This is a genomic window from Spirabiliibacterium mucosae, from assembly GCF_014884965.1.
GTDB classification, from domain to species: domain Bacteria; phylum Pseudomonadota; class Gammaproteobacteria; order Enterobacterales; family Pasteurellaceae; genus Spirabiliibacterium; species Spirabiliibacterium mucosae.
This window is the reverse complement of the sequence record NZ_JABTBO010000012.1, coordinates 1-56627: the sequence shown is the minus strand read 5'-3', so window position 1 is coordinate 56627 and position 56627 is coordinate 1. Positions and strand designations below refer to the sequence as shown.

Here is a 56627-nt window from a genome sequence, read left to right as displayed (position 1 = left end):
GTAAAAATAAAGCCCCGTCACCGCCCAGTTGGATTTTGGCTTTTCGGGTTTTTCTTCAATTGACCGCACTTTATAGTTTTCATCAAAATCCACCACGCCAAAGCGCTCGGGGTCTTTCACTTGATAGGCAAACACGGTAGCACCCGCTTTGCGGTTGACGGCTTTGTGCAGCAATGGCGTGAATGATTGACCGAAAAAGATGTTGTCGCCCAGCACCAAGCAGCAGCTGTCGCCTGCGAGGAATTGCTCACCGATGATAAACGCCTGCGCCAGCCCCTCTGGCTTTGGCTGCACGGCATAACTGAGCTGAATGCCAAAATCGCTGCCATCGCCGAGCAGGCGCTTGAAGCTGTCGTTGTCTTCAGGGGTGGTGATGATCAAAATCTCGCGGATGCCGGAGAGCATCAGCACCGAGAGGGGGTAATAAATCATCGGTTTGTCGTAAACTGGCAGCAGCTGCTTCGACACACCGCGGGTGATGGGGTAAAGGCGAGTGCCAGAGCCGCCTGCGAGAATAATGCCTTTCATACGCGCTCCTTGTTATTGCCCTGTGCCAAGGCGCTCGCGGCTATAAGAGCCGTCTTGCACGCGTTGCCACCATGTCGGGTTGTCGAGATACCACTGCACTGTTTTGCGAATGCCGCTTTCAAAGGTTTCTTGCGGCTGCCAGCCGAGCTCGCGCGCGATTTTGCTGGCATCAATGGCATAGCGCAAATCATGCCCAGGGCGGTCTTTCACAAAGGTGATCAAATCACGGTATTGCGCCACGCCTTTCGGCTTGTTTGGCGCGAGCTCTTCGAGCAGTTGGCAGATGGTTTGCACCACCGTGAGGTTAGTTTTTTCGTTATGCCCGCCGATGTTGTAGGTTTCCCCCACTTTGCCCTGTGTGACCACGGTGTAAAGCGCGCGGGCGTGATCTTCAACAAACAGCCAATCACGAATTTGCGCGCCATCGCCATAAACCGGCAGTGGCTTGCCCTCAAGGGCATTTAAAATCATCAGCGGGATCAATTTTTCAGGGAAGTGGAAAGGCCCGTAATTGTTTGAGCAGTTAGTCACCAGCGTTGGCAGGCCAAACGTGCGGTGCCACGCGCGCACGAGGTGATCACTCGAGGCCTTGGAGGCAGAATACGGGCTGCTTGGCGCATAAGGCGTGGTTTCAGTGAAAAGTGCGGTTGTGCCTTCTAAATCACCATAGACCTCATCGGTGGAGATGTGGTGAAACCGAAACCGCACTTTGCGATCCTGCTCCAAATTTTGCCAATAGGCACGGCTGGCCTCGAGCAGCGTGTAGGTGCCGACAATATTAGTTTCAATAAATGCCGCTGGCCCATCAATCGAGCGGTCAACATGGCTTTCCGCCGCCAGGTGCATCACACAATCGGGCTGATGCTCGGCAAACACACGATCAAGCGCGTGGCGATCGCAAATGTCAACCTGCTCAAAGGCATAGCGCGCATTGCCCGCGACCGCTGCCAACGATTCAAGGTTGCCCGCGTAGGTCAGCTTGTCGACATTCACCACCGCATCTTGAGTGTGTTCAATCACATGCCGCACCACCGCCGAGCCAATAAACCCCGCACCACCTGTTATGAGAATTTTTTTCATATACAACCTGCTTCGCACTTAAATGTTAACTTGGCGATTATAGACGCAAATACTCAAGCAAGCAAGCAAGCAAGCAAGCAAGCAAGCAAGCAAGCAAAGTATGTGATATTCTTCAAAATTATACAAAAAACTTTTAGAACATCATTCTTCTCGCTATAATAGAGCGTTTTTAAATCTTTGGGTTGATAAATATCAATCCATGAGCAAAGTTGTGTAAAATTAGAGGAACTATGGCAAAAGAAGACAGTATTGAAATGCAAGGCACCATTTTGGAGACCTTGCCAAACACGATGTTTCGCGTGGAGTTGGAAAACGGCCACGTGGTCACGGCGCACATTTCAGGCAAAATGCGCAAAAACTACATCCGCATTTTAACCGGCGATAAGGTCACCGTTGAGCTGACCCCGTATGACTTAAGCAAAGGGCGGATTGTATTCCGCAGCCGTTAAGCAAAAGCTAGCCTTGCGCTAGCTTTTTTGTTGGTGCGCCATTTGGCGGATTTTCCGCTGCAAGGCGCGCCCTGCGAGGTTAAACAGCCCCAACACGAGCGCTAAGCCATAAAGCAACTTGTCGCCAAACACGCTGTAAGGCGTGATCACGCTCTCGGGCGTGAGTGTGGCGGTGAGTGTAGTGGCGTGAAATTGCGGCGCTTGCGCGGTGATTTGCCCGCGTGGGTTGATGAACGCGGTGATACCATTATTGGTGGCGCGGATCACGGCTTTGCCGTTTTCAAGCGCGCGCATGCGCGCCATTTGCAAGTGCTGCCACGGGCCGATGGTGTCGCCAAACCAAGCGTCGTTTGAGAGCGTTAAAATATAATCGCTCGGGCTGTGGGCGAGGTTTTGTTGCAGCTGATGGCCGAGCACAATTTCATAACAAATGGCCGCGCTCATGCGGCTTTTTTGCGTTTGCAGCGCGGGTTGTAAAAACTCGCCTTGGGTGAAGTTCGACATCGGCAAATCAAACATCGTGCCCAGCGGGCGCAAAATGGCCTCAAGCGGCACATATTCCCCAAAAGGCACGAGGTGGTGCTTGTTGTAGCGCACCGCACTTTCCGCATTTTGATAAAGTGCGGTCGGGTTGCCAAGGGTGATAATCGAGTTGTAAAAACGCTGCTTGTCGCTATCGGCATACACGGTGCCAACAATCAGCTCGCTGCCGTGGGTGCGCGCAGCTTGTTGCCAGTTGCGCAAGAGCCCCTGCACGCGGTTTTCCACCACGGGGATGGCTGCTTCAGGCAAAATAATCACATCACTTTTGCCCAAGTGCGGTTGGATCAAATCTTGGTAGATGGCCAGCGTTTTTTGCGCGTAGTCTGGGTCCCACTTCAGGCTTTGGGCGATGTTGCCCTGCACCAAGGTGATGGTTTGCGCTGCGCTTTGCGTTTTCGCCTGTTTAAACTGCGCAGAATTCAACAGCCCCGCGCCCGTTGCCACCACGATAAGGGTGAAAAGTGCGGTCAGGCGCACGCCGAGCGGCTGTGCTTCGCGCGGCTGGCAGCATGTGAGCACTTGCCCACATGCCCATAGCATGAAAAAGGTGACGCCCTGCACGCCCAACAGTGGCGCAATGGCGCCAAAAGGGCTATCGATTTGGGAATACCCCAGCTGCAACCACGGGAAGCCTGTCATCACCCAGCCGCGTAAAAATTCAGTGATTGTCCAAACAATGGCGATGGCGACCGCACTTTTAATTTTAAAACGTTGAATAATGTAGCTAAACAGCAGCGGATAAAGGGCGAGGTAGGCTGTCAGCAGCGCCACCGCGAGGTAGCTCAAGGCCAGCGGCACGCCGCCGAAGAGGTGAATGCTGACGTGAATCCAGCTCACACCAAAGGCGAAAAAGCCAAAGCCCCAACAAAAGCTGCCCCAAAGTGCGGTTTTGCGCGTGTGGTGGGTGGCAAAATAGAGCAAACCCACGGTGCTGACAAACGCCAGCGGCCAATAATCAAACGGAGAAAACGCCAGCACGCCCACGCCGCCGAGGGCAAGCGCGGCCAGATTGTTGAACAGTGTGCCCATTAGTCTTGTGCCTGCTCGCCTTCGTTTTCGATCAGTTCATCAGGCACGCGCACCCGCAGTTGGATAATTTTGCGGCTGTCGGCGGCGGAGACTTTAAACAGCAAGCCTTCAAGCTCAATTTCTTCATCGCGGTGCGGCAGGTAGCCAAAGGCTTGCATAATCACCCCGCCGATGGTGTCGACGTCTTCGGCTTCAAAATGGGTGTTAAAGCGCGCGTTGAAATCTTCAATGTCGGTCAGCGCCCGCACGGAGAAGGTGTGGCGCGAGAGCTGGCGGATGTCTTCCGCGCCTTGCTCGTCAAATTCGTCTTCAATGTCGCCCACAATTTGCTCGAGAATATCTTCGATGGTCACCAGCCCTGAAATAGCACCAAATTCGTCCACCACAATCGCCATGTGAAAGCGCTCGGCGCGGAACTCTTTAAGCATGCGATCTACCCGCTTGCTCTCAGGCACAATCACCGCTGGGCGGAGGATCGATTGCATGTCAAACTCCGCCGCCGTGGAGCGAGAAAACGGCAGCAAATCTTTCGCCAGCAGCAGGCCCTCAACGTTGTCGCGCTCATCACTCACCACCGGAAAGCGTGAGTGGGCGGATTCAATAATGATGTCTAAACATTCATCAAGGCTTTGCTCTTTGTTGATAAACACAATTTGCGCGCGCGGGATCATAATGTCGCGCACGCGCAGCTCGGCAATCTCCATCACCCCTTCAATCATCTCGCGGGTGTCTTGGTCGATCAGCTCATTTTGCTCCGAGTCGCGGATCACCTCCACCAGCTCGTTGCGGTTTTTCACTTCCCCTTGGAAAATTCGGCTAAACAGCGCACCAAAAAAGCCCTTTTTACTCGGCTCTTGGGCATCTTGGGTTTGATCGTCACTCATGATGTGTTCTCGTTGGCATTTTTGTCAAAAGTAGCACATTTTCGCGCCTTGTGCTAGCACTGCAATGGATTGTGAGCACGCTCGCAAAAGCCAAAGTGCGGTTCGCGATTTTCCGCCATTCGTTATATAATCTCTCCCATAACGTTTAAATAAGGAGAAAATATGAAGTTATCACGTTTCGTTATGCTATCAACCGCACTTTTTGCCACCTCCACCATGGCCGCCGAGCTGCACCTCTATTCTGGCGCAGGCTTGAAAGATGCGGTCGAGCCGATTGTGAAAAAATTTGAGCAAGATACCGGCAACACCGTGAATGTGGAATACGGCGGCTCGGGCCAAATTTTGGCACGCTTTAAAGCCACCAACCAAGGGGATTTGTTCCTCTCAGGCGCAGGCAGCTATGTTGACAACCTGCCAAAAGGCGCGGTGGCACAGCGGGAAGCGCTGGTGTTGCACATCCCGGTGATGGCAGTGCGCAAAGACAAAGCCGAGGGCATTCACTCCCTTGAAGATTTAGCCAACAGCAATTTGCGCATCGGCATTGGTGACCCAAAAGCGATGGCGCTCGGCAAAGGGGCTGAAGCGATGTTTGCCGCCTCAGGCGTGGGTGACAAACTTGAGCAAAAAGTAGTGGTGCGCGCCGGCACCGTGAAGCAATTGATGCTCTATTTACTCAACGGTGACGTAGACGCCGCCGTGGTTGGCCGCGCAGGTGCGTTCAAAGCCAAGCAAAAACTCGACATCATCCCAACGCCAAAAGGCATTGGTGAAGAGCAAGTCACCCTTGCCGAACTGGCCACCAGCAAGCACCCGAAAGAAGCCAAAGCGCTGTTTGAGGCCTTCACCTCCAAAGCTGGCCGTGGTGAGTTTGAAGCGAAAGGATTTTTGCCACTTGAGGGCAAATGAGCTGGTCGTTAAGGCTCGCACTGCTGCCACTGCTCACGCTGCTGGTGGTGGTGCTCGGCTCGATTGCCGCACTGTTGGCGCAGCTTAATGGCGAGTTTCTCTGGCAGAGTTTGACTGATAAAGAGATGCACTTTGCCCTTTGCATGTCGCTGGGCACCTCGTTGCTCTCGTTGTGCTTGGCGGTGGTGATTGCCGTGCCGTCGGCCTGGCTGATGAGCCAAGTGCGGTTGCCCTTTGCCCGCGTGCTCGACACTCTGCTCGATTTGCCGATGGTGCTGCCGCCACTGGTGACGGGCTTGGGGCTGTTGTTGCTGTTCAACTCGCAAGGGATTTTAGGCCACTGGGTGCCGCTGCTCAGTGAGGTGATCTTCTCCCCGCTGGGGATTGTGGTGGCGCAAACCTATGTGGCCAGCGCGATTATGCTGCGCAATGCGCGCGGCGCCTTTGCCACGCTCGACCACGGCTTTCGCCAAACGGCCTTCAACCTTGGGTTAACGCCGTGGCAAACGCTGTTGAAAATTGAGCTGCCAATGTGCTGGAAGCCGCTGCTGTGCGGCGCGATTTTGGCGTGGTCGCGCGCCATTGGCGAATTTGGTGCCACGTTGATGCTCGCTGGCGCCACACGCTTTAAAACCGAAACCCTGCCGATGGCGGTGTATCTCAACATTTCCAGCGGCGATTTTGAGCTGGCCATTGGCGCCGCGCTGTGGCTGCTGCTGATTGGGTTGGTGCTGCTGTTTGCCGTGCGTTTGATTGGAGGGCGACAATGACACTGCGCATCCAACACCTGCATTGCGGCATTTTGCGCGATGTCAACTTTGAGGTGGCACCCAACACCAATGTGGCGGTGGTCGGGCCCTCAGGCTCGGGCAAAAGCACGCTGCTCAACGCTATCGCCGGCCTCATGCCCTATTCCGGCACCATCACCCTCAACGGGCAAGACCAAGCGCCATTGCCTGTGTGGGCGCGCCAGTGCCGTTATCTCAACCAGCATCTTTACCTCTTCCCGCATTTGACGGTGACGCAGAATTTGCTGCTGGCGCTGCATAATGTCAAGCAAAGTGCGGTTGACAAACGCGCGAGCGCGATGGCGCTGCTCGACGAGATGGCGATCACCCACCTCAAAGACCGCCTGCCGAAAATGCTCTCAGGCGGTGAGCAGCAGCGGGTGGCGCTGGCGCGGGCGCTGATTGGCAAGCCGCAGCTGTTGCTGCTCGACGAGCCCTTCTCTGCCCTGGATTGGGCCACGCGGGAGCACATTTGGCAGCTGTTTGTGCGCTACCAACGCGCGCATCGCATCACCACCTTGCTGGTCACCCACGAGCTGCGCGAGGCGGAGATTCTCTGCACGCTGCGGCTTGAAATTAACAACGGACACCTTGTGGAGCACGCTTTATGATCTATTTTTCCGCCCAAGAACTTGACGCTTTACTCCTTGAAGACGCCTACCGCGGGGATTTAACCACCCGCGCACTGGGCTTGAGCACACAACCCGCGCGGATGCAATTTCAACGCAAAAAGTGCGGTCGCGTGGCTGGTGTCGCGGTGGCCTGCGCTTTGCTTAAGCGCTTGGGGCTTAAGCCCATTTGCTTGGCCAACGACGGTGAAGACGTGGATGCCGGTGCCGTGTTGATTGAAGTCTACGGCGAGGCGGACAAGCTCCACCACGGCTGGAAGGTGGCGCAATTGGTGCTGGAGTGGAGCTGCGGCGTGGCGCAATACACCGCCGAGATGCTCGCCCAAGCCCGCGCCGTCAGCCCAGATTGCGTGCTCGCCTGCACGCGCAAATCGATCCCTTACACCCGCAAGCTCGCCACCGCCGCGGTGCTCGCCGGCGGCGGGCACATTCACCGCCAAGGCGTGAGTGAAACTATTTTGGTGTTCAAAAATCACCGCGCCCTGTGCCCTGCCCCTGAGGATTACACCGCGATGGTGCAGCACCTGCGCGCGCACAACCCTGAGCACAAAATCACCCTTGAAGCCGACGATTTGCCGCAGCTTGAGGCGATGCTCAAGGCCGCGCCTGATATCATCCAAATGGATAAATTCTCCCTAACAGAGGTGGAAACCGCACTTTCACTGTGCGCCAAGAGCCAAAGTGCGGTGCAACTCTCGCTCGCCGGCGGCGTGAAGCGCGACAACATCGCCGAATTTGCCCGCGCGGGCGTGCGGCTTTTTATCAGCTCCGCGCCCTATTACGCCGCACCTGAAGATATTAAAGTCACCATTGAAAAGGCCTAAAAAAACCGCACTTTGAGTAAAGTGCGGTCAATCAAGGTGCGGTGGGTTAGTCGGTTAGCACCACCACGGTGACCAAAATCAAGCTAAAGGCAATCAAGCCAATGCTGATTTTGCGCCCCTTGTGGCCGGTTGGGATCATCCAAATCGAACTGATGACAAAAAAGATCAACGCAATCGCGAAAAAGATATTCAGTGGCGAGTAGGCGTATTTTGAGTTGGCTTTGTGCAGGTTAATCAGCTCATCTAAAATGCGTGGGTAGCGCATATCTTTGTAATCCGCCTCGCCTGTGGCCACGTTGTAGCTGCCTTGTTTGAAATAGGCCACATCACCTTGCTGGCGCTCAATTTTGAGGTTTTTGATTTTCACCGCTTTGCCCAGCGCTTCGGCATCTAAGTGCGGTTCAAGGGTTTGCACAAAGTGCACCTCGTGGCGGAAAATGTCGGTGTCGCGGTAGCCTAAAATGATGCCCGTGACGCCATAAAGCAGCATAACAAACAGCATAGAAAAGCCAGCGTAGCGATGCAGCGTGCGCATCCACTGGCGAGTGTTTTTACTCATGGAAATTACCTTTTGTGATTATAACGAAATGAAAGGATCGCTATTCTAGAAAAAACCCACACAAAAGTAAATGAGAATTGTTGTAATTATTAGTTCAGGGTAAAAAAAGGCGGCCTGACGACCGCACTTTTCTCTGGACATTTCGCTTAAATAATAGCGTAAGCGATGGTATAACCCACCAAGCACGCCACAACCACGCCGACCAAACCTGGCGCCATAAAGCTGTGGTTGAAGTAGAATTTGCCGATTTTGGTGGTGCCGGTGACATCAAAGTTGATGGTGGCGATGTCTGACGGATAGTTCGGGATAAAGAAGTATCCGTAGGTTGCTGGCATCAAGCCGATCAACAGCGGCACAGGCAAGCCGATGGCTAGGCCCACTGGCAGCATCATCCGCGCGGTGGCCGCTTGGCTGTTGATCACAACAGACACAGCAAACAGCGCGAAGGCGAATGTCCATGGGTAGGATTCTACCATTTCGGTCACACCGGCTTTGAACGATGGCATCGCGTAGCTAAAGTAAGTATCACTCATCCACGCAATCCCGAAAATCGCAATTGCGGCCACCATGCCCGATTTAAACACCACGCCGTTAGGCACATTTTGTGGGTGAGTTTTGGTGGCGATCATGATAATACCCCCAAAAGCGAGCATCATCATTTGGATGATAAGGGTCATGGAAACCGGTTTTTCAGCATCGCCCAAGGTGCGGATTTCAGGCATCACCGCCACAATCACGATGGAGACCAACGCGAGGATAAACAGCAACACGGCGTTGCGGGCAGAGTCTGGCAGCTGCTCGTTAAGCGTGGTGCTGGTGGTGTTGGCAATGCGCTCACGCCACACTGGATCTTGCAAGCGACGTTGATATTCTGGGTCGTCTTGCAGCTCTTTGCCGCGGCGCAGGCTGTAGAGCGACAGCGCGATGGTGCCGAGCAAGGTGGCAGGAATGGTCACGGCCACAATCGTCACCAAGGTGATGTGCTCAAAGCCTGGCACTTTCACCACTTGGCCGAGGTAATACACCACCGCGGCCGAAATTGGGCTGCCAGTGATCCCCAATTGTGAGGAAACAGACGCCGCCGCCATTGGGCGCTCTGGGCGGATGTTGTTTTTCAACGCCACATCACCAATGATTGGCATGATGGTGTAAACCGCATGGCCTGTGCCGAGCATCAATGTCATGGTGTAGGTCACCAATGGGCCGAGAATGGTCACGCGTTTTGGGTTGCTGCGCAAAATGCGCTCTGCAATTTGCAGCATGTATTTCAAGCCGCCTGCCGCTTCAAGAATCGAGGCGCAGGTGACCACCGCAATGATAATTAACATCACGTTGATCGGCGGTGAAGTTGGCGGCATGCGCAAGATGAACACTTCGATCACCAAGCCAATGCCTGACACCACGCCAAGCCCAATGCCGCCAAAGCGGCTGCCAGTGTAGAGCATCACCAGCAAGAATAAAAACTCAAGATATAACATAGTGGTCCCTTAATGATTTGAAAAAATGGTCAGATGGAATAATCTTGAGGCGATCGTACTCAATTTAAGGTAGCTGGCAAGTGGTAATTCACGAAAATTTGATTTAACGCATATTTTCTTTTTCGCATAAAAAAAGCAAAATGATCCAACTCATTTTGCTTTTTGAACATCAAAGTGCGGTTAGAGCACGTCAAGCAGCTCCACTTCAAATACCAAGGTGCTAAATGGCGGGATGGCATTGCCCGCGCCGCGCTCGCCGTAGGCCAGCTCGTGTGGGATCACCAAGCGCCATTTTGAGCCCACTGGCATCATGGTCAACGCTTCTGTCCAGCCTTTGATCACGCCATTGACCGGGAATTCAGCCGGCTGGCCGCGTTGCACGGAGCTGTCAAACACGGTCCCATCTGGCAGGCTGCCGGTGTAGTGCACGCGCACAGTGTCACTCGCGCTTGGCACTTTGCCGTTGTCTTCAGTTAACACTTGGTATTGCAAGCCGCTGTCGGTCACTTTCACGCCGTCGGCTTGTTTGTTTTCCTCTAAAAAGGCTTTGCCCGCGGCTTCAATTTCTTTAAATTGCGCTTGTTGGCGTTCACGCGCCACTTGCTCCATTTGGTGCAGCGCTTGGCCCACGGCGTTGAGGTCGGCCGCTGGCGGGTTTTGGTTAAGTACGTCAAAAATGCCTTTTGCCACGGCTTCAACATTCACGCTCAGTTGGCTTTGCAACAGCTGTTGGCCAATTTGCAGCCCAATGCCGTAGCTGCCTTGTTGTTCTGTTGTGTCGAGTTTCACGTTGTTGAAAAAATCGGTCATAGTGTGTCCTTTTGGTTGTCGTTAGTTGAATCGGTTGTTTTCGGCGCACTCATCGCTTGCCCCATTTGCACTGCGCTGCCCGCGGCAAAGTGCGGTAATAAATCCACGGCGTCTTTAGCAAATAGCGTGATCACCGTTGAGCCTAAGCGAAATGCGCCCATTTCTTCACCTTTTTCAAGGCGGATTGCGCCTTCGCCCTCGCTTGGGTAATCCCAACTTTGCACCTGAGCTGTGCGCGGTGGGTTGATCACCCCCGCCCAAGTGGTGCTCATGCTGGCGGTGATGGTCGCGCCCACCAAAATTTGCACCATCGGGCCAAATTTGGTGTCAAACTGGCAAATCACCCGCTCATTGCGCGCAAACAAATTCGGGATGTGCTCGCCTAAAAATGGGTTGACGGAAAACAGCATGCCCGGCACATAGGTCATTTTGCGCAAGGTGCCAGCCACAGGCATGTGTACACGGTGGTAATCCCGCGGTGAGAGATAAACGGTGGCAAACTGCCCTTGTTCAAAATCTGCAACCGCACTTTCATCGCCGGCCAGCAAGTCAGCAAGGGAAAAATAGTGCCCTTTGGCTTGCAGCAGCTGCCCGCGCTCAATTGCGCCAAGCTCACTGATATGCCCATCGGCGGGGAACACCGCCACATCGCGCTGGTCGATTGGGCGCGCGTCGGCGTTGAGCTTGCGGATAAAAAAGTCATTAAAGCTGGCGTAATCTGTCGGGTTTGGCTTTTCCGCCTCGTGCCAGTTGATGTTATACTTCCAGCTAAAGAGCTTGATCACCCCATGGGTGAGCGCGCCCCACTCTTTTTGCGCAAACCAGCCCGCTAAGCGGGTGAGCGGCAATTGCGGGAGCAGGTAATGAAAAGCAATTTTCACACGGTCAAAATAAGTCATCGGCATCTCCGTTAATCAAGCAGATAGGGAGAATATGGGGGTGAATTTTGCCATTTCAAGCCCAAGGCGTGGCAAACCGCACTTTGCCTTTTTTATTCCCTGTGTGTGAATTTTGACAAAAAATCTTTGACTATTTTGCGCTGTGCGGTTAATATGCGCTCCCTATGCAAAAGGTTAAACTTCCCCTGACTGTCGATCCAATCAAAGCTGCACAACGGCGATTGGACTACACTGGCTACTATGCGCCAACTCAACTTGCGCGCTTGGCAAGCAGTGTTCATCGCGTGTTAAGTGATGCACAAGCGACAATCACGTTTGACATTGACCCGCAGCGCTTGGTTGTGATTAAAGGTGCGGCAAAGGTTGAGGTTGAGCTGATTTGTCAACGTTGTGGAAAACCTTTTCAAGTGGCGCTGGAGAGTGAATTTCAATACTCGCCGGTGTCAAATCAGGATCAGGCAGATAAACTACCTGAGTACTACGAACCCCTTGAGATCAACGAATTTGGGGAAGTAGATTTGCTCGACGTGGTGGAAGATGAGTTAATCCTTGCACTACCACTTGTTCCAAAGCATAACCTAGAACACTGTGAAGTGTCCGTGGCTGAACAGGTTTTTGGCGAATTGCCCGCCGATGCGGAAAAACCAAACCCGTTCGCTGTATTAGCTAATTTAAAAAAGCATAAGTAATTTAGGAGTATAGCCAATGGCTGTTCAACAAAACAAAAAATCTCGCGCACGTCGTGACATGCGTCGTTCACATGATGCCTTAACCACTGCAGCTGTTTCAATTGATAAAGAAACAGGTGAAACCCATTTGCGTCATCACGTCACTGCTGACGGTTACTACCGTGGTCGTAAAGTGATCAATAAATAATTATTGATTCTTTAAGGCACGCAATTGACTCGTCTAACCCTCGCGTTAGATATGATGGGCGGGGACTTTGGTCCCCGTGTTACCTGCCCTGCAGCCCTGCAAGCATTGGAAAGTGATCCAACGCTTAGCCTTCTTTTATTCGGCGACAGCCAACAAATCACCCCTTTTTTTGACCACTGCTCAGCTGAGCTCAAGCAGCGTATCACCCTTTATCATTGCGATCGCGTGGTGAAAAACGATCAAGGCCTTTCAATGGCACTGCGCCGTTCCAAAGGCAGCTCCATGCGCTTGGCGATTGAAGCGGTGCGTGATGGCAAAGCCATGGCGTGTGTTAGCGCTGGCGACACCGCGGTGCTGATGGGGCTGGCAAAGGTGATTTTGCAGCCGCTGCCTGGGATCATTCGCCCGGCGTTGATTTCGGTTATCCCGACCATTGAGGGCAAACAAAGCGTGATGCTTGACCTTGGTGCCAACATTGATTGCTCGGCGCAGGTGCTAACGCAATTTGCGCAAATGGGTGCGATTTATGCCGAAAACCAGCTCCAGCTGGTCTACCCACGCGTGGCGCTGCTCAACATCGGGATTGAAGAGCTCAAAGGCTTGAAAAATATTCGCGAGGCGGCCGCGCTCATTCACCAAACCACGCAGCTCAATTATGTCGGCTACATTGAGGGCAATTTGCTGCTCAATGGCGTGGCCGATGTGATTGTCGCCGACGGCTTTGCCGGCAACATCGCGCTGAAAACCCTTGAAGGCAGCGCAAAAAATATTCTTTCCTTATTCAAAAGTGGCAATCACTCCCCATCTGTGATAAAAAAAGGATTAAAAAAACTCGGGAAGTGGGCGCTTTCTCGCTACTTGCCGCAATTTAAACAATTCAACCCTGATCTTTACAACGGCGCCTCGTTGCTCGGGCTCACCGCGGTGGTGGTGAAAAGCCACGGCAGCGCCAATCAACGGGCCTTTTTGCACGCCATCGAACAGGCAAAATGGCAAGTGCGGTCAAACATTGTGCAACAAATTCAGCAAGGCCTTGAGCTCAGCTGTGCCACACCCGCGCGTGAAGAGCAGGCATAACAACATCTTAGGATGCGTATGTTTAGTAAAATTTTAGCAACTGGCAGCTACTTGCCATCGCATAAACGAACCAATGCGGACTTAGAAAAGATGGTTGACACCTCCGATGAGTGGATTGTCACCCGCACTGGCATCCGTGAGCGCCGTATCGCGGCAGCCGACGAAACCGTGGTCACCATGGCAAGCCAGGCCGCGCGCAACTGCCTTGAGATGGCTCGGCTCAATGCACAAGATGTTGACCTGATTTTAGTTGCCACCACCAGCAATCAGCACGCCTTTCCAAGTGCGGCCTGCTCGGTGCAGCTGGAGCTTGGCATTAAAGATGCTATCGCCTTTGATTTAGCCGCCGCCTGCTCGGGCTTTGTTTATGCCTTAAGCGTGGCGGACCAATTTATCCGCACCGGCAAAGTGAAACACGCGCTGGTGATTGGCGCCGATCTTTTCTCTCGCGCGTTGGACGAGCAAGACCGCGGCACCGTGATTTTATTCGGTGATGGTGCCGGCGCCGTGCTGCTGAGCGCCAGCGAAGAGCCAGGCATTATCTCAACTCATTTGCACAGCGACCCAACCCAAAGCGAGATTTTGACTCTTAAGCAAGCCACCCGCAGCCGTGAGGAGCCATCGCCTGAATTTTTGCATATGCAAGGTAACGAAACCTTTAAAATCGCGGTGCGCCAGCTGGCCAACGTGGTGGAAGAAACCTTGCAACAAAACAACCTTGAAAAACACGACATTGATTGGCTGGTGCCTCATCAAGCCAATTTGCGCATCATCAGCGCCACGGCCAAAAAGCTCGACATGGACATGTCGCAGGTGGTTGTCACCCTTGACCGCCACGGCAATACCTCAGCCGGCAGCATTCCGAGTGCGCTCGACGAAGCGGTGCGCGACGGGCGCATTCAACGTGGCCAATTGGTGCTGATGGAGGCCTTTGGCGGCGGGTTGACATGGGGTTCAGTATTAGTGCGGTTTTAACCGCACTTTATGTTTTAAAGACAACGAGGAACAAAAATGAAAACATTTGCTATGGTTTTCCCAGGCCAAGGCTCACAAGCCATCGGCATGCTTGGCGAATTGGCCAGCCACTATAACGTGGTGGAAGACACCTTCAAACAAGCCAGCGACGTGCTGGGCTACGATTTGTGGGCACTGGTGCAAAGTGGCCAAGCGGAAGAATTAAACCAAACCTGGCGCACTCAGCCAGCGCTATTGGCCGCCAGCGTGGCGGTGTATCGCGTGTGGCAAGAAAAATACCCTGATCTCAAACCTGCCGTGATGGCCGGCCACAGCTTGGGCGAATTTTCCGCCCTGGTGTGCGCGGGCGTGATTGATTTTCAAGACGCGATCAAACTCGTTGAGCTGCGTGGGCGCCTGATGCAAAAAGCCGTGCCACAAGGCACTGGCGCGATGTATGCCATCATCGGCCTTGATGATCAAACCATTATTGACTGCTGTGAAAAAGCCGCCGAAGGTGAGGTGGTTTCCGCCGTCAACTTTAACTCACCAGGGCAAGTGGTGATTGCCGGCGCCAAAAGTGCGGTTGAGCGTGCTGCGCAGTTGTGCAAAGACGCTGGCGCCAAACGCGCACTGCCACTGGCGGTGAGCGTGCCATCCCACTGTGCTTTGATGAAACCAGCCGCCGACCAACTGGCCGTGGCGCTCGATTCCATCAGCTTCAAAGCCCCTCAAGTGCCTGTTATCAACAATGTGGATGTGAAACAACAAACCAGCGCGGACGATATCCGAAGCGCCCTTGTGCGCCAACTCTACAGCCCTGTGCGCTGGAGCGAAAGCGTGGAAAAAATGGCCTCACAAGGTGTGGCTGTGTTGGTTGAAATGGGCCCAGGCAAAGTGCTGACAGGCCTTGCCAAACGCATTAACAAATCATTAGACGCCTGCGCGGTCAACGACGTCAACTCCCTTGACGCAGCCGCCGGCGTGTTAGCGGAATAAGGAGCAATCATGCAAGGAAAAATCGCATTAGTCACCGGCGCCAGCCGTGGCATCGGCAAAGCCATCGCACAAGCGCTGGCCGCGCGCGGCTGCACAGTGGTGGGCACCGCCACCAGTGAAAAAGGCGCACAAGCCATTTCAGATTACTTGGGCGAACACGGCCGCGGCATGGTGGTGAACGTGGCCGACGTTGCCTCCATCGAGGCATTGCTGGCAGAAATTAAAAGTGCGCTCGGCGAGATTGATATTCTCGTTAACAACGCGGGCATCACACGCGACAACTTGATGATGCGCATGAAAGACGAAGAGTGGAACGATATCATCACCACCAACCTCAATTCCATTTTCCACTTGAGCAAAGCCGTATTGCGCCCAATGATGAAAAAACGCTTTGGCCGCATCATCAACATCGGCTCGGTGGTCGGCTCAATGGGCAACCCAGGCCAGGCGAATTATTGCGCCGCCAAAGCAGGCGTAATTGGCTTTTCGAAATCCCTCGCCCATGAAGTGGCCAGCCGTGGCATCACCGTGAATGTGGTCGCGCCAGGCTTTATCGCCACCGACATGACCGACGCCTTAACCGATGAGCAAAAACAAGGCATTTTAGCCAACGTGCCCGCGGGGCGCTTGGGTGAGGCGGCCGACATTGCCAATGCGGTGGCGTTTTTGGCCAGCGACGAGGCCGGCTACATCACGGGCACCACGTTGCACGTCAACGGTGGCTTATACATGAGCTAACCCAAAGTGCGGTGGCGCTTTAAGAAAAAGATGACAACCGCACTTTGATAATGGTAAAATTCAACACGGTATCGATTTTGGTTATAACGCGTTGAGCCGATAACCAAATTTGCATAGTATGTAGTGCACAATGGATGCCCTGCAAGTTTGACTTGTTACACACTATCATACGATTTTTATCTACTCGCTGATGGCGATTAAAATATAGGAAACTTAAAATGAGCATTGAAGAACGCGTAAAAAAAATCATTGTTGAGCAATTAGGCGTTAAAGAAGAAGAAGTGAAACCTGAAGCTTCATTCGTTGAAGATTTGGGCGCGGACTCTCTTGACACCGTTGAACTTGTAATGGCTTTAGAAGAAGAATTCGATATCGAAATTCCAGATGAAGAAGCAGAAAAAATTACAACAGTTCAATCTGCAATCGATTACGTTCAAAACAACCAATAATCTGTTGCACATGACAAGGGCGGTTTTTATACCGCCTAAATTTTATCCAACATTGCCAACGATTCATCAACTCCCCTCGGAGCCTACACTATGTCAAAACGTCGTGTCGTTGTTACTGGATTAGGGATGATCACCCCTTTGGGTAATGACGTAAATTCAACTTGGGACAACATTTTAGCCGGCAAAAGTGGCGTGAACACCCTCGAGAATTTTGATACCACCAATTACACCACCACCTTTGCAGCACAAGTCAAAGACTTCAACGCTGAGCAATACATCTCGCGCAAAGACGCGAAAAAAATGGACTTGTTTATCCAATACGGCATTGCCGCTGGCATGCAAGCGATGGAAGACGCGGGCCTTGAAGTCACTGAAGCTAACGCCAATCGCATTGGTGTGGCTATCGGCTCTGGCATTGGCGGCTTGGGGCTGATTGAAGAAAACCACAACGCCCTGCTCAAAGGTGGCGCGCGCAAAGTGAGCCCATTTTTTGTGCCATCAACCATCGTGAATATGGTGGCTGGCCACTTGTCTATCCACTACAAACTCCACGGCCCGAATATCACCATCGCCACCGCCTGCACCTCAGGCGTGCACAATATTGGCCATGCCGCGCGCATGATTGCCTATGGCGATGCGGATGCCATGCTCGCCGGCGGCGCTGAAAAAGCCAGCACAGCTCTGGGCATTGCCGGCTTCGGCGCGGCGCGGGCATTATCTACCCGCAACGACGCGCCGCAACAAGCCAGCCGCCCGTGGGATGTTGACCGCGATGGTTTTGTCCTCGGTGATGGCGCTGGCGTGGTGGTGTTGGAAGAATACGAACACGCCAAAGCCCGTGGCGCGAAAATCTACGCTGAACTGGTTGGCTTTGGCATGAGTGGTGACGGTTATCACATGACCTCCCCACCAGCCGATGGTGCAGGCGCAGCATTGGCGATGCAAAACGCGCTTAATGATGCGCAATTAAAACCTGAGCAAATTGGCTACATCAACGCCCACGGCACCTCAACGCCAGCTGGGGATGTGGCTGAAGCCACCGCCGTGGCCACTGTCTTCGCTGATAATCAAGAGGCGATTTTGGTCAGCTCCACCAAATCCATGACCGGCCACCTGTTAGGTGCCGCAGGCGCAGTGGAATCCATCTTCACCATTTTGGCACTGCGTGATCAAATCGCGCCACCGACCATCAATTTGCAAAATCAAGACCCAGCCGTCAAGCTTGACTTGGTAGCCAACAAAGCACGCAAAGTCACCTTGGAGTATGCGTTGAACAACTCCTTTGGCTTTGGTGGCACCAACGGCTCGTTGATTTTCAAAAAAATCTAATAAAAAACCGCACTTTAAAAGTGCGGTTTTCTTATCTCTAGGCTAGAGATCGTCGATGATCACATAGACGTTTTTCACCGGCCCATGCACCCCAACCACTTTCACCAGCTCAATGTCTGCCGTGGCACTCGGCCCTGAAATGATGTTGACGCACGATGGCATGCGCTCCCCTCGCGCGGCCTTTTCATCAAGGACTTTAGCCAGTTGCGCCACACGTGGCAAAATTTGGCTGCGTTTGAGCAACACAATCGACACCGGCGGCAACAAGCTGACCGAGCGGCCAAAGTGCGGGTCGGAGAAAAGCACAATCCCGCCTGACTCCGTCAAGCCATATTCGGCAAACACCACGCCAATGTTGGCATCCGCTGCAAAAGTGCGGTTTTCTACCGCCTCTTGCTCAGACCAAATGTGGGTGGTGTAATGCTGCTCAAGGCAGGTGATCACGCCAAGCTCACGCAGGCGCGCATCGTCGTTGATGATCACATCACCCGCGCCATATTTGTCGCACAACGCCTGCAAATGCGCGCACACATCGGCGGCGGTGGTGGCGGTGCAATCAATCTCCAGCGCTTGGGCGTTGAGGATAAAGGTGGCCAGCAGCTGCTCGGGGTCAAGCTCGGTTAAGCGCGTTTGTGGCGCGTCGGTGAGCTTGGCGTAGTGCCCTTGCACCTCACGGCGCACTGGCCGGCCGAGCTGCTCGGCCAGGTGGTTTAAAAAGTTGTCGCGATTGGCTGAATCTAACATAGCGTTATCCTTTTTTGTTTTGATGCTGTTTAAACCAGCTGCGGAAGCTCTCGCCGTCAGGCTGAGGTAGGTCGCGCGCTTTGGTCCACTCGCCAATGGCGCCGATGTCAAACGGCGCTTTGCCGTTTTTGATGGTTTTGCTCATCACCTGTGCGCCCACCTTCATGCCCACTTTCCACAACACTGGGTGGCTGTTGGCAAAGGTGAAGGCCTTGACGCTGAGTTTTTCCACCGTTGGCGCGATGCCTTCGTCCACCATGTTTTGGCGATGTTTTAATAACAAACTCGCCAGCGGGATTTTCACCGGGCACACTTGGTTGCAGGCGGTACACAGCGAGCAGGCGTATGGCAAATCTTTAAATTCTTGATAGCCGCCCAAAATAGGAGACAGCACCGAGCCGATAGGGCCTGGGTAAATCGAGCCGTAGCCATGGCCGCCAATTTGGCGGTACGCTGGGCAGGTATTAAGGCAAGCACCGCAGCGGATGCAGCGCAAAATGTCGTTAAACTCGCCGCCTAAGGCTTTGGAGCGGCCGTTATCCACAATCACGAGGTGGAAGTCCTCTGGCCCGTGGTTTCCCCCGCCAGCCGAGGGCCTGTCAGCCAGGTGTTGTAGGCGGTGAGCTTGGCGCCGACCGCACTTCGTGCCAGCAAGGTGATCAAAATATCCACTGCCTCAAAGCTTGGCGCGATGCGCTCCATGCCCATCACCGCGATGTGCGTTTTTGGCAAGGTGGTGGCTAGGCGCAGGTTGCCCTCGTTGGTGACCAAGCACACGCTGCCGGTTTGCGGCACGGCAAAGTTACAGCCGCTGATGCCAATATCCGCTTCAAGAAAATCTTTGCGGATGGTGTTGCGGATAAACAGCGTCATCTCCTCTGGCGTGGCCGCGCCGGTGTAGCCGAGCTTGTCGTGCAACACTTGGCGAATTTGCTCGCGGTCTTTGTGAATTGCGGGCACCACAATGTGAGAGGGTTTGTCGCCGGCGATTTGAAGGATGTATTCCCCCAAATCGCTTTCAATCACCTTGATGCCTTCTTGCTCAAGCACGTGATTAAGACCAATTTCTTCCGTCACCATGGATTTGGATTTGACGATTTTTTTGGCATTTTTCTCACGCGCGATTTTTTTGATGTAATCGGTGGCATCTTGCGCGGTGGCGGCAAAATAGACGTGCCCGCCGTTGGCGGTAACGCTTTCTGACAGCTGGTAAAGATAGGCATCTAAATTTTCCAACACATGGTTGCGAATGGCTTTGGCCTGCTCGCGCCAATCTTCCCAGTGGCCGAGCTCATCAACCATTTTTTGGCGGTTGGCGCCAATGCGCTCTTGCGCCATCACCAGCGCTTTGCGCACCACGTCGTTGTGAATTTCTTGGTCGATGCGCTGTTTAAAAGGGACTTGGCTTGTTTGAATCGACATATTTCCTCCTAACGGCTCATCAACACTTCAGCAATGTGCATCACTTTGATTGGGCTGCCCTCGCGGTGCAATCGCCCGCCGATGTTGATCAAACAGCTGACATCGGCACCAATCAAATAATCAGGCTGCACCGCTTCAATGTGAGCGGCTTTTTCTTTCACCATTTCGCCTGAAATTTCGGCCATTTTGACCGAGAACGTGCCACCAAAGCCGCAGCAGGTGGTTTGGTTGGCAATCGGCAGCAGCTCCAAGCCCTCGACCGCTTCAAGCAAAGCGATCGGCTCGTGTTGAATATTAAGCTTGCGAAACAAACTGCATGAGGGGTGATAAACCGCCTTGCCTGGCAATTTGGCGCCCACGTTGGTGACGTTGAGCTGATTGACGATGAAATCGGTCAAGTCATAAAAGCGGTCTGCCACGCGTTGTGCGCGTGCGGCCCAATCGCCATCGCCTTTGAGATAATCGCCATAGTTTTTAATGGCATAAACACACGAGCCCGCGGGTGCTACGATGGGGTAATCATTCACTTCAAACGTTTCGATTAAGTTTTTCATCGCAGGAAAAGCAGATTTGACATAGCCGCCGTTGATGGCAGGCTGGCCGCAGCAGGTTTGCCGCTCTAAAAAGGTGATGTCGCAGCCAAGTTGCTCAAGCAGCAGCACACTTTGCTTGGCCACATTGGCGCGCACGGCATCGCCTATGCAAGTTGCATAAAAATTAACGTTCATTTGTCCTCCAACACTCGCAAAAGCGCACAAAATGTGCGCTTTAAAACATTATTATCACCGCATTTTAACGTAATAGCAACACAGCAACCAATGCGGCAATCACACCGTAAATAAACATTGGGATCACGGTGCGTTTAATGATTGTGCCCTCTTGGTTTTTCATATTCAAAATCGAACACACGGCGATGATGTTATTTATGCACACCATGTTGCCCATGGCGCCACCCACCGATTGCAAGGCCAACACCAAGGTGGCAGAAAGCCCCGTGGTTTGGGCAATCGAGTACTGAATGCCGCCAAAGGTGAGGTTCGACACCGTGTTGGAGCCGGAGAAGAACGCCCCAATCGCACCAAGGTAGCTGGAGAAGAAGGTCCAGTTTTCACCCGTGGCTTGGGCAAAGCTGCGCCCAATGATTTGCACCATGGACTGCTCGCCGCCGACTAACATCAGCTTCACCATGATTAACGCACCGAGCAAAGCGAGGAACGGCTTTTGCACTTGGGCGAGGCTGGCGGTGAAAATAGTGCTTTTTTGCCCACGCTGGAGTTTGAAAATCATAAATGAAATCAACACCGTCACCACAAAGGGGATCAACGCCGGCACATACAGCGTGCGGTAGCTGCCGCTCACGCCTTGCTCAAAAATGTTCAACCAAGAGAAAATCAACGCGCGGCTGACTTCAAACTGCCCTAGCGCGCCCATTGGCAAGGTGAAAAGTGCGGTCGTGTCGTTGAGCCAGCCTTTGATGCCGAACTGGTGAATGCGGGTGATCACCAAAATGCCAATCAAGAGCATGGTGGGCAACATTGCTTTGAACACCACCCCAAAGGCCACGCGCTCTTGACTGTCGTCGTGGACTTTTTGAATGCCAATGCCTTGGTTGGCCAAAAAGATTGACAGCAACAAGCCAATCGCACCGCCGACAAGGGCTGGGAATTCATAGTTAATTTGCGCCAGCAAAAAGTACGGCACGGTGCACGAGAAGATGCTTAAGTAAATAAACACCAAATTGCGGCGAATCTCCGCCCAGCTGATGATAAAACGCAGCGCAATGATCGGGATCACCAGTGCCGCAAAAGCGTGGATGACCGCACTTTGCGCGCCAATTTCAAGCAAGGCTTGCTCGCCGAGGTTGAGTGGCGCAAAGCCAAACCAAGTTGGCGTGCCCACCGCACCGAATGACACAGGCACTGAGTTCATCACCAAGGTGAACACCGCCACGCGCAACGGCGCAAAGCCCAAGCCCACCAAAATCGGTGCGGCAATCGCCGCCGGTGTACCAAAGCCTGAGGCGCCTTCAATCATGAAAGCAAACGCCCAGCCGATGATCATCAACTGCGCCACCGGGTTTGGGTTGATGTTCGACAACCAATGGCGCAACACGTTAACAGAGCCGGTTTCTTCCATCATGCGGTTAAACAAAATCGCGCCGAAGATGATGGTGATCGGCGTTAAGGTCGCGATGACGCCAGAGACCATATTGGCGCCAAGTAAGGTGAAATCTTCTTGAAAATAAAAATTTGAATCGCCAACACAATCGCGGCGGTAATTGGCAGTGCGATATACGACGGCAAGCTGTTGCGCTTGACCATCATATAAATCAAAATCACAATTGGAATAATGCTTAAAAACAGCGCCATACTATCTCCCTCTGAGGTTGAACATGGTGAAAATTATTTTTTCTTGTTAATTATTTTACGTTTAGAAAACATACTTTTAACATTCGGTGGCTAACGATAAGCGAAGATGCGCACTTGTGCAATAGTACAAAATGTAACCCACGTCACAAAATGAAAAAAAGATGTCGTTATTTGATAACTTTTTCGCCACTTTTGCTTTTGAAATGTTGTTTTATGAACCTTAAAAGCCAAGTGCGGTTGGCATTGGTCACACAATGTGCAAAAAAGCTTGTCGAGTGCGGGCGCATCGGGTATAATTTGCGCCCTTAAGCCACATTCATTTTCGTTCCTTGCTTCCAAAGATTATGTGGCTGGTCTTACATGGAGGCTGATTAACCCGTAAGGAGCAGCAGTAATGCGTCACTACGAAATCGTTTTTATGGTCCACCCAGACCAAAGCGAACAAGTACCAGGCATGATTGAGCGTTACACTGGCGCTGTAAAAGAAGCTGGTGGGCAAATTCATCGCCTAGAAGATTGGGGCCGTCGCCAATTGGCATACCCAATCAACAAACTACACAAAGCACACTATGTGCTGATGAATGTAGAAGCACCGCAAGAAGTCATCGACGAGCTAGAAACCACATTCCGTTACAATGATGCAATTTTGCGTAACGTGATTATTCGTACTAAGCACGCCGTAACAGAAGCGTCCCCAATGGCTAAAGCGAAAGACGATCGTCGCGCTTCAGCTGAAGTTGCTAACAACGATTATGAGGATGCTGAAGAGTAATTTAACGATTGAAAATCGTCTTCAACTTGCAGGACATGTTTGCTCGCAACTGAAACGATCACAAAGCCCCAGCGGCATTGAACACTGCCAATTTTATCTTGAGCATCGTTCAAGCCAAGTGGAAGCCGAGATGCCCCGCCTTGCGTGGTGTCGGATAAAAGTTTCCTTAAGTGGGCCTCAATTAATTAAACAATCTCAAAGCATTACGGTCGGCAGTCACCTTTTTATCCGTGGTTTTTTAACCACCCATAAAAATGCAAACGGACTTAGTCAGTTGGTGTTACATGCCGAGCAAATCGAATTTATAGATTAGGAGACTAGCCCTATGGCACGTTATTTCCGTCGTCGTAAGTTCTGCCGTTTCACAGCGGAAAACGTACAAGAAATCGATTACAAAGATATCGCGACGTTAAAGAACTACATTACAGAGAGCGGCAAAATTGTTCCAAGCCGTATTACCGGTACTCGTGCGAAGTATCAACGTCAATTAGCCCGCGCTATCAAACGCGCTCGTTACCTTGCGTTGCTGCCGTACACTGACAATCATCAGTAATTAAAGAGAGGATACGGTAATGCAAATTATTCTTTTAGATAAAATTGTTCACCTTGGCAATGTCGGTGATCAAGTAAATGTAAAAGCCGGCTTCGCGCGTAACTTCCTTATCCCACAAGGGAAAGCAGTTATGGCTACGGCTGAAAATATTGCCCATTTTGAATCTCGCCGCGCTGAACTTGAAGCGAAAGTAGCTAAAGAATTAGCCCAAGCTCAAGAACGCGCTGAGAAAATCGCAGCACTCGGCTCTGTTACCATCGCCTCTAAAGCGGGTGACGAAGGCCGCCTGTTCGGTTCAATTGGTACTCGTGATATCTCCGACGCCATCAAAGCCGCAGGTGTTGAAGTGGAAAAAAGCGAAGTGCGTTTGTCTGAAGGTCCATTGCGTACCATCGGCGAGCACGAAGTGCGCTTCCAACTTCACGGTGAAGTGTTCACACAACTTATCGTTAACGTGGTTGCTGAATAAGCCCACGCCAACGCACAAAACCCGAGCTTGCCTCGGGTTTTTTATTGCATTTTTTTATCCCTAGTGGCGCGACTGGGTGTATACTGCGCAAAAACTTAAAGGAGTTGTTATGTCGCACACCATTGAACCTTTCGGCACGCTTTTGGGCTTTGCCCCCGGTGGCGTGGCTATTTATTCCAGCGACTACGACAGCGTCGACACCGCACTTTACCCTGACGACGCCGCCTTTCGCAGTTATCTCGGGCATGAATACATGGGCTACAAATGGCAATGTGTCGAATTTGCCCGGCGCTATTTATACATCAACTACGGCTATGTCTTCACCGATGTGGCGATGGCGTATGAAATCTTCTCCCTGCGTTTTGTACGCCAAGTAATCAATGACGCCCTATTGCCGCTGCAAGCCTTTGCTAACGGCTCACAACAGCCACCAGCAGCTGGCTGCTTGCTGATTTGGCAAGAAGGCGGCGAGTTCAAACACACCGGCCATGTGGCGATCATCACCGAGGTGCTTGAAGACAAAGTGCGGATCGCCGAGCAAAATGTGATTCACCACTGCCTGCCCTTTGGCCAGCAATGGACGCGCGAGCTGCCGTTAACGCGTGAAAACGGCGGCTACACACTGCACGACACCTTTGACGACACTGCCATTTTAGGCTGGATGATCCCAACGGGGGCGAACGCGCACAGCCTGCCGCGGCCACACATTGCACCGCACTTGCTGAATATTCACGCCCAGCAACTTGAAAACCGCGGCCAGTTTGACGGCGCGTGGCTGAATCAAAACGAGCCGCTGATTGACGCCTATGTGCAGGCGATGGACGGGCATAAAATCAACTCAGGCAGCCCGTATGACTACTTTACGATTTCGCAAAGTGCGGTTCACGAGCTGGTGCGCGCCACCAACGAGCTGCATTTGATGTATCTGCACGCCACCGACAAAGTGATGCAAAGCGATGAGCTGCTCTCCCATTTCAACATCCCGCGCATTTTATGGCCACGGGTGCGCCGCTCATGGCAAACACGGCGTTACCAAATGATCACCGGCCGGCTCGATTTTTGCATGGACGAACGTGGCTTGAAAGTCTATGAATACAACGCTGACTCCGCCTCTTGCCACACCGAAACAGGCCGCATCCTCAGCGATTGGGCCAAGCAGGCGGGCACTGTGAGCGGGCGCGACCCTGGCGATGATTTGTTAAATATGCTTGCTGATTGCTGGCAGCACAGTGACGCCAGCGGCTTTGTCCACATCATGCAAGACAACGACAGCGAAGAGAACTACCACGCGCTATTTATGCAAAAGGCGCTGAGCCAAGCGGGCTTTGAGAGCAAAATTTTGCACGGCCTTGACGACATTCACTGGGACAGTCGCGGGCGCTTGGTGGACAACGAGCAGCGGCTGATTCAATGCGTGTGGAAAACCTGGGCGTGGGAAACGGTGCTCGAGCAGCTGCGCGAGGAGTATGAAGCGCAACACGCCGCACCACCGATTCGCACCGGCCACCCAGAACACAAAGTGCGGTTGATTGACGTGCTACTGCGCCCTGAAATCAAAGTGTTTGAGCCACTGTGGACGGTGGTGACTAGCAACAAGGCGATTTTGCCTGTGTTGTGGTCGCTCTTCCCGCACCACCGCTATTTGCTTGATGCCGCCTTTGATCTCACCCCCGAGCTCATCGCTGAAGGCTACGCCTGCAAGCCCATTGCCGGGCGCTGTGGCAGCAATATTCAACTGGTGGGCAAAAACCAAAGCGTGCTGGGCCAAACCTGCGGGCGATTTGATCACCAAGAGCAAATCTACCAGCAACTGTGGTGCTTGCCGAACATTCAGGGGCTGCACTTGCAGCTGTGCACTTTCACCGTTGGCGGGCATTATGGCGGCACCTGCTTGCGTGGTGATGCCGATTTGGTCATCACCGGTGGCTCAGACATGCACCCGTTGCGCGTGGTGAAAGACCGCACTTTTGAGGGTTAATTTGCGCTTGCGTGTTTAAGACGAATTACGTATTCTATTAAGGAATATTTATTTTACATCTTAATGGAGTGATTATGTTAGACACGCAAACGCGCGAGATTATCAAAGCCACCGTGCCTGCACTGGAAGCACACGGCACCACCATCACCAAAACCTTTTATCACAATATGTTCAACGACCACCCTGAGTTGTTGAACATTTTCAACAAAACCAACCAAGCCCGCGGCCAGCAGCCAACGGCGCTGGCCACCACAGTGCTGGCGGCGGCCAAACACATTGACAATCTAGAAGCCATTTTAGACCACGTAATCCAAATCGGCCACAAGCACCGCGCGTTGGAAATTCACGCCGAGCACTACCCTATCGTGGGCAAGCACCTGCTTGGCGCCATCAAAGAAGTGCTGGGCGAGGCCGCCACGCCTGAGATTTTAGACGCGTGGGCCAAAGCCTACGGCGTGATTGCTGATGCCTTTATCGGCGTGGAGCAGCAAATGTATGACAACGCCGCATGGCAAGGCTTTCAGCCTTTCACCGTGGTTGACAAGCGTGAAGTGGGGCAAGATGTGGTGGAGTTCACCGTCAAAAACGATGCGCTGCTTGAAAACCTTGCCATCACCGCCGGGCAATACATCACTGTGCAAGTGCAGCCTGAAGGCGAGGCAAATCTTGCCCTGCGCCACTACTCTTTGTGCGCCATTGAGCCGCAGCAGGGGCTGAAATTTGCCGTCAAACGCGACAACCAAGGCGAGTTTAAAGGCTTGGTATCGAACTATTTGCATGATCACGTCAACATCGGCGATGAGCTGAAACTCTCCGCACCGGCGGGCGATTTTGTGCTGCGCCAAAGCGATGAGCCGGTGGTGTTCATCAGCGCAGGGGTGGGCATCACGCCGATTTTGGCGATGCTGGCCGAGCAAGTAAAACTCAACCCTGCTCGCCCTGTGGTGTGGCTGCACTCCACCCGCAATGAGACCAGCCACGCGTTCAAAGCTGAAACCGAGGCGCTGCTGGCCAACGCCAACGTGCAATTAAGTGACACGCGCTACACCCAAACCCACGGCCGCTTGGATGGTGACGCTTTACGCAAGGCGATTCCAGCCAACGCGCAAGTCTATTTGTGCGGCTCGATGGACTTTATGCACGCGATGCGTGATCACATCAAAGCCCTGGAGCAAGACAACATCCGCGTGTTCTTTGAGCCATTCGGCCCTAAAATGAGCTTGATTGAGGTCTAACGGCGCTTTGCACAACCGCACTTTGCCTAAAGTGCGGTTTGCGCTTGCATTTGTGCGGATTTGCTCTATTATTTGGCAAAATAGTCAGCAAAAGGATGCATTATGCTTTATCTCACGTTAGAAGACACACACACCATCGGCAGCCCTAAGCAAAATGGCACCCACTCCAACGTGCACGATCACTTTGCCGTGATGTTTGAAGACGACGGCGAAAGCGGTTATTTTTATGCCCTCGACACCCGCCAAGCGCAAAGCGTGGTGGACGCGCTGCATTTGTATAACGTCGAGAGCTTCAGCGACACTTTGCAAGCCGATAATCAGCTGCAAATCTGCTGGTCGCAAGACGGCAATCTCGCCGTGTTATTGCTCAATGGCCAAGTGCAAGCAGCGTTTGATTTTGCCAAACTGATTGGCTACAACCACTCCCACTTCCCAGAGCCTGAGCTGGGCTCCATGTGGTCGCGCGGCAAACTCGATGATGCCTTTGTTGAGGGCTTGAAAGCCTAATTTCACACAAAAAAGGTGGCTTTTGCCACCTTTTGTTTTGCTTATTCCACCGCACTTTTCCATTGGCCGTAGCCTTGGGCGTCCATCTCCTCAAGCGGGATAAATTTCAGCGCCGTGCCGTTGATGCAATAGCGCAGACCGCCTTTGTCTTGCGGGCCGTCGGGGAAGACGTGGCCGAGGTGGGAGTCGGCATCATGGCTGCGCACCTCGGTGCGGGTCATGTTGAAGCTTTTGTCGACCTTTTCCACCACCGCACTTTGCGCAATCGGGCGGGTGAAGCTCGGCCAGCCGCAACCGCTGTCGTATTTATCACGGCTTGAAAAAAGCGGCTCGCCACTGACGATATCGACATAAATGCCTGGCGCAAAGAGATGATCATACTCATGGCTGAAGGCGCGCTCGGTGCCGTTTTGTTGCGTGATGTAAAACTGGCGATCGGTTAGGCCCAATTTTTGCTCACGGTAGTCCTTTTTAACCGCACTTTGCCCTTTTTCCGCCTCCAGTGGCTTGTCGGCAAGGCTGATGTCAATGTGGCAATAGCCGTTAGGGTTTTTGCGCAAATAATCTTGGTGATACTCCTCGGCGGCAAAAAATTGGCGCAGAGGTTGCACTTCCACCACGATTTTTTGGCTGTGTTTTTGCTGCTCACCGGCGATGTCTTGCTCAATTTGTGCGCGATCTGCTTCATCGGTGTAATAAATGCCCGTGCGGTATTGCACGCCGCGGTCATTGCCTTGTTTGTTGACGCTGGTTGGGTCAATCACGCGGAAATAGCGGCGCAAAATATCATGCAGGCTGATTTTGCTCGGGTCGTAATCCACCTTCACGGTTTCCGCGTGGCCTGAGCCTGCGATCACGTCTTGATAGCTTGGGTTTTCGCTGTTGCCGTTGGCATAGCCTGATACGGCATCAAGCACGCCGTCAATGCGCTCAAAATAGGCCTCAAGCCCCCAAAAGCAGCCGCCGGCGAGATAAATGGTTTTCTTCTCCATTGCACTTTCTCCTTTTTTTGCCTGTTGCACCTGATGCACGTCTGCGTGCAAATCCGCTTGCAGTTGCGCCACTTGCGCCGCACCCAGGTGGCCTGTGATAACGCGCACCAGCTGCCCTTTGGCATCAAACACGCCCCAGCTTGGGTAGCCTTTCAGCCCAAGGGATTTCAGCCAGCTTTCCACCTGCGCGCCTTGAGCGAGCAGCACAGGCGGTGCGGCAAAATCCAAGCCTTTGTACCACGCCTCAAACTCGCCTTTGGGCTTTTCGCCCCATACGCCAGGGGTGGCCACCGTGGTGATGTGAACGCCGTTTAAAGTGTTATCATGACGCATTTGCTCGGTTTCTTCCAGCTCTGACAAGCACTGCGGGCACCAACTTGCCCAAAATTTCACCAGAGTTGGTTTGTCACTGGCGAGCAACGTGGCCGCTTGGCCGTGGATATCCGTGAACGTCACATCCGCTTGGCTGGCTTGCAACGGGGCGATTAACACGCTCCAGAAAAGAAAAAGCAGGCTCCATCGTTTCATCTCGCACCTCTATTGCGTGTGAAGTTGGGATAAATGCTCAGCAAAGGCCGCAGGCGGCATAAAGCCACTGACGCGTGCCTCGCTCAGCTCTTGCCCTTGTGGGCTGAAAAATAAAATGGTTGGCAGCCCCAGCACCTGGAATCTCTCCATCAGCGTGCGATTGGCCGCGCTGGAGGTGGTCAAATCGGCGCGCAGCAGCACCATATTGTCAAATTGCGCACGCACCGCGGCGTCAGGGAAGGTGTATTTATCAAACTCTTTGCACGCCACGCACCAATCAGCATACAAATCCAGCATCGCCACTTTGCCGGGGTTGGCCTTGAGCACGCGGGTAAGATCGTCTGCGCTTTCGATCATGGTAAAGTGCGGTTGTGCTTTAGTTTGCACCGCACTTTGCCCCTGCCAAGCCAACTGGGCCAGCGGGTAGCCTGCCATAATCATCAAGGCAAACAGCGGCAACTTCAACCACAACCACACGCGCCGTGTTGGCAGGGATAAAATCAACCACATCAAAAAACTCACCGCCAGCGCCGACCACAAGCACCACGCCCAGCGCTCATCCACCAGGCGAGAGAGCAAAAACACGGGCACGGCAAGCATCACAAAGCCGAAGGCGGTTTTCACCTTGGTTTGCCACGCGCCGCCTTTTGGCAAAATGGCGTTGCCGAACAGTGTCACCAGCACCAGCGGCACGCCCATGCCGAGCGCGAGCAGATAAAGCGCCAAACCGCCGAGGACAAAATCACCACTTTGCGCCACATACAGCAATGCGCCCGACAGCGGTGCGCTGATGCACGGCGAGGCGACAAGGCCTGCGATCATGCCCATCACAAACACGCTGCCATAGGCGCCACCTTGTTGTTTTTGGCTCAGTTGCATCAGTTTGTTTTGCCAGCTATTGGGCAGCTGCAGCTCAAACAGCCCAAACATGGCGAGCGCTAAAATCACAAACAGCACGGCAAAGCCAATTAGCACATAAGGGCTTTGCAGCGCTTGTTGAAACGGCAAACCGATCGACACCACCAGCAGCCCAAGTGCGGTGTAGGTCAGGGCCATGCCTTGCACATAGCTGATACTCAACAGCAAAGCGCGAGTGGTGTTGGGGCGCTGCTGCTGGCCAATCACAATGGAGGAAAGCAGTGGCAACATCGGCAGCACGCACGGGGTGAACGCCAAGCCAAGCCCAAGCACAAAAAACCACCATACGTTCAACTCACCGGCCGCGGGTGCGTCAACCGTACTTTGCATTTCCGTGCTAGCGTGCGCCGCATCACTGCCCTGCATTTGGTTTGGCGTGCTGGCAACCGCACTTTGCTCGCCACTGGCTTGCGTGAGCATCACCACTTGAGTTTGCGGCGGGTAGCAAAAATTGGCGGTGCAACCTTGGTATTCGACCGTCAGCTCACGTTGGCCGGCGGCTTGGCTCAGGGGCACATTAATGTTGAGCTCATCGCGATAAATCCCCACCTCACCAAAAAAGTCATCGTGATGGGGCTCACTTTTCGGCAGGGCAAGCTCGCCAATCGGCGCACCACCTGCCGTCACGCGGATGGATTTTTCGTATAAATAATACTCAGGCGCAATTTGCCAGTGCAGTTGCGCTTGCTGCGCGTTCACTTGCGCTGAAAAGGCAAAGGCCTGCTCGGCGGGCAAGAAGTCATTTTTGCGGTCAAAAAAGCCCGCCTGCGCGGTGAGGCTGGCCAGCAGCGTGAGCCAAAACGTGAAAAGTGCGGTCAGTCGAGAGAAGGTCATAATCCATCCAAATGTTATTGTTTTACGGCTATTTATACACAAATTGGGGTTGCGAGCTTGCGCGTGAGTCTTAAGTTTTCAGCGATTTAATCCAATGTGGATAATTTACCTCTTTATAGTTACAAACAGTGACTAACTGTCATCCTTGCGGGTTTTGATCCAAAAAAAGAAGAACCAATACTGCACAATCATCAGCAAAATCAAGGCGATGCGACCATAAATGGTGGGCATGAAACAAAAGCTCACCGCCATCATCGCGCCAGAGAGAGCAAGAATGCTGATTTTCCCGCGCAACGTCATCGAGCGCGTTTCGTTAAACTCGCGCAAGTATTTGTCATAAATCGCCGTTTGCAAAAACCAGCTGTGCAGCCGCTCAGAGCTTTTGGCGAAAAAAATAGAGCGCGAGCAGCAAAAACGGCGTGGTTGGCAGCACGGGCAGCACCGCGCCGAGCAGGCCTAGGCCGATAAACAAAAACCCGAGCAAAATATAGAGCCATTTAACTGCTTGCATAACCTTCTCGCCTGTTGATTGAGGGATTAATTATAATCATTTGGGGTGAAATGTAAAGTGCGGTTATTTGGCCAAAAGTGCGCTCAAGCGGGCAAATTGCTCCCACGGGGCAATCGCCAAGCCTTGTTTGAGGGCGCGTTCAAGCTCGGCGAGCAGTGCAATGGCCTGATACACGCGGCGATACGTTAAGCGCTGCATCGCTGCTTGGTACAGCCCACGCCGGCTTTGCCAAATGCGCAGTGCGTCAAACCGCACTTTTAAATTTTGGCTTGGCAGCAGTGCACGGCTGTCGGCCACCGCGGTGCCTTCAGCCAAGCTGAGCAAGGTGGTCAGCTCTTTTTGGGCGCTGCGCAGCAAAATCAGCGGCTCAGCTTCTTCATTTTCTAGGCTTTTTAAAATCCGCATGGCGCGCTTGGCTTTGCCTTCAAGCAGCGCGTCCAGCCATTGATAAGGCGTGAATTGGGAGGATTGCTCAATGCAGCTTTGCACTTTGTAGAAATTGAGTTTTTCGTCGCCAAAGCGCAGCGCCAACAGTTTCAAGGCTTGGGCAAGGGCGAGCAAATTATTTTCATAATTGTGGCATAGCAGCTGCTGCGCTTCGACATCGAGTTGCAAATTCATCTGCTTTAACCGCACTTTGAGCCACTGCGGCAGCTGCTCGGCATTCGGCGTTTGGCAATTGACCACCACCAGCTGGGCAAACTGCGCGCTGAGCGCTTTAAACCACGCCTGCTTTTCGGTTTGAAAAGTCAATTTTGGCGCGCAAAATACTGGCAAAATATCGCTGTGCAGTTGCGGCAAAATGGCTTGAAAGGCTTTGCTGATCGCCTGTGTCATGTTCTCTGGCAAATTGACTAGCCACAGCGAGCGGGCCGAAAAAAGCCCTTGGGATTGGGTGCTTTCCGAAAGTGCATCCCAGTTGGTGCTGCCGTTCACCTCCACGCGCAAAGTTTCATCAAAGCCCTGCTCGCGAGCGCGTGTGGTGATCAGCGCGCGCGATTCGTCAAGCAGCAGTGGGTCGCTGCCCGCCAGCAAATAGGCGGGCGCAAGGCCCTCGTTGGGGGCGTGGAGCTGGGCGGCGAAAATGCGTTTCACAACTTAGTTAAGCTGTTGTTGCAAAGTCATTAATTTAATCAGCAACTGCTTGGCCGCTTGGCGACGCATATCGTCGTAAATCACATCTTGCTCAACTGATTTGGCCAGCGCTGCGCGAGAGTCGTTAAAAAACGTGCGGCTGTTGCTAACATTAATCGGGAATTCGCCTTTGCCTGGCACGTTGACCGTGGCGCGCACGTTCAAGGTCAGCAAGTTTTCCGCCTCACGCCCTTGTTTGAAAACAGACACCACACTTGAGCTCACGCTTGAGCCTTTCAGCCGCAACTGTGGCACGTCGTCACGCTCAACCAGCGCCACTTGATGGAGCTTGAGCTGCTCGCGCACTTGGCGGCTTAAAAAGTCATAAGGCTCACTGCTGACCAATTTCATGGTGCTAAATTGCCCGCCGAGCGCACTTTGGTTGGCAAAGTGCAAACCGCAGCCTGCCAGCCCCGCAAGCACGATGACAGCACACAACGCTTTGAATTTATTCCACATAATTGCCCCTTATTTCGCCACAAAACTCAATAATTTGCCTGGCACATAAATCACTTTCACGATGCTCAGCCCATCGAGGTGGCGGCTGACGTTTTCATCCTCAAGCGCGATGGCTTTGATTTCCTCTTCGCTGGCTGAGGCGCTGACGGTAATTTTCGACCGCACTTTGCCATTGACTTGCACCACGATCAATTTTTCATCATCCACCATCGCTTTTTCATCGGCTTGCACCCACGGTGCAAAGTCAATTGCCTCGTCATGGCCAAGCGCCTGCCACAAGGTGAAGCAGATGTGCGGTGTGATTGGGTAAAGCATGCGGATCACCGCGCTTAACGCTTCGGCCATCAGCGCTTTGTCTTGCTCGCTTTCTAATGGCGCGCGGGTGAGTTTGTTCATCAGCTCCATGATAGCGGCAATCGCGGTGTTGAAGGTTTGGCGGCGGCCAATGTCGTCGCTGACTTTCGCGATGGTTTTGTGCAAATCACGGCGCAGCTCTTTTTGCGCTTTGTTCAGTTGGCTAACATCGAGCGCGCCTTGAGCTGGGCTTTGCGCGTAGTCGTAGGTGAGGTTCCACAAGCGGCGTAAAAAGCGGTGCGCGCCCTCAACACTGGCCTCTTGCCACTCGAGTGTCATCTCCGCCGGCGAGGCGAACATCATAAACAGCCGCACGGTATCGGCGCCGTATTTTTCCACCATCTCTTGCGGGTCAATGCCGTTGTTTTTCGACTTCGACATCTTGGTCATGCCCGCGTGCACCAGCTCGTGGCCTTCGTCGTCGCTGGCTTTCACAATACGGCCTTTGTCGTCGCGCTCAACAATCGCTTTGGTTGGCGACACCCAAATTTTTTCGCCTTTGTCAGAGATGTAATAGTAGGCATCAGCCAGCACCATGCCTTGGCACAGCAGTTTATCCACCGGCTCATCGCAGTTGAGCATGCCCGCATCGCGCAGCAATTTGTGGAAGAAGCGGAAATAGAGCAAGTGCATGGTGGCGTGCTCGATCCCGCCGATGTATTGGTCAACCGGCAGCCAGTAGTTAGCCTCTTCTGGGTTGAGCATACCTTGGTCATAGTGCGGGCAGGTGTAGCGCGCATAATACCAAGACGATTCCATAAAGGTGTCAAAGGTATCGGTTTCGCGCAGCGCGCTTTGGCCGTTGAAGGTGGTTTGCGCCCAGGTTGGGTCGGCTTTGATCGGGCTTTGCACGCCGTCCATCACCACATCTTCAGGCAACTCCACTGGCAAATCTTTCAATGGCACACCCACAACCTCGCCGTTTTCTAGCGTCAACATCGGAATTGGCGTGCCCCAATAGCGCTGGCGAGAAACGCCCCAATCGCGCAGGCGGAAGTTGGTTTGGCGCTTGCCGCGACCGCACTTTTCCAATTTTTGCGCAATGGCATCAATCGCTTGCTCAAAATCAAGCCCATCAAACTCGCCGGAGTTGATAAGCACGCCGTGCTCGGTGAACGCCCCTTGGCTTAAATCCGGCTGCGCGGCATCGGCTGGGCGGATCACGGCTTTGATCGGCAAATCGTATTTTTGGGCAAATTCAAAATCGCGTTGATCATGCGCCGGCACCGACATCACCGCGCCTGTGCCGTAGTGCATCAACACAAAGTTTGCCACCCACACCGGCACTTTTTCGCCTGTGAGTGGGTGAATCACGTTGATGCCCGTGGCCATACCCTTTTTCTCCATGGTGGCGAGATCGGCTTCAGCCACTTTGATGTTTTTGCTCTCTTCAATAAAGGCGGCCAATTGCGGGTTATTTTCCGCCGCTTTTTGCGCTAACGGGTGGGCGGCAGCAATGGCGAGGTACGACACGCCAAAAAGTGTATCGGCGCGGGTGGTGTAGACTTCAACCACCTCGTTGCTGTTTTCCACCGCAAAGGCGATTTCAAGCCCTTCAGAGCGGCCAATCCAGTTGCGTTGCATGCTTTTGACTTGATCCGGCCAATTTGGCAGCTGATCAAGGCCACTGAGCAGTTGCTCGGCATAATCGGTGATTTTGATAAACCATTGCGGGATCTCTTTTTGCACCACAGGGGTGTCGCAGCGCCAGCAGCGGCCTTCGTCCACTTGCTCGTTGGCGAGCACGGTTTCATCGTTCGGGCACCAGTTGACCACCGAGGTTTTTTTATAGACGAGACCTTTTTTATACAACTCGGTGAAAAACCACTGCTCCCATTTGTAATAATCTGGCCGGCAGGTGGTGATTTCGCGATCCCAGTCGTAGCTTAGGCCGAGCATTTTCAGCTGCTGTTTCATGTAGGCGATGTTTTCATACGTCCAAGGCGCGGGTGCGGTTTTGTTTTTGATCGCCGCGTTTTCCGCCGGCATACCAAAGGCATCCCAGCCAATCGGTTGCAGCACGTTTTTGCCATTCATGCGTTGGAAGCGGGCAATCACATCACCGATGGTGTAGTTGCGCACATGCCCCATGTGCAGCCGGCCGGATGGGTACGGGAACATCGACAAGCAGTAATATTTTTCTTTGGAATGGTCGACTTTGGCTTTAAAGACATTATTTTGTTGCCAATAATCCTGCACTTGGGCTTCAACCTGCTCAGGACTGTAATGTTGTTGCATAATAATCACCTTGCAAAAAACCGCACTTTGGCGGCTAAAAGAGAAAAATAAGATGGTAATAGAATAGCGTAATTTGGGGTTAAAACCTAGTCTTTATCACGCCATTGTTGGCCTTATGCGCAATAATTTTTCAGCGCATTTTGCTTGAAATAGACTTTGTCTTCCCAGCGCAATAACGTCATGTAATTGCCCCACACGCAGCCGGTATCCAACGCATAAATACCCTGTGGTGTCGTAAAGCCCACCAAGCTTGCCCAGTGGCCAAACACAATCGGGCGGGTTTGATAGAGCGGGTTGTCGAGCGCAAACCACGCCACCAGTTCATCGGGGGCTTGGTCGAGCGGCAATTTACACGCCATATCTAAGCGATGGTCGCGATAACAAAAGCGCATGCGAGTGTAGGCGTTGAGAATGTAGCGCCAGCGTTCAAGGCCTTGCAGATCTTCATGCCAGCGATCAGGCGTGTCGGCGTACATATTTTCAAGCAACGTGCGGTAATCATCACTTTGTAGCTCCGCCTCCACTTCACGGGCGCACGCGCGCGCAGTCGGCAAATCCCAATCCGGGCTGATGCCCGCGTGGCAGAGCAAAAAGCCAAATTCGTCGTGCTCGCGCAGCAGCGGCTGGGCACGCAGCCAGTCCATCAGCTCGGCAAAATCGGGGGCGTTGAAAATGGCCTCGACTTTGTCTTTCGGTTTGATTATTTTAATCCCAAGTGCTGTTGACAGCAAATGCACGTCGTGATTGCCCAGCACCGTTTTGCCCGCCTCGCCTAAGCTTTTGACAAAGCGCAAGCACTCAAGGGATTTATCACCTCGGGCAACAAGGTCACCCACCAGCCATAAGGTATCGCAGGCGGGGTCAAACCGCACTTTGTCTAAAAGGCGCGCGAGTTCGTCATAGCAGCCTTGCAAATCACCGACGAGATAGGTTGCCATCAGCCCTCCTGCGGTGGATTATCCGCCAAAAAGTTGGCCAAGCGGACAAAATCGGCCACGCTTACGTTTTCCGCCCGTGCGTTGTCGTCAATCCCAAGGCCGGCGAGCTGCTCGGCGCTGAGCAATTGGCCAAGCGCATTGCGCAAGGTTTTGCGCCGTTGGCCAAACGCAGCAGCGCACACGCGGTTGAGCCACGCAGTGTCTTTTGCCACCACCGGCAAAGTGCGGTGCGGGATCAGCCGCACCACGGCGGAGTCCACTTTGGGCGCGGGTTTGAAGGCACTCGGCGGCACCTCAAGCACAGGGATGACTTGGCAGTAATACTGCGCCATCACGCTCAGCCGGCCGTAGGCCTTGCTGTTAGGTGCCGCAGCCAGGCGTTTGACCACCTCTTTTTGCAGCATAAAGTGCATATCCGCAATCGCATCCGTGAAGCTGAACAGATGGAACATTAACGGAGTAGAAATATTATAAGGCAGATTACCAAATACCCGCAGCGGCGCGCCAAGTTGTTGGCAAAGTGCGGTGAAATCCACCTGCATGGCATCTTGCTCAATCACGTTGAGCTTTTGGTTCAAAAATGGGTGATGGCGCAAGCGGTGCGCCAAATCGCGGTCGAGCTCAATCACGGTGAGTTTGTCGGTTTGCTCGCACACCGGCTCTGTCAGCGCGCCAAGGCCGGGGCCAATTTCCACCAACGCTTGGCCAGACTTGGGCGCAATGGCGGCCACAATGTTGCCAATCACATGGCTGTCGTGTAAAAAGTTTTGCCCAAAGCGCTTGCGCGCGGTGTGGCCTAAATGGGTTTTTCCGTTCATATGCTTATTTTCAAATAAATAAAATCCCGACCAAGCGGGATTTTATTGGCTGTTGTGATTAAGGTTTCATTATCTTGATGTCGGCATTTTTGCGCAGCGCTTTGACCCAGTCGTTGGCGGCTTGCTGCGCTTGGCGGTTGATCAAGTTTTCATAGGCTTTTTGCTGGTAGTATTGCTCGGTGCGATCGCCTTTGCGGGTGTCGGTCACCTTCAAAATGTGCCAGCCAAATTCGGTTTTAAACGGCGCGGTGATAACGCCTTGCTTGCTTGACCGCACTTTTTGGGCAAACTCTTTCACATAACTTTCTGGGAAGGCAAAGCCCAAATCGCCGCCTTTGTAGCCTGAGAGGTAATCTTTCGAGTTTTGTTTGGCGGCGTCTTCAAAGCTGATTTTTTTTGCCAAAATGTCGCTGCGCAATTGGGTGAGCTGCGCTTTGGCTTTGGCGTCGGTCAAAATTGGGTTAGTTTTGAGCAAAATGTGGCTCACGCGGTATTCGGTGGCGGTGGCTTTGTGCAATTGGCCTTTGCTTTTGGCCTCGTTTTGCATTTTTTTGCCCAGTGCCAGCACTTGCTCGCGGTCGACGTCAATGCTTTTGCCAATGCTGTGTTGGCGCACTTGCCCCATTAGTAATTGGTGGCGAATTTGGTTACGAAATTGCTGATAATTAATGCCTTGGTAGTCCATCGCATCCAGCAATTGGCCCCATGTTAGGCCGTTTTGGTCGGCGATGCTTTGCAGCACGCGGTCAACATCACCACTGCTGATCCTCACCCCCGAGTCTTTAATCGCCTTTTGCACCAAAATATCATCAATCACATCATCGAGTGCTTTGGCGCGGTTGGCGGCAGTGTTGGCACGCTTGCCAAGGGCGGCTTTCACTTGGCTGGATAAAATGGGGTGGCCATCTACAGTGGCGACCACGGTTTCAGCCGCCAGCAGCGGTTGTGCAACTAATAATGCACCTAAAAGTGCGGTTAACGCGATTAACTTATTTTTCATTTTGGTTAAATTCATCTATTCACTCTCTTATTACGATACATTATTAGAACCCAATTTAGCCAAAAAATTCCCTCTCAAGGCAATTATGGCGTTTGATTGCGGATTTAATCGCCAATGGTCATTCTAAAACATTCTGCCCGCGCTGTCATCTGGTGCTATTCGCTGGCATAGCCCGCCGCGCCGAGCACCTTGCCGTCAAGCACCGCGCTGTTGTTGTGTTGCACAAGCCGGCCTTGGGCAAACCAGCTAATCACCAGCGGGTAGATTTGCCGCTCTTGCTGCTTCACGCGCTGGGCAACCTCATCGGCGCTATCATGTGGGAAAATCGGCACTTTGGCCTGCAAAATCACAGGCCCACCGTCGAGGGATTCATCGACAAAATGCACGCTGGTGCCGTGCTCGGTTTCGCCTGCGTCAATCGCGCGCTGATGGGTGTTCAAGCCTTTGAATTTCGGCAGCAGTGACGGGTGAATATTCAAAATCCGCCCAGCAAACGCTTGCGTAAAGTGCACGGAAAGCACACGCATAAAACCCGCCAGCACCACCAGTTCGACCTTGGCGGCGTTGAGCTGCACAATCAAGGCGTCTTCAAATGCCACTTTGCTGGCGTACTGCGCACGTGCAATCACGGCGGTGGCAATGCCTGCCGCTTGCGCGCGTTCAAGCCCTAACGTATCGGCGCGATCGCTTATCACACAAGCAATGTGGGCGTGCAGGTGACCGCACTTTTGTGCGTCGATAATCGCCTGCAGCGTTTCGCCCTTGCCCGAGAGCAATACCGCCGTGCGCATTAGGCAATCACCACCTGCGGTGCGTCTTCGCTGCGTTGGGCAATTTCGCCAATCAACCAGGCACGCTCGCCGGCTTGTTGTAACAATGCAAGTGCGGTTTCCACGTCTTTTTCAGGCAGTGCCACCACCATGCCCACGCCGCAGTTAAAGGTGCGGTACATTTCATGGCGCTCGATATTGCCCTCGCGTTGCAGCCAGTCAAACACTTCGCCCCACTGCCAGCTGCTCTCGTCGATCACCGCTTGCACATGGGCAGGCAGCACGCGCGGGATGTTCTCCCAAAAGCCGCCGCCGGTTAAATGCGCAATGGCGTGCACGTCAACGCGTTTGATCAATTGCAAAATGGATTTAACATAAATTTTGGTCGGTGCCAGCAAGTGCTCGGCGAGGGTTTTCTCACCAAGTTTGTCTTGGGTTGGATTGGCGCCGCTGCGCTCAAGCACTTTGCGGATTAGAGAATAGCCGTTTGAGTGCGGGCCGCTGGAGGCCAGTGCGATGAGTTTGTCGCCTACGCGCACGCGCGACGGCTCAATAATCTCGCTTTTTTCCACCACGCCAACACAAAAGCCGGCCAAATCGTAATCGCCTTTATGATACATGCCTGGCATTTCTGCGGTTTCACCGCCGACTAACGCGCAGCCCGATTGCACGCAGCCATCGGCAATGCCTTTGACCACATCGGCGGCCACATCCACCTCAAGCTTGCCGGTGGCGTAATAATCGAGGAAAAAGAGCGGTTGCGCACCTTGCACCACCAAGTCGTTGACGCACATCGCGACCAAATCCACCCCAATGGTGTCGTGTTTGTGGCAGTCAATGGCCAAACGCAGCTTGGTGCCCACCCCGTCGGTGCCAGAGACCAAAATCGGCTCTTTGTATTCCGCAGGGATAGCACACAGCGCGCCAAAGCCGCCCAAGCCGCCCATCACCTCAGGGCGACGGGTGCGTTTCACATCGGCTTTAATGCGCTCAACCAAGTCATTGCCCGCGTTGATATCCACGCCGGCATCTTTGTAACTTAATGTTTCTTTTTCCACGACAATTTCCTGTTGTAACCAAACCTTAGGGCTCTTGTGAGTGCAAGAGAGTCTGACAAATTGTATCAGCTAGTCAAAATTTAAGCGATAAAAATCACACAATTTTGCGCAAATTCTCACGCAAATCCTAAAGGTTGAATGGCGCTTGCCAATAACGCAAAATCCACACAAAAAAGCTATTAATTGCCCTGTCAATGTTTTAAAATTGCTCGGATAACTTTTAAGGAGTGCAATATGAAACTAGTGCAAGTCAATCATCCTTTGATTAAACACAAACTCGGCTTAATGCGCGCGGGGGATATCAATACCAAAGATTTCCGCGATTTGGCCACCGAAGTGGGCAGCTTGCTGACCTATGAGGCGACCGCCGATTTAGAAACCGAAACCATCATCATCGACGGTTGGAATGGCCCGGTGGAGGTGGAGCGCATCAAGGGGAAAAAGGTCACTGTGGTGCCAATTTTGCGCGCAGGGCTTGGCATGATGGACGGCGTGTTGGAGCATATCCCCAGCGCGCGCATTAGTGTTGTGGGCATGTATCGTAACGAAGAAACCCTCGAGCCTGTACCGTATTTCCAAAAACTGGCCGGCGACCTTGAAGAGCGCATGGCAATTGTGGTTGACCCAATGCTGGCCACCGGCGGCTCGATGGTGGCAACCATCAATTTGCTCAAAGAAAAAGGCTGCAAACACATTAAAGTATTGGTGCTAGTGGCCGCGCCGGAAGGCATCAAAGCCCTTGAGCAAGCGCACGGCGATGTGGAGCTTTACACCGCCTCGATTGACGATCACTTAAACGAACACGGCTACATCATCCCAGGCTTAGGCGATGCGGGTGATAAAATCTTCGGGACAAAATAATGAACACGCAAGCCCTGCCAGAACCGGCGCAGCACCCAATCAAGCAAGCCTTTGTGGGCTTGCAAATGTTGTTTGTGGCCTTTGGCGCCTTGGTGTTGGTGCCGTTGATTGTTGGCCTCGACAGCAATACCGCACTTTTAACCGCCGGCGTCGGCACACTGCTCTTCCAACTGTGTACCCGCCGACAAGTGCCGATTTTCCTCGCGTCCTCTTTTGCGTTCATCGCGCCTATGCAATACGGCATCGCCACCTGGGGGCTGTCGGTCACCATGGGTGGCTTGATGTGCGCAGGCCTGGTGTACGTCGCCTTGAGCTTTTTGGTGAAGCTTAAAGGTGCGGAGATTTTGCAACGCATCTTCCCACCGGTGGTGGTTGGGCCCATTATCATCATCATCGGCATGGGCTTGGCGCCGCTGGCAGTGAACATGGCGATGGGCCGCGGCGGCGACGGCGCGCAACTCTTCCCCTATGAGCAAGCGATTGTGATTTCGATGGTGACCTTGATCACCACCTTGGTGGTGGCGGTGTTTGCCAAAGGCTTGATGCGCTTGATTCCGATTATGTTCGGCATTGTGGTGGGCTATTGCACCGCTCTTTTCTATGGCTTGATTGATTTCCAAAGCGTGGCTAACGCGCCGTGGTTCAGCCTGCCAACGTTCACCACGCCATCGTTTAAACTTGAGGCAATTTTCTACCTGTTGCCAATCGCCATTGCGCCAGCCATCGAGCACGTCGGCGGGATTATGGCGATAAGCTCAGTCACAGGCAAAGACTTCCTGCGCACGCCGGGGCTGCACCGCACTTTGCTTGGTGACGGGATTGCCACCTCAACTGCGGCGTTTTTAGGCGGCCCGCCAAACACCACCTATGCCGAGGTGACAGGTGCGGTGATGCTGACACGCAACTTCAATCCGAAAATCATGACATGGGCAGCGTGCTGGGCGATTGCCATTTCGTTTTGTGGCAAAGTCGGCGCGTTGCTGGCGACCATTCCAACCGTGGTGATGGGCGGCATTATGATGCTGGTGTTCGGCTCGATTGCCGTGGTGGGCATGAGCACGCTGATTAAAGCGCAAGTGAATGTCTCTGAGCCGCGCAACTTGTGTATTATCTCGGTGGTGTTGACCTTTGGCATCGGCGGCATGATGGTTAATGTGGGCGAAGTGTCGCTCAAAGGCATCAGCTTGTGCGCTATCATCGCGGTGGTGATGCACTTGATTTTGCCGAAAGAAAAACCGCAAAGTGCGGTCTAAAATAGGCTGAGCATGCGTCAAATCCCGCTGCCGATTCACACGCTGGATGAAAACACATTTGATAATTTCAATGGCGAGAACAACCCCTTGCTTCTCGCCAGTTTGCACGCGCATCTTGCACAAGCCCGACCGCACTTTTATTTTATCTTCGGCCAGCCCAGCACGGGCAAAAGCCACCTGCTCAAAGCCTGCTGTGATGAGGTCACTCAAAACGGCGGCGCGGCGAGCTTTCTGCCACTGAAATCCCTCGCGCAATTTTCGCCCGATTTGCTCAACAACCTTGAACTGCACGATCTCGTCTGCTTGGATGACTTACACGCCATCGCCGGCAATGCGCACTGGGAGCGCGCGATATTTGATTTATACAACCGCATCAACGAGCGCGCGCAAGGTGAGCTGATCATCAGCGCCAATGCGCCGATTAGCGAGCTGGCCCTTAATTTGCCCGATCTCCGCTCGCGCCTGATTTGGGGCGAGGTGTATCAGCTCAAGCCGCTGTCAGAAGCGCAAAAAATGCACGTGTTGCAGCGCCGTGCCTTTGCTCGCGGTTTGATCCTCAACGACGACGCCGCGCAATTTTTACTCAAGCGTCACGCACGCGATCTCAAAAGCCTGTTCCGCACTCTCGATAAGCTCGAGCGCGCCACGCTGGAGGCGCAAAAGGGGCATTTGACCATCCCCTTTTTGAAAGACAAACTGGCGTTATAAAATCGCCAGCACGTTTTCAGGCGGGCGGCCGATGCGCGCTTTGTCGCCACAGATCACAATCGGGCGCTCAAGCAGCTGCGGGTTGTCCACCAACGCTTGCAGCAATTGCGCTTGGCTGGCCTCGCCGAGATGCAAAGTGCGGTAGAGCTCATCTTTGGTGCGCATCATCTCGCGCAAATCGCTCACGCCCAATTTTTCAGCAATCGCGCGGATGTCTTCAGCGCTGTATTGCTGCGCTTGATAAAGCTCCACTTCAGGCTGCACGCCGTTTTCTTCTAACAACGCCAAGGTGGCACGGCTTTTGGAACAGCGGGGATTGTGTAAAATTTTCACGCTCATCGTCTTTCTCCTATTGATTTTTCTCTCAAAATAGATTTAATCTGTCACTAAGTCAATATGTTATTCACCACGCAGTTTACACAAGGACACCCCATGCTGGACATGTTTCAAAAATGGTACAAACGACGCTTTAGCGACCCACAAGCCATGGGGCTTTTTGCCATTTTGTTATTCGGCTTTCTGGCGATTTATTTTTTCAGCGACATCATCGCACCACTGTTGATTGCTTTGGTGTTTGCCTACTTGCTTGAAACGCCGATTGATTTCATCGCCCAGCGGCTGCGCCTGCCGCGCATTGTAGCGATTAGCATCACGCTGTTGTTGTTTATCGCGCTGACCATTTTTGTTTTTATCGTGATATTGCCACGGCTGTGGAACCAAACGGTATCCATGATGCAAGACTTGCCCGAGATGATAAACCAGCTCCACGCTTGGGTGCTGACACTGCCGGAGAATTACCCCGCGCTGGTGGACTACCAAATGCTTGATTCCATCATCTCCACCGTACGCACCAAGATTTTAACCATGGGCGAGTCGGCGCTGAAATACTCCATCTCCTCTTTGGTGAGCCTGGTGACCATCGGGATTTATGCCTTTTTGGTGCCGCTGATGGTGTTTTTCTTAATCAAAGACAAAGAGCAGCTCATCAATGGCGCGATGCGCTTTTTGCCACGCAACCGCACTTTAGCCTCGCAAGTTTGGCGTGAAATGCAAGGGCAAATCTCGAAATACATCCGCGGCAAATTGGTTGAAATTGTGGTGATTGGCTGCGTCACTTATGTGCTACTGCTGAGCTTCGGCCTGCGCTACCCGCTGCTGCTCTCAGTCGGCGTGGGCTTGTCGGTGTTGATCCCTTACGTTGGCGCGGTGCTCATCACCATCCCCATCGTGCTGATTGCTGCCGCCCAATTTGGCCTCACCTCCACCTTTGGCTACTTGGTCGCCGGCCACATTCTTATCCAAATTCTCGACGGCAACTTGCTCGTGCCGTTGCTGTTTAGTGAGGCGGTGAACCTTCACCCTCTCATTATCATCCTCGCCGTGCTCGTCTTCGGCGGGTTATGGGGCCTTTGGGGCATCTTCTTCGCCATCCCGTTGGCAACCTTGGTCAAAGCCGTCCTCAACGCCTGGCCATCAAACGAAGAACCTGAAGACCCTATTGTATAAAGTGCGGTTGAATATCAAGGGTAATATGCAATGAAAATCAAATATGGAGTGATTCTCAAAGAGCGATAAGTTATCCACTTATCCTAGGAGAATCACATGAGTCGCAGCTACAAGAAAACGCCGATTAATGGCCATACTTGCTTTGAAAGTGAAAAACAAGACAAGCGCCGAGCCAATCGTAAATTCAGACGCGCAACACGCTACTGCCTTCGACTTGGGAAAACACCGCCATTTTCTCTCCGTCAAGTCAGCAATATTTACGACTTCGCGAAAGATGGCAAAAGCTATTTTTGCAAAGCCAGATGGCCAGAACTCATGCGGAAATGATAAAAGGGCATTTTGCCCTTTTTTAATATCTGTTTACGCCTGTTGCAGGTAGTCGAGGACGATGCGGGCGTGGTCTTTGGTTTTGAATTTTTCAAACACGTGGGCGATGGTGCCGCTTTCGTCGATCAAAAAGCTGATGCGGTGGATGCCATCAAAGGTTTTGCCCATGAATTTCTTCTCGCCCCACACGCCGTAGGCCTCTGCGACTTTGTGGTCAGGATCTGAAAGCAAAGTGAAATTGAGCTGATTTTTCTCCTCAAAGCGGGCGAGTTTGTCTGGGCTGTCGGGGCTGATGCCGAGCACGGTTAAACCGCACTTTTCAAGCTCGGATTGGCTGTCGCGCAAGTCGCAGGCTTGGGTGGTGCAGCCTGGGGTGAGGGCGCGCGGATAGAAATAGACCAGCACTTTTTGGCCTTTAAATTGGCTTAAACTGATGGCTTGATTGCGTTGATCAAGCAAGCTGAACTTCGGTCCTCGGGTGTGCCTTGGCTAAGTGGCGTTGGCATAATGCCTCCTTTGTTTGATAATCACAAACTAGATTGTAAAGTTCGGTGGCTTTTTTTGCAAAAAAAAGCGCGAGATCATAAAAAAGCACTTGCAAACTGTGCCAAATTTGGCAAGCTAATCATATTAGGCCTAGGAATAATAAAAATATACAGGAGAATCGTTATGTCGGCACAACAACCGTTATTTTCTGGCAGCATTGTCGCCCTTGTCACCCCGATGACAGAGGCTGGCGACGTCAACTACGAAGAGCTTGAAGCGTTGGTGAATTTTCACGTTGATGCAGGCACCAGCGCGATTGTCTCCGTGGGCACCACCGGTGAGTCCGCCACCCTGAGCATTGAAGAAAATGTGAAAGCCATTTTAAAAACCGTTGAATTTGCCAAAGGGCGCATTCCTATTATCGCAGGCACTGGCGCGAACGCCACCAGCGAGGCCATCACCATGACCAAACTGCTCCACGGCAGCGGCGTGGCAGCGTGTTTGTCGGTTGTGCCGTATTACAACAAACCAACTCAAGAAGGGATGTATCAACACTACAAAGCCATTGCAGAAAGCACCGACATCCCGCAAATTCTCTACAACGTGCCAAGCCGCACCGGCAGCGACATCAAGCCTGAAACCGTGGCCCGCTTGGCGAAAGTGAAAAACATCGTCGGCATCAAAGAGGCCACCGGCGAAGTCGAACGCGTGAAATTAATTAAACAGCTCGCTGGCGACGATTTCTTGATCTTCAGCGGGGATGATGCCACCGCACTTGATGCCATGCGCGATGGTGCAGAAGGCGTGATTTCAGTCACCAGCAACGTGGCGCCGGCGGAGATGGCCAAAATGTGCGCCCACGCGCTGGCAGGTGAGTTTGAGCAAGCGGAAGAAATCAACCAAGTGCTGATGCCGCTGCACAAAAACTTGTTTGTGGAATCCAACCCAATCCCTGTGAAATGGGCCTGCCACCGTTTGGGGCTGATTAGCAACTTGCATATCCGCCTGCCGCTGACTGTGCTCAGTGAAGAGGCGCAGCCAGCCGTGATTGAGGCCTTGCAGCACGCGGGCTTGGTTCGCTAATTGCTAAAGTATAAAAAGTAAAAAAGCACCTTCGGGTGCTTTTTTATTGCGCGAGTAACGCCTGCGGGTGGTAGAGATCAAAGCGGTGATTTTTGGTTTTCAACTCCCCTTGCGGCGTGATGTTGGCCAGATGTGGCGCGCCGCTGGGGCGTTTGACCACCACACGCTTGCGCGCTAAAACCGCACTTTGCGCTAATAATTGATCGGCGTCGAGATCGGCGCCCACCAGCGTTTGAAACACGCGCATCTCTTTTTTCACTAACGCTGTTTTTTGCCGATGCGGGAACATTGGGTCAAGATAAACCACATCAGCGGGTTCAACGGTGAGAGCTGGCAGCGAGCCCAACGGCAAGAGCTGCATCCGCTCGCGCATCCACCCGCCGATGGTCTCATCAATATACGCACGCGCTAGGCCGTCTTGCAACAGGGCATAAACCACGGGGTTGCGCTCGGCCAACCGCACTTTGCAGCCAATGGCAGCCAGCACAAAGGCATCACGCCCAAGGCCGGCGGTGGCATCAATCACGCTGGGGAGATAGGATTGCTTCACGCCCACGGCTTTGGCCACGGCCTCACCGCGCCCGCCACCAAATTGCCGGCGGTGCGCCAGTGTGCCTTGGGTGAAATCGACCCATACCGCACCGAGCTTAGGCTCGTCAAGCTTGCGCAGCTCAATGTGATTTGAGGTTTGCACCAGCGCCAATGGGCTATTGGGGTGATGTTTTAGGCCTAACAAAGCACAAGTGCGGTCAAACTCGGCTTGCTTGAGCGCACTTTCACACACCAGTTTAATCACGCTGCACCAGCCACACGCCTGTTTCGATATGATCGGTATACGGGAATTGGTCAAACAGCGCCGCTTGCGCAATGCGATGGGTTTGGCACAGCGTTTTGAGGTTCTCAACCAAGGTGTGTGGGTTGCAGGAAATATACAAAATCTGCGGGTAGTGAGAAACCATCTCGAGCGTCGCGTCATCCAGCCCCGCCCGCGGTGGGTCAACCAGCACGGTGTGGCAGCGGTAATCGCGCAAATCCACCCCTTGCAGGCGGTTGAAGGTGCGCTCGCCGTTTAAGGCTTGCGTGACCTCTTGGGCCGACATGCGGATAATGCGCACGTTGTCGATGCCATTGGCTTGCAAATTATGCTGGGCGGCGTGCACCGAGGATTTGGCAATTTCAGTCGCTAGCACGCGCTCAAAATTGCCCGCCAGCGCGATGGAAAAGTTGCCATTGCCGCAATAGAGCTCAAGCAAATCGCCCTGCTCGCCTTGCGTGCAGTGCTGGGCCCATTGCAACATGTGAATATTCATCGCCGCATTAGGCTGCGTGAAGCTGTTTTCGATTTGGCGATAATGCAGCGCGCGGCCGTTGACGGTGAGCGTTTCATCCACCCAATCGTGGTCAAGGCAGATTTTTTGCTTGCGCGCCCGGCCGATGAGCTGCACCTCAAACCCTTGGGCTTGCAACCGCACTTTGAGCTCACGCGCAGCACGCACCCACTCATCACTTAACGGTTTGTGATAAAGCAAGCTCACGGCAATCTGCCCGCTGAGCGTGCTGAGGTAATCAATTTGAAACAGCTTGCGGCGTAAAACATCCTCAGCTTTCAACTCAGGCAAAAGTGCGGTCATCATCGCGTTGATGAGCTGGCTAGCCACAGGGAAGCTGTCCACACGGTAGCGCTCGCCACGTTCGGCGTCAAACATCACATGATAGAGCTCATCGCCCTCATGCCAGATGCGAAACTCCGCGCGCATGCGAAAGTGCTGCGTAGGCGAGGCAAATACGGCCAGTTCAGGCGCGTTAAACGGCGCGAGCAACGCTTGCAGGCGTTCGCGTTTGGCGTGCAAAAGGGTTGGGTAGTCCTGCGTTGGGAGGTGTGGCATAAGCAATCCAAAAAAGCAAAAGGCGCACACAGCGCCTTGGATTATTCGGTGAAGTCGTCACCCGCGCTGTCGGCAGCCGCCAGCCCAGAGAGGGTGTAGACGCGTTTGACGCTGTTGATGCGGGAGGTGTATTTCACCCAGGTTTTTTCAAAAAAGGTTTCCGGCTCGCGCTCTTTTTTGCACACCGCGACAAACTGTTTTTCTTCTTTAGTTTTCGGTTTGCGGTTGCCCAATTGCAGTTCAATAAAGGCTTGGCCGTATTTTTCTAAGGTTTCAGATTCACGGATGGTGTAGTCACCATGGCGTGAAAAGCCGCGTGGGTAATTTTTGTCGTCAAAAAAGCGGCGGGTTACACTAAAGCTCTCTGCCATAATTTGTCCTCATAGATACATTTTTCGCTTGCATTAAAGCAAGCTTGAAAAATAAGTCAACCTTTTTTTCCAATTTTCGTGATTTTACGCCAAAGTGCGGTCTAAAAGCTGCCAGCTGCCATCGGGCTTAATCGCCAAATGCTGTTCGTGCAATGCCTTCAAGGTTGAGCGATGCCCCACGCTGACCACAGTGGCGTGCGGCAGTTCACTTTTCAGCAGGCGATACATCGCATCTTCAAGCCCTTCGTCCATGCTGGCGCTGGCCTCATCGAGATAGATAATCTGCGGGCGGTGCAACAATGCGCGGGCAAAGGCCAAGCGCTGCTGCTCACCAAGGGAGAGCACCTGCGTCCATTCGTTGTCTTCAAGCAATTTGCCGCACAAATGCCCTAGTTGCACGCGCGTTAAAAGTGCGGTTTCAAGGGCATAATCTACCTGATCAGGCGCGCTGTTGGGGTAATGCAGCGCATCGAGCAGCCGCCCTTGCGGCAAATAGGGTTTTTGCGACAAAAAGAGCGCATCGGCCGGCGCGTGAATATCCCCTTTGGCAAAGGCCCATAAGCCTGCCAGCGAGCGCAACAAGGTGGTTTTGCCCACCCCCGACGGGCCTTGAATCAACAGCCACGCACCTTGCGGCAAATCAAGCGTCAGGCGCTCAATCAGCGGCTTTTGCGCGGGGGTGTAAACGCTGAGATTGTTGATCACCAGCTGCTCGCGATCGGTTTTGATCTCAGGCATCTCAAGATTTTCGGCGCTTTGCATCGCATCACTAAAGCCGGTTAAGCGATCGAGCGTGGCTTTGTAGGCCGCAAAGGTGTCATAAGAGTTGCGGAAAAACGACAAACTTGAGTGCAGCTGGCCGAACACTTGGCCAGTTTGCATCAAATCGCCTAGGGAAATTTGCTTTTGGAAAAAGCGCCCGGCTTGAATCAAAAACGGGAACACCACCGAGGCCTGCCCCACCACAAGGTTGAAGCCCGAGAACTTGAGGGTTCGAAACACAATGTGCCACACGTTTTCAATCACCGCGTTAAACTGGTGTGTCAGCAGGCGTTTTTCACTGTGCTCCCCGCGATAAAACGCGATGCTTTCAGCGTATTCTTTCACGCGGATTAAGGAATAACGGAAGTTGGCGTTGAGCTTTTCATTCAAGAAGTTGAGCTTGATCAACGGCCGCCCGAGTTTGAACGCCAGCACCGAGGTGACGAGCACATAAAGATAGGTTAAAAACACCATCGCGTGCGAGATTTCCACCCCGCCGAGGGTCAGCGGGCCGGAGAGCCCCCAGAGCAAAATGGTGAAGGCAATGATGGAGTTGACCGCGCTGACAAGCCCGGTTGAAAAGCTCAAGCTGGTGGTGACAAACGATTGCACATCTTGCTGGATACGCTGGTCGGGGTTGTCCAAAATGCCGTGGCTGTAATAAGTTTTGTAATAAGTGCGGTTGTTCAGCCAGCGAGAGACAAAGCGGTGGTTGAGGTCAGTGCGCCAGTTGATGATAAAGCGCTGAGAGAGATAATAATTCACCAGCCCCAACACCACATTAATGGTGGCCAAAATGGCAAACACCGCCATCATGCGCCAAAACAGCTCAGCGTCGTAATCTTGCAGCGAGCCATACATTTTGTTATACCAATTCGACACCACCACGCTTAGGCGCACGTCCAGCAGCGTGAGCAGCAAAATGCTACCAAACAGTACCATGGCTGAAAAATGTGTTTTCGGGTTGAGGTAGTGCGCGCCAATGCGCCAAAACTGCCGCCCCCAGCCGGTGAAGCGCACCAGCAACACGCCAAGCAAGAGCAAAAACACCACGCTGCCGGCGAACGCCTTTAGCACCCAAAAAGAGGAATCCAATAATTCAGTTTGCCAATTCATACATCATCTCAAAAATGCCACCGCGTGGCTCATCCATGCCCTATTTTTACACAAAAATTTGAATTTTCTTTAAAAATTTGGGCTAGGCCAAATTTTGTTTTCTAAGACAGGTATAATCCCTCTCAGTTCACTTTTATTGAAAATTTAGGAGCACTTATGAGCGATATTGCAATCACCATAAGCCTCATCTCCTTAGTGGCCGTGATCGGGCTGTGGCTCGGGCATTTTAAAATTAAGGGGATTGGCATCGGGATCGGCGGCGTACTGTTTGGGGGGATTTTGGTGGGGCACTTCACCTATCAATACGATCTCAAACTTGAGCCGCACACCCTTTATTTTATCCAAGAATTTGGCTTGATTTTGTTTGTTTACACCATCGGGATTCAAGTCGGCCCCGGCTTTTTCGCCTCACTGCGCCAATCAGGCTTGAAGCTCAACCTCTTTGCCATGATGATTGTGCTGCTCGGCGCGCTGTTGGTGGTGATTTTACACCTTGCCTTTGGCATTGAGCTGCCGATTATTCTCGGCATTTTCTCAGGCGCGGTCACCAACACGCCATCGCTCGGTGCTGGCCAGCAAATTTTAGGCGAACTGGGCATGACCAACATCACCGAAACCATGGGTATGGCCTATGCGATTGCCTACCCGTTCGGGATTTGCGGCATTTTGCTCGCCATTTGGCTGATTCGTGCCTTTTTCAAAATCAAAATTGAGCACGAGCATGAGCAATTTGAAAAAGAATCTGGCCACGACAAAGAAAGCCTAAGCAGCCTCAATGTCAAAATCTCCAACCCGAACATCAACGGCTTGCGCATTCGTGATATTCCAGGCTTTGAGGCGCGCAATGTGGTGTGCTCACGGCTTAAGCGCAACGACGAGCTGATTGTGCCCCACGCCGACACCGAAGTGGCGCTGGGCGATATTATGCACCTCGTGGGCGACAAGCCTGACCTCTACCGCTTGCAGCTTGTTATCGGTGAGGTGGTGCAAACCTCACTCACCACCCGCGGCACCGACTTGCGCTCCGTGCGCGTGGTGGTCACCAACGAGCAAGCGCTGGGCAAAAAAATTCGCGATCTCAAATTCAAGCAAAAATACGAAGTGGTAATCTCCCGTCTTAACCGTGCGGGGATCGAACTGGTGCCGACTAGCAACACCAGCTTGCAATTTGGTGACGTACTCAACCTCGTCGGCCGGCTGGACGCCATTGAAGCGGTGATTGCCGTGATCGGCAACGTGCAGCAAAAACTGCAACAAGTGCAAATGCTGCCCGTGTTTATCGGGATTTTGCTCGGCGTGCTGGTCGGCTCCATCCCGATTATGCTGCCAGGCTTCCCTGTCCCGCTGAAACTCGGGCTGGCTGGCGGCCCGCTGGTGGTGGCGCTCATTCTCGCGCGCATCGGCAGCCTCGGCAAACTTTACTGGTTCATGCCACCGAGTGCCAACCTCGCCCTGCGCGAAATCGGCATCGTGCTGTTCCTCTCCATTGTTGGGCTCAAAGCCGGCGCCCACTTTGTTGATACCTTAGTCAGCGGCAGCGGCCTTGAATGGATGGCCTACGGCGCCATCATCACCTTTGTGCCGCTGCTCGTCACCGGCCTTATCGCACGCATTTACGGCAAAATGAACTACCTCACCTTAAGCGGCCTGCTCGCCGGCTCCATGACAGACCCACCGGCGCTGGCCTTTGCCAACGCCATCAAAGAAGAAAGCGGCGCCGCGGCACTGTCTTACGCCACCGTCTACCCACTGGTGATGTTCATGCGCATCATCTCCCCGCAAGTGCTCGCCATCGTGTTAGTCCTCTTCACCTAACCGACCGCACTTTGCTAAAAACCGCACTTTTAAAGTGCGGTTTTAATTAAGTTAATAAAAAAGCCGCACATCTTGAGCGGCTTCTTTTCATATTATTGCCCGTAATAGGCATTTGCACCATGTTTTCTTAGATAGTGTTTATCTAATAACTCCTGCTGCATAGATTGTAAATTAGGCCGTAACTGGCGAGCAAAAAGATTCATATAGGCAATTTCTTCCAACACCACGGCGTTATGCACAGCATTGTGTGGATCGCTACCCCAAACAAACGGCCCATGTGAGTGCACCAAAGCAGCTGGAACATCATTTGGGTTGATCCCACGTGTAGCAAAGGTTTCAACAATCACTTTGCCTGTTTCCAACTCATAATCACCCGCAATTTCTTGTGCTGTCATTAGGCGCGTGCAGGGTATTGCGCCATAAAAATAATCCGCATGAGTTGTGCCCGTTGCAATAATATCTTCACCCGACTGAGACCAAATAGTGGCATGACGAGAGTGTGTGTGAACAATCCCACCAATATCAGGAAAATTACGATACAGCTCAAGGTGTGTTGGCGTATCTGAAGATGGTTTTTTATCCCCTTCAACCAACGCACCAGTATGAAGATCAACCACAACCATATCTTCTGCAGTCATCACATCATACTCAACACCTGATGGTTTAATTACTACTAAACCTTTTTCTCTATCAATGCCGCTCACATTTCCCCATGTGAATGTGACTAAATGGTGTTTAGGAAGCGCCAAGTTCGCCTCAAGAACCTCATGTTTCAATTGTGTTAACATTGAAAACCTCCTTGCACCATTTGTGACTCAATCCATTTTCTGGCGTTAATAATTTCAACAATAGGGTCTTGAGCTTTTTCCGTCCACATCTCAATAAGAAAAGCACCACGATAATTTAATCGTGCTAACGTTTCAAAGCACTTCACAAAGTCAACACAACCTTGACCAAAAGGGACATCTCTAAATTGCCCTGCGCATTCTTGGGTGACTTTGTAGGTATCTTTCAAATGGATAGCCGAAATTTTATCAATGCCTAACTCTAGCTCAGAAACCACATCATCATTCCATGCTGATAAGTTGCCTAGATCGGGATACACTGTAAACCAAGGAGATTGCAGTATTTGATCGTATTTTTTCCACCGCGAAATAGAACTCATAAACTTCGTATCCATGATTTCAACGGCCAATGTCACTTGATTGCTAGCAGCCAATTGTACAGCCCACTCTAAACCTTCTTGAAAACGTGCGATTGTGCCTTCATCTTGCTCTTCATAGTAGACATCGTAACCCGCTAACTGAATCGTTCTAATGCCAAGATCTACTGCAAGCTCAATGGCTTTTTGCATAAGGTCGCATGCTTGTTTTCTTATTTGACTGTCGTGACTACCAAATGGGAAGCGGCGATGCGCTGACAAACACATTGATGGAATGGTAATTCCAGAATCTAAAACGGCTTTAACAATGTCCAGTCGTTCCGACTTGCTCCAATTTAAACGTGATAAACGTTCGTCAGTTTCATCAATAGACATTTCCACAAAATCAAAACCGCAACATTTTGCGATTGCAAGCCTTTCCCGCCAACTGATTTCTTTAGGTAAGGCTTTCTCATAAATACCAATTTTATGGTTTCTCATTCTATCTCTCCTAAATATATTAGGCTAAGATAATATTCAAACCTCGTGCTTTTAAGGTGGAAATAATGTCAGGATCGGCTTCTTTGCCTGTCACTAAGGTATCAATACGACTTAACTCAGTGAATATCATCCCAACTTCCTTCCCTAATTTTTGACTATCAAGCAGAACAATCAAGCGCCCAACTTTATCAAGCATTTTTTGCTCTGAATTTGCAATCAGCATGTCGGTTTTATAAAGTCCCTTAGCCGAAATTCCTCGTCCGCTTGTAAACATAATATTGGCAGAGTACCCACAATCAACGCCAACGCCTAAAGACAGCGTAATAGCCTGATTTTTATTGTATTGACCTCCCATAATGACAACATCATTATGGTCATGTTCAATCAACAAATTGGCTAACGGCAAATAATTGGTGATGATTTGCACAGGACTGCCACACAAGCTTTGTCCTAACATCATCATGGTGGAGCCACAGGTCAAAAATACGCTTTCGCCTCGTTGACACAAATTGGCTGCCACTCTCGCAATTCTCTCTTTTTCAGAAAAATTATTGATTTGATTAACATTACTGCTTAAATAATTGCGGTGATTAGAAATGCTTTCTTTAGCAACAGATTGAGCTCCATTGCGCACTTTCTGCAACAACCCTAATTTATCTAACATCGTAATGTCACGTCGCGCCGTTGCTGGCGAAACATCAAGAAGATGAATAATCTCTTCCGTCGATAATATTTCCCGTTCATTGAGAATATTGAGTAATTTCTCATGACGATATTGCTTGTTCATAATGACTTCTCCGTAAAACTAACCATGTATGAACAAAATAACACCACTTTGTAAAAATACAAAGCGGTGTGTAAAGGTTAAAGTATTGACTTAAACGGAACATTAGGCTCTTGCTCAAAGCAATCATCAAAGCCACGCGGATAGTGATACTCTGTTAATGCTTTATCTTGAGGATAGACGTATTTACCCCCAACTTGCCAAATGAACGGTTTGAATTGATACTGAAGTCTATCTTTACGCATATTGTAAAGCGCTAAAATCTCATTCGTATCCGCTTGGAAATTTGTCCAAATATCATGATGCACAGGAATGACCACTTTTGTACGCAAGCACTCAGCCATACGCAACAAATCAATAGACGTCATCTTATCTTGAATACCTAGCGGGTTTTCACCATAGCTACCCAAAGCAACATCAATCTCATAGTCTTTACCGTGTTTAGCGTAATAGATTGAATAGTGAGAATCACCGGAATGATAGATATTGCCACCAGGTGTTTTGATAAGATAGTTAACTGCCTTGAGCCCCATCTCTTCATCACTTGGGCAAATGCCATTTAATTCGCCGCCATTTTCTTCAGCACCTCGTGCAGGTAGGGTAACTAAGCAAGTGCGGTCAAAAGAATCCAGCGCAATCAATTCAAGATCCTTAATTTTAACGCTGTCTCCAGGTTTTACGACTACACAACGATCTTGTGGCACCCCCCACTTCGTCCACATATCCACACAATATTGTGGGCCGATGAATTTAACATGGTTAAGCTCAGGGTTATTGATAACTGCAGCAGCTACATTCACATCAATGTGATCGTTGTGATAGTGTGTTGCCACAATGGCATCGACTTGATTAATTGCAAATGGGTCTAACACACTGACTGAATTTCTCAAGTTTGGCTGTAATTTACGCACACCCGCCATGTTAGCCATTTGGTGGCCGCGTACCATGTCTTTAACCTTTTTCGTAGCTTTACCACGACCACACCAAAGATCAATACAGAGATTCGCATTTCCTGGCGTTTTGACCCACAAGCCCACACAACCCAGCCACCACATAGCAACATTGCCTTGAGGAACTTGTTCAAGTTCAATCTCTTCATTCAGCCAAGTACCCCACTCTGGAAAGGTTGATAAAATCCAGCTCTCACGGGTAATTTCATTCACTTTTGCCATAAATAACGCTCCTTAAAAAGCACAAAAAATCACATATCACTCAAAAGCAATCATATATAATCATTTTTTCTTTTGCAAGCACTAATGTGATTTTTGATAAATTCTTTTATTTATCCTTTTAATACAACAGATTAAATTAAGATCCTGAAAATTACGCAATAAATATTTTGTGATTAAAATCACAAATAATCAAAAAACTTCAAAACAACTCATTTTTTGCTGTTATGATGTGTTGGACGCTAAATGTGGGGCTAATCTCTGAGCTCATACTGATGGCTAACCATCAACATTCATATTGACAACTTACAGAGGTTTGTTATGGATATTTAAATTCGCTATACGAACTGTTCCTTGGGTTCAATGCCCAGGTTCTATCAAAGGCGCCGCTTCTTCTTGGTATTGTGGCGTGTCTTGGTTACATTTTGT

The 56627-nt window shown here is 52.1% G+C and carries 56 protein-coding genes and 4 pseudogenes (1 of these 60 running past the window's edge); 27 read left to right on the top strand and 33 right to left on the bottom strand.

The features are described from left to right. Both rfbA and rffG read right to left on the bottom strand, forming a co-directional pair. Positions 1–528, bottom strand: partial view of a glucose-1-phosphate thymidylyltransferase RfbA gene (gene rfbA, locus HPC37_RS06130; protein ID WP_208122292.1) — the 5' portion only. It extends 348 nt beyond the left edge of the window; only the first 528 of its 876 coding nucleotides appear in the window; its start codon is at positions 526–528; the stop codon falls past the left edge of the window. Positions 529–540: 12 nt separating this feature from the next. After that, positions 541–1608, bottom strand: coding sequence for a dTDP-glucose 4,6-dehydratase (rffG, locus tag HPC37_RS06125; protein ID WP_208122291.1), 1068 nt, complete (start codon positions 1606–1608; stop codon positions 541–543). Positions 1609–1838: 230 nt separating this feature from the next. Here rffG and infA point away from each other — a divergent pair, with 230 nt between their 5' ends. Next, positions 1839–2057 carry a translation initiation factor IF-1 gene (gene infA, locus HPC37_RS06120; RefSeq protein WP_208118750.1) on the top strand — a complete coding sequence of 73 codons (219 nt, stop codon included), beginning with the start codon at positions 1839–1841 and terminating at the stop codon, positions 2055–2057. Between the two features lie 18 nt (positions 2058–2075). On the opposite strand, the gene lnt is transcribed toward infA, so the two are convergent. Next, the gene (gene lnt, locus HPC37_RS06115) at positions 2076–3629 is read right to left on the bottom strand and encodes an apolipoprotein N-acyltransferase (protein ID WP_208122290.1); all 1554 of its coding nucleotides are present in this window, start codon (positions 3627–3629) and stop codon (positions 2076–2078) included. After that, on the bottom strand, positions 3629–4513 hold the full coding sequence (gene corC, locus HPC37_RS06110; protein WP_208122289.1) for a CNNM family magnesium/cobalt transport protein CorC: 885 nt from the start codon (positions 4511–4513) through the stop codon (positions 3629–3631). Before corC ends, lnt begins: the two co-directional genes overlap by 1 nt. A gap of 162 nt (positions 4514–4675) precedes the next feature. On the opposite strand from corC, the gene modA reads away from it, so the two are divergent. Genes modA through modD form a run of 4 tightly spaced genes read left to right on the top strand, consistent with a single transcriptional unit; the run spans position 4676 to position 7660 of the window. Then, positions 4676–5419, top strand: coding sequence for a molybdate ABC transporter substrate-binding protein (gene modA / locus HPC37_RS06105; RefSeq protein ID WP_208122288.1), 744 nt, complete (start codon positions 4676–4678; stop codon positions 5417–5419). Continuing rightward, positions 5416–6189, top strand: coding sequence for an ABC transporter permease (locus tag HPC37_RS06100; protein ID WP_208122287.1), 774 nt, complete (start codon positions 5416–5418; stop codon positions 6187–6189). The genes modA and HPC37_RS06100 overlap by 4 nt, the downstream gene beginning before the upstream one ends. Further along, positions 6186–6818, top strand: coding sequence for an ABC transporter ATP-binding protein (locus HPC37_RS06095; protein ID WP_208122286.1), 633 nt, complete (start codon positions 6186–6188; stop codon positions 6816–6818). The genes HPC37_RS06100 and HPC37_RS06095 overlap by 4 nt, the downstream gene beginning before the upstream one ends. Beyond that, positions 6815–7660, top strand: a complete 846-nt coding sequence (gene modD, locus HPC37_RS06090) for a ModD protein (protein WP_208122285.1) — start codon at positions 6815–6817, stop codon at positions 7658–7660. The genes HPC37_RS06095 and modD overlap by 4 nt, the downstream gene beginning before the upstream one ends. Positions 7661–7706: 46 nt before the next feature. Here modD and HPC37_RS06085 read toward each other — a convergent pair whose 3' ends face one another. From HPC37_RS06085 to asd, 4 genes are all read right to left on the bottom strand, one after another. After that, positions 7707–8219: a PepSY domain-containing protein gene (locus tag HPC37_RS06085; protein WP_208122284.1), complete on the bottom strand. Its 513-nt coding sequence runs from the start codon at positions 8217–8219 to the stop codon at positions 7707–7709. A 146-nt stretch (positions 8220–8365) separates the two neighbouring features. After that, on the bottom strand, positions 8366–9697 hold the full coding sequence (locus HPC37_RS06080; RefSeq protein ID WP_208122283.1) for an anaerobic C4-dicarboxylate transporter: 1332 nt from the start codon (positions 9695–9697) through the stop codon (positions 8366–8368). Between the two features lie 180 nt (positions 9698–9877). Further along, complete coding sequence (gene bamJ / locus HPC37_RS06075) at positions 9878–10507, bottom strand: BamJ family beta-barrel-assembly machinery protein (protein ID WP_208122282.1); 630 nt, start codon at positions 10505–10507, stop codon at positions 9878–9880. Further along, positions 10504–11412 (bottom strand): archaetidylserine decarboxylase, encoded by a 909-nt coding sequence (gene asd / locus HPC37_RS06070; RefSeq protein WP_208122281.1) that lies wholly within the window; start codon positions 11410–11412, stop codon positions 10504–10506. The genes bamJ and asd overlap by 4 nt, the downstream gene beginning before the upstream one ends. Before the next feature lie 158 nt (positions 11413–11570). On the opposite strand from asd, the gene yceD reads away from it, so the two are divergent. The 8 genes from yceD to fabF all read left to right on the top strand — a co-directional run bounded on the left by yceD (position 11571) and on the right by fabF (position 17828). After that, positions 11571–12095, top strand: a complete 525-nt coding sequence (gene yceD, locus HPC37_RS06065; RefSeq protein WP_208122280.1) for a 23S rRNA accumulation protein YceD — start codon at positions 11571–11573, stop codon at positions 12093–12095. 16 nt (positions 12096–12111) lie between these two features. Then, positions 12112–12282: a 50S ribosomal protein L32 gene (rpmF, locus tag HPC37_RS06060; RefSeq protein WP_208118744.1), complete on the top strand. Its 171-nt coding sequence runs from the start codon at positions 12112–12114 to the stop codon at positions 12280–12282. 24 nt (positions 12283–12306) lie between these two features. After that, a complete protein-coding gene (gene plsX, locus HPC37_RS06055; protein WP_208122279.1) occupies positions 12307–13359 on the top strand; it encodes a phosphate acyltransferase PlsX in 1053 nt (350 codons plus the stop codon). A gap of 12 nt (positions 13360–13371) precedes the next feature. After that, a complete protein-coding gene (locus HPC37_RS06050; protein ID WP_427915959.1) occupies positions 13372–14334 on the top strand; it encodes a beta-ketoacyl-ACP synthase III in 963 nt (320 codons plus the stop codon). Between the two features lie 36 nt (positions 14335–14370). Then, positions 14371–15312: an ACP S-malonyltransferase gene (fabD, locus tag HPC37_RS06045; protein WP_208122277.1), complete on the top strand. Its 942-nt coding sequence runs from the start codon at positions 14371–14373 to the stop codon at positions 15310–15312. 9 nt (positions 15313–15321) lie between these two features. After that, positions 15322–16050: a 3-oxoacyl-ACP reductase FabG gene (gene fabG, locus HPC37_RS06040; RefSeq protein WP_208122276.1), complete on the top strand. Its 729-nt coding sequence runs from the start codon at positions 15322–15324 to the stop codon at positions 16048–16050. 218 nt (positions 16051–16268) lie between these two features. Continuing rightward, entirely contained in the window at positions 16269–16499 is a 231-nt protein-coding gene (gene acpP / locus HPC37_RS06035; RefSeq protein ID WP_111301362.1) for an acyl carrier protein, read from the top strand. A 90-nt stretch (positions 16500–16589) separates the two neighbouring features. Continuing rightward, positions 16590–17828, top strand: a complete 1239-nt coding sequence (gene fabF, locus HPC37_RS06030) for a beta-ketoacyl-ACP synthase II (protein ID WP_208122275.1) — start codon at positions 16590–16592, stop codon at positions 17826–17828. A 42-nt stretch (positions 17829–17870) separates the two neighbouring features. Here the strand turns inward: fabF and HPC37_RS06025 are convergent, their stop codons facing one another. From HPC37_RS06025 to HPC37_RS06010, 4 genes and pseudogenes are all read right to left on the bottom strand, one after another. Then, positions 17871–18572: a LutC/YkgG family protein gene (locus tag HPC37_RS06025; RefSeq protein WP_208122274.1), complete on the bottom strand. Its 702-nt coding sequence runs from the start codon at positions 18570–18572 to the stop codon at positions 17871–17873. 4 nt (positions 18573–18576) lie between these two features. Further along, positions 18577–19994, bottom strand: a pseudogene (locus HPC37_RS06020) (LutB/LldF family L-lactate oxidation iron-sulfur protein). Between the two features lie 8 nt (positions 19995–20002). Continuing rightward, entirely contained in the window at positions 20003–20722 is a 720-nt protein-coding gene (locus tag HPC37_RS06015) for a (Fe-S)-binding protein (protein WP_208122273.1), read from the bottom strand. Positions 20723–20786: 64 nt separating this feature from the next. Further along, positions 20787–22363: pseudogene (locus HPC37_RS06010) on the bottom strand (L-lactate permease). A 394-nt stretch (positions 22364–22757) separates the two neighbouring features. On the opposite strand from HPC37_RS06010, the gene rpsF reads away from it, so the two are divergent. The 7 genes from rpsF (at position 22758) to HPC37_RS05975 (ending at position 27877) form a co-directional block, all read left to right on the top strand. Then, entirely contained in the window at positions 22758–23135 is a 378-nt protein-coding gene (gene rpsF, locus HPC37_RS06005) for a 30S ribosomal protein S6 (protein WP_208122272.1), read from the top strand. Next, positions 23122–23448, top strand: a complete 327-nt coding sequence (priB, locus tag HPC37_RS06000) for a primosomal replication protein N (RefSeq protein ID WP_208122271.1) — start codon at positions 23122–23124, stop codon at positions 23446–23448. Before rpsF ends, priB begins: the two co-directional genes overlap by 14 nt. Before the next feature lie 12 nt (positions 23449–23460). Beyond that, a complete protein-coding gene (gene rpsR / locus HPC37_RS05995; RefSeq protein ID WP_208118732.1) occupies positions 23461–23688 on the top strand; it encodes a 30S ribosomal protein S18 in 228 nt (75 codons plus the stop codon). A gap of 19 nt (positions 23689–23707) precedes the next feature. Next, positions 23708–24157 carry a 50S ribosomal protein L9 gene (gene rplI, locus HPC37_RS05990; RefSeq protein WP_208122270.1) on the top strand — a complete coding sequence of 150 codons (450 nt, stop codon included), beginning with the start codon at positions 23708–23710 and terminating at the stop codon, positions 24155–24157. A gap of 109 nt (positions 24158–24266) precedes the next feature. Then, positions 24267–26135, top strand: coding sequence for a bifunctional glutathionylspermidine amidase/synthase (gene gss, locus HPC37_RS05985; protein WP_208122269.1), 1869 nt, complete (start codon positions 24267–24269; stop codon positions 26133–26135). 74 nt (positions 26136–26209) lie between these two features. Continuing rightward, positions 26210–27370: a globin domain-containing protein gene (locus tag HPC37_RS05980; protein ID WP_208122268.1), complete on the top strand. Its 1161-nt coding sequence runs from the start codon at positions 26210–26212 to the stop codon at positions 27368–27370. Between the two features lie 102 nt (positions 27371–27472). Next, on the top strand, positions 27473–27877 hold the full coding sequence (locus HPC37_RS05975) for a DUF2251 domain-containing protein (protein WP_208122267.1): 405 nt from the start codon (positions 27473–27475) through the stop codon (positions 27875–27877). A gap of 41 nt (positions 27878–27918) precedes the next feature. Here the strand turns inward: HPC37_RS05975 and msrAB are convergent, their stop codons facing one another. The 11 genes and pseudogenes from msrAB to purM form a co-directional block, all read right to left on the bottom strand. Beyond that, entirely contained in the window at positions 27919–29397 is a 1479-nt protein-coding gene (msrAB, locus tag HPC37_RS05970; RefSeq protein WP_208122266.1) for a bifunctional peptide-methionine (S)-S-oxide reductase MsrA/peptide-methionine (R)-S-oxide reductase MsrB, read from the bottom strand. A 9-nt stretch (positions 29398–29406) separates the two neighbouring features. Beyond that, entirely contained in the window at positions 29407–31134 is a 1728-nt protein-coding gene (locus HPC37_RS05965) for a protein-disulfide reductase DsbD (protein WP_427915960.1), read from the bottom strand. A gap of 147 nt (positions 31135–31281) precedes the next feature. After that, positions 31282–31660: pseudogene (locus HPC37_RS05960) on the bottom strand (YbaN family protein). A 63-nt stretch (positions 31661–31723) separates the two neighbouring features. Beyond that, the gene (gene holA, locus HPC37_RS05955) at positions 31724–32755 is read right to left on the bottom strand and encodes a DNA polymerase III subunit delta (protein WP_208122264.1); all 1032 of its coding nucleotides are present in this window, start codon (positions 32753–32755) and stop codon (positions 31724–31726) included. A 3-nt stretch (positions 32756–32758) separates the two neighbouring features. Further along, positions 32759–33253 carry an LPS assembly lipoprotein LptE gene (gene lptE / locus HPC37_RS05950; RefSeq protein WP_208122263.1) on the bottom strand — a complete coding sequence of 165 codons (495 nt, stop codon included), beginning with the start codon at positions 33251–33253 and terminating at the stop codon, positions 32759–32761. A 9-nt stretch (positions 33254–33262) separates the two neighbouring features. Continuing rightward, on the bottom strand, positions 33263–35845 hold the full coding sequence (leuS, locus tag HPC37_RS05945) for a leucine--tRNA ligase (protein WP_208122262.1): 2583 nt from the start codon (positions 35843–35845) through the stop codon (positions 33263–33265). Between the two features lie 113 nt (positions 35846–35958). Beyond that, positions 35959–36783, bottom strand: coding sequence for a bis(5'-nucleosyl)-tetraphosphatase (symmetrical) ApaH (gene apaH / locus HPC37_RS05940; protein WP_208122261.1), 825 nt, complete (start codon positions 36781–36783; stop codon positions 35959–35961). Next, positions 36783–37601: a 16S rRNA (adenine(1518)-N(6)/adenine(1519)-N(6))-dimethyltransferase RsmA gene (gene rsmA / locus HPC37_RS05935; protein ID WP_208122260.1), complete on the bottom strand. Its 819-nt coding sequence runs from the start codon at positions 37599–37601 to the stop codon at positions 36783–36785. The genes apaH and rsmA overlap by 1 nt, the downstream gene beginning before the upstream one ends. A gap of 58 nt (positions 37602–37659) precedes the next feature. Next, positions 37660–38616 (bottom strand): peptidylprolyl isomerase, encoded by a 957-nt coding sequence (locus tag HPC37_RS05930; protein WP_235961482.1) that lies wholly within the window; start codon positions 38614–38616, stop codon positions 37660–37662. 140 nt (positions 38617–38756) lie between these two features. Next, entirely contained in the window at positions 38757–39392 is a 636-nt protein-coding gene (gene purN / locus HPC37_RS05925) for a phosphoribosylglycinamide formyltransferase (protein WP_208122259.1), read from the bottom strand. Beyond that, a complete protein-coding gene (gene purM, locus HPC37_RS05920) occupies positions 39392–40429 on the bottom strand; it encodes a phosphoribosylformylglycinamidine cyclo-ligase (RefSeq protein ID WP_208122258.1) in 1038 nt (345 codons plus the stop codon). Before purM ends, purN begins: the two co-directional genes overlap by 1 nt. Positions 40430–40663: 234 nt before the next feature. Between purM and upp the strand changes: the two genes are divergently transcribed. Genes upp through hda form a run of 3 tightly spaced genes read left to right on the top strand, consistent with a single transcriptional unit; the run spans position 40664 to position 43251 of the window. Beyond that, the gene (gene upp, locus HPC37_RS05915) at positions 40664–41290 is read left to right on the top strand and encodes a uracil phosphoribosyltransferase (protein ID WP_208122257.1); all 627 of its coding nucleotides are present in this window, start codon (positions 40664–40666) and stop codon (positions 41288–41290) included. Continuing rightward, positions 41290–42543, top strand: coding sequence for a uracil-xanthine permease family protein (locus tag HPC37_RS05910; RefSeq protein WP_208122256.1), 1254 nt, complete (start codon positions 41290–41292; stop codon positions 42541–42543). Before upp ends, HPC37_RS05910 begins: the two co-directional genes overlap by 1 nt. A 12-nt stretch (positions 42544–42555) precedes the next feature. Beyond that, on the top strand, positions 42556–43251 hold the full coding sequence (gene hda, locus HPC37_RS05905; RefSeq protein ID WP_208122255.1) for a DnaA regulatory inactivator Hda: 696 nt from the start codon (positions 42556–42558) through the stop codon (positions 43249–43251). On the opposite strand, the gene arsC is transcribed toward hda, so the two are convergent. Continuing rightward, a complete protein-coding gene (gene arsC, locus HPC37_RS05900; protein WP_208122254.1) occupies positions 43246–43590 on the bottom strand; it encodes an arsenate reductase (glutaredoxin) in 345 nt (114 codons plus the stop codon). The two genes, hda and arsC, sit on opposite strands and share 6 nt — an antisense overlap. A 93-nt stretch (positions 43591–43683) precedes the next feature. On the opposite strand from arsC, the gene HPC37_RS05895 reads away from it, so the two are divergent. Together HPC37_RS05895 and HPC37_RS05890 are read left to right on the top strand one after the other, a co-directional pair. Beyond that, positions 43684–44757: an AI-2E family transporter gene (locus tag HPC37_RS05895; protein WP_208122253.1), complete on the top strand. Its 1074-nt coding sequence runs from the start codon at positions 43684–43686 to the stop codon at positions 44755–44757. Positions 44758–44853: 96 nt separating this feature from the next. Next, the gene (locus HPC37_RS05890; RefSeq protein WP_208122252.1) at positions 44854–45084 is read left to right on the top strand and encodes a hypothetical protein; all 231 of its coding nucleotides are present in this window, start codon (positions 44854–44856) and stop codon (positions 45082–45084) included. Positions 45085–45117: 33 nt separating this feature from the next. On the opposite strand, the pseudogene bcp reads toward HPC37_RS05890, so the two are convergent. Then, positions 45118–45564 (bottom strand): annotated as a pseudogene (bcp, locus tag HPC37_RS05885) (thioredoxin-dependent thiol peroxidase); the annotation flags it as partial. A 189-nt stretch (positions 45565–45753) separates the two neighbouring features. On the opposite strand from bcp, the gene dapA reads away from it, so the two are divergent. Further along, complete coding sequence (gene dapA, locus HPC37_RS05880; protein ID WP_208122250.1) at positions 45754–46653, top strand: 4-hydroxy-tetrahydrodipicolinate synthase; 900 nt, start codon at positions 45754–45756, stop codon at positions 46651–46653. Positions 46654–46696: 43 nt separating this feature from the next. On the opposite strand, the gene HPC37_RS05875 is transcribed toward dapA, so the two are convergent. The 4 genes from HPC37_RS05875 to HPC37_RS05860 all read right to left on the bottom strand — a co-directional run bounded on the left by HPC37_RS05875 (position 46697) and on the right by HPC37_RS05860 (position 50788). Then, complete coding sequence (locus HPC37_RS05875) at positions 46697–47449, bottom strand: class I SAM-dependent methyltransferase (protein ID WP_208122249.1); 753 nt, start codon at positions 47447–47449, stop codon at positions 46697–46699. After that, entirely contained in the window at positions 47442–48539 is a 1098-nt protein-coding gene (gene trmA / locus HPC37_RS05870) for a tRNA (uridine(54)-C5)-methyltransferase TrmA (protein ID WP_208122248.1), read from the bottom strand. Before trmA ends, HPC37_RS05875 begins: the two co-directional genes overlap by 8 nt. Before the next feature lie 41 nt (positions 48540–48580). Then, positions 48581–48910: a MaoP family protein gene (locus HPC37_RS05865; RefSeq protein WP_208119828.1), complete on the bottom strand. Its 330-nt coding sequence runs from the start codon at positions 48908–48910 to the stop codon at positions 48581–48583. Between the two features lie 84 nt (positions 48911–48994). Next, complete coding sequence (locus HPC37_RS05860) at positions 48995–50788, bottom strand: ABC transporter ATP-binding protein/permease (RefSeq protein WP_208122247.1); 1794 nt, start codon at positions 50786–50788, stop codon at positions 48995–48997. 156 nt (positions 50789–50944) lie between these two features. On the opposite strand from HPC37_RS05860, the gene HPC37_RS05855 reads away from it, so the two are divergent. After that, positions 50945–52603 carry a putative transporter gene (locus HPC37_RS05855; RefSeq protein WP_208122246.1) on the top strand — a complete coding sequence of 553 codons (1659 nt, stop codon included), beginning with the start codon at positions 50945–50947 and terminating at the stop codon, positions 52601–52603. A gap of 92 nt (positions 52604–52695) precedes the next feature. On the opposite strand, the gene araD is transcribed toward HPC37_RS05855, so the two are convergent. From araD to ulaG, 4 genes are all read right to left on the bottom strand, one after another. Further along, on the bottom strand, positions 52696–53391 hold the full coding sequence (gene araD, locus HPC37_RS05850; RefSeq protein WP_208122245.1) for an L-ribulose-5-phosphate 4-epimerase: 696 nt from the start codon (positions 53389–53391) through the stop codon (positions 52696–52698). Then, entirely contained in the window at positions 53385–54245 is an 861-nt protein-coding gene (locus HPC37_RS05845) for an L-ribulose-5-phosphate 3-epimerase (protein WP_208122244.1), read from the bottom strand. The genes araD and HPC37_RS05845 overlap by 7 nt, the downstream gene beginning before the upstream one ends. Positions 54246–54264: 19 nt before the next feature. Continuing rightward, on the bottom strand, positions 54265–55032 hold the full coding sequence (gene ulaR / locus HPC37_RS05840) for an HTH-type transcriptional regulator UlaR (RefSeq protein WP_208122243.1): 768 nt from the start codon (positions 55030–55032) through the stop codon (positions 54265–54267). A gap of 77 nt (positions 55033–55109) precedes the next feature. Then, positions 55110–56201 carry an L-ascorbate 6-phosphate lactonase gene (ulaG, locus tag HPC37_RS05835; protein WP_208122242.1) on the bottom strand — a complete coding sequence of 364 codons (1092 nt, stop codon included), beginning with the start codon at positions 56199–56201 and terminating at the stop codon, positions 55110–55112. Positions 56202–56627 lie beyond the last annotated feature (426 nt).

Excerpts from the sequence above, each read along its gene's own strand:
- rffG (WP_208122291.1), bottom strand. The coding sequence starts at position 1,608 with ATGAAAAAAATTCTCATAACAGGTGGTGCGGGGTTTATTGGCTCGGCG.
- infA (WP_208118750.1), top strand. The coding sequence starts at position 1,839 with ATGGCAAAAGAAGACAGTATTGAAATGCAAGGCACCATTTTGGAGACC.
- lnt (WP_208122290.1), bottom strand. The coding sequence starts at position 3,629 with ATGGGCACACTGTTCAACAATCTGGCCGCGCTTGCCCTCGGCGGCGTG.
- corC (WP_208122289.1), bottom strand. The coding sequence starts at position 4,513 with ATGAGTGACGATCAAACCCAAGATGCCCAAGAGCCGAGTAAAAAGGGC.
- modA (WP_208122288.1), top strand. The coding sequence starts at position 4,676 with ATGAAGTTATCACGTTTCGTTATGCTATCAACCGCACTTTTTGCCACC.
- HPC37_RS06100 (WP_208122287.1), top strand. The coding sequence starts at position 5,416 with ATGAGCTGGTCGTTAAGGCTCGCACTGCTGCCACTGCTCACGCTGCTG.
- HPC37_RS06095 (WP_208122286.1), top strand. The coding sequence starts at position 6,186 with ATGACACTGCGCATCCAACACCTGCATTGCGGCATTTTGCGCGATGTC.
- modD (WP_208122285.1), top strand. The coding sequence starts at position 6,815 with ATGATCTATTTTTCCGCCCAAGAACTTGACGCTTTACTCCTTGAAGAC.
- HPC37_RS06085 (WP_208122284.1), bottom strand. The coding sequence starts at position 8,219 with ATGAGTAAAAACACTCGCCAGTGGATGCGCACGCTGCATCGCTACGCT.
- HPC37_RS06080 (WP_208122283.1), bottom strand. The coding sequence starts at position 9,697 with ATGTTATATCTTGAGTTTTTATTCTTGCTGGTGATGCTCTACACTGGC.
- bamJ (WP_208122282.1), bottom strand. The coding sequence starts at position 10,507 with ATGACCGATTTTTTCAACAACGTGAAACTCGACACAACAGAACAACAA.
- asd (WP_208122281.1), bottom strand. The coding sequence starts at position 11,412 with ATGCCGATGACTTATTTTGACCGTGTGAAAATTGCTTTTCATTACCTG.
- yceD (WP_208122280.1), top strand. The coding sequence starts at position 11,571 with ATGCAAAAGGTTAAACTTCCCCTGACTGTCGATCCAATCAAAGCTGCA.
- rpmF (WP_208118744.1), top strand. The coding sequence starts at position 12,112 with ATGGCTGTTCAACAAAACAAAAAATCTCGCGCACGTCGTGACATGCGT.
- HPC37_RS06050 (WP_427915959.1), top strand. The coding sequence starts at position 13,372 with ATGCGTATGTTTAGTAAAATTTTAGCAACTGGCAGCTACTTGCCATCG.
- fabD (WP_208122277.1), top strand. The coding sequence starts at position 14,371 with ATGAAAACATTTGCTATGGTTTTCCCAGGCCAAGGCTCACAAGCCATC.
- fabG (WP_208122276.1), top strand. The coding sequence starts at position 15,322 with ATGCAAGGAAAAATCGCATTAGTCACCGGCGCCAGCCGTGGCATCGGC.
- acpP (WP_111301362.1), top strand. The coding sequence starts at position 16,269 with ATGAGCATTGAAGAACGCGTAAAAAAAATCATTGTTGAGCAATTAGGC.
- fabF (WP_208122275.1), top strand. The coding sequence starts at position 16,590 with ATGTCAAAACGTCGTGTCGTTGTTACTGGATTAGGGATGATCACCCCT.
- HPC37_RS06025 (WP_208122274.1), bottom strand. The coding sequence starts at position 18,572 with ATGTTAGATTCAGCCAATCGCGACAACTTTTTAAACCACCTGGCCGAG.
- HPC37_RS06015 (WP_208122273.1), bottom strand. The coding sequence starts at position 20,722 with ATGAACGTTAATTTTTATGCAACTTGCATAGGCGATGCCGTGCGCGCC.
- rpsF (WP_208122272.1), top strand. The coding sequence starts at position 22,758 with ATGCGTCACTACGAAATCGTTTTTATGGTCCACCCAGACCAAAGCGAA.
- priB (WP_208122271.1), top strand. The coding sequence starts at position 23,122 with ATGCTGAAGAGTAATTTAACGATTGAAAATCGTCTTCAACTTGCAGGA.
- rpsR (WP_208118732.1), top strand. The coding sequence starts at position 23,461 with ATGGCACGTTATTTCCGTCGTCGTAAGTTCTGCCGTTTCACAGCGGAA.
- rplI (WP_208122270.1), top strand. The coding sequence starts at position 23,708 with ATGCAAATTATTCTTTTAGATAAAATTGTTCACCTTGGCAATGTCGGT.
- gss (WP_208122269.1), top strand. The coding sequence starts at position 24,267 with ATGTCGCACACCATTGAACCTTTCGGCACGCTTTTGGGCTTTGCCCCC.
- HPC37_RS05980 (WP_208122268.1), top strand. The coding sequence starts at position 26,210 with ATGTTAGACACGCAAACGCGCGAGATTATCAAAGCCACCGTGCCTGCA.
- HPC37_RS05975 (WP_208122267.1), top strand. The coding sequence starts at position 27,473 with ATGCTTTATCTCACGTTAGAAGACACACACACCATCGGCAGCCCTAAG.
- msrAB (WP_208122266.1), bottom strand. The coding sequence starts at position 29,397 with ATGAAACGATGGAGCCTGCTTTTTCTTTTCTGGAGCGTGTTAATCGCC.
- lptE (WP_208122263.1), bottom strand. The coding sequence starts at position 33,253 with ATGTGGAATAAATTCAAAGCGTTGTGTGCTGTCATCGTGCTTGCGGGG.
- leuS (WP_208122262.1), bottom strand. The coding sequence starts at position 35,845 with ATGCAACAACATTACAGTCCTGAGCAGGTTGAAGCCCAAGTGCAGGAT.
- apaH (WP_208122261.1), bottom strand. The coding sequence starts at position 36,783 with ATGGCAACCTATCTCGTCGGTGATTTGCAAGGCTGCTATGACGAACTC.
- rsmA (WP_208122260.1), bottom strand. The coding sequence starts at position 37,601 with ATGAACGGAAAAACCCATTTAGGCCACACCGCGCGCAAGCGCTTTGGG.
- HPC37_RS05930 (WP_235961482.1), bottom strand. The coding sequence starts at position 38,616 with ATGAATTTAACCAAAATGAAAAATAAGTTAATCGCGTTAACCGCACTT.
- purN (WP_208122259.1), bottom strand. The coding sequence starts at position 39,392 with ATGCGCACGGCGGTATTGCTCTCGGGCAAGGGCGAAACGCTGCAGGCG.
- upp (WP_208122257.1), top strand. The coding sequence starts at position 40,664 with ATGAAACTAGTGCAAGTCAATCATCCTTTGATTAAACACAAACTCGGC.
- HPC37_RS05910 (WP_208122256.1), top strand. The coding sequence starts at position 41,290 with ATGAACACGCAAGCCCTGCCAGAACCGGCGCAGCACCCAATCAAGCAA.
- hda (WP_208122255.1), top strand. The coding sequence starts at position 42,556 with ATGCGTCAAATCCCGCTGCCGATTCACACGCTGGATGAAAACACATTT.
- arsC (WP_208122254.1), bottom strand. The coding sequence starts at position 43,590 with ATGAGCGTGAAAATTTTACACAATCCCCGCTGTTCCAAAAGCCGTGCC.
- HPC37_RS05895 (WP_208122253.1), top strand. The coding sequence starts at position 43,684 with ATGCTGGACATGTTTCAAAAATGGTACAAACGACGCTTTAGCGACCCA.
- HPC37_RS05890 (WP_208122252.1), top strand. The coding sequence starts at position 44,854 with ATGAGTCGCAGCTACAAGAAAACGCCGATTAATGGCCATACTTGCTTT.
- dapA (WP_208122250.1), top strand. The coding sequence starts at position 45,754 with ATGTCGGCACAACAACCGTTATTTTCTGGCAGCATTGTCGCCCTTGTC.
- trmA (WP_208122248.1), bottom strand. The coding sequence starts at position 48,539 with ATGCCACACCTCCCAACGCAGGACTACCCAACCCTTTTGCACGCCAAA.
- HPC37_RS05865 (WP_208119828.1), bottom strand. The coding sequence starts at position 48,910 with ATGGCAGAGAGCTTTAGTGTAACCCGCCGCTTTTTTGACGACAAAAAT.
- HPC37_RS05860 (WP_208122247.1), bottom strand. The coding sequence starts at position 50,788 with ATGAATTGGCAAACTGAATTATTGGATTCCTCTTTTTGGGTGCTAAAG.
- HPC37_RS05855 (WP_208122246.1), top strand. The coding sequence starts at position 50,945 with ATGAGCGATATTGCAATCACCATAAGCCTCATCTCCTTAGTGGCCGTG.
- araD (WP_208122245.1), bottom strand. The coding sequence starts at position 53,391 with ATGTTAACACAATTGAAACATGAGGTTCTTGAGGCGAACTTGGCGCTT.
- HPC37_RS05845 (WP_208122244.1), bottom strand. The coding sequence starts at position 54,245 with ATGAGAAACCATAAAATTGGTATTTATGAGAAAGCCTTACCTAAAGAA.
- ulaR (WP_208122243.1), bottom strand. The coding sequence starts at position 55,032 with ATGAACAAGCAATATCGTCATGAGAAATTACTCAATATTCTCAATGAA.
- ulaG (WP_208122242.1), bottom strand. The coding sequence starts at position 56,201 with ATGGCAAAAGTGAATGAAATTACCCGTGAGAGCTGGATTTTATCAACC.